This window comes from Streptomyces sp. NBC_01571 (assembly GCF_026339875.1).
Classification (GTDB): Bacteria; Actinomycetota; Actinomycetes; order Streptomycetales; family Streptomycetaceae; genus Streptomyces.
In genome coordinates, this window is sequence record NZ_JAPEPZ010000004.1 from 1 (window position 1) to 57,671 (window position 57,671).

The window sequence follows — 57,671 nt, forward strand, 5'->3', positions numbered from 1 at the left end:
CCCCTGTTGCGGGTGCTCGGGGGACGTCCCCGGCGTGCGGGCGCGGTGTTCTCCATCCCGGGCACCTCCGTCAGACAAGATCCTTATTGAACGTGACTTTATCCCGCCATCTGGCGCAATCGGAATACCGCGGGGTTGCACGATCTTCTCGTGGGAGAGGCTCCGCACGGTGTTCCACCTCCCCGGTAGCTGCCTCGAACGCTGCTCTGGGCGTCGGGTATGTGCCCCCCTGTGAGCCTTCCGGTGCCACGGCACCGTGCGGTGCAGTGGGTGGGCCCACTCTCCTGCAGGAGGCATGGATGGTCGCGGTTGATCGCTCCTTCGGGCACGACGGCATTCCGATACCTCTGGTCGCGGCGGTTGGCACGGCGGTCGCAGGTCACGCCTACTCATAGAACGACGTGCTCGATCTCTTCGGTATTTCCGACCCGAAGGTGCGCTCCCTGTTCGGCAAGAGCGGGAGCCGGCGCCGGTTCCTACCCTTCCCTCTCGGGGGCCCGACGGCCGTTTGGCGGAAGAGAGCCAGGGAGATCTGCTGCGCAAGCATCGGCGCATCGTTGTTGACATGGGGGTGCGGGCCGTAGGCGTCTGCCTGGCCCGGGCGTGCCTTCGCCCTGTCGACATCGGCTACCTCGTCTGTGTGACGACGACAAGTTTCCTCACCCCGGGATTGTCTGCCCTGCTGGTCCGGGAGATGGATCTGGCTCCCGACGTCCAGCGTCTGGATGTGGTCGGCATGGGGTGCAACGCGGCGATGAACGGACTGGCCGCGGCCCGGGCATGGTGCGTTGCGAACTCCGGTCGGGTGGCGGTACTCGTCTGCGCGGAAGCGTGTTCGGCGGCGTACGTGTTCGACTCCACGATGCGAACAGCGGTGGTCAACAGCCTCTTCGGTGACGGCGCGGCAGCCGTCGCGTTGACGGCACCGGTAGTGGGAGCCGCGGGCAGGGGCCGGGGCGGGGGGCTGGCGCCTTATCTGCTGTCGGCGGCCAGCCAGGTGATCACCTCGGCGGTCGACGCGATGCGTTACGACTGGGATGACGCTCAGGGCAGGTTCTCCTTCTTCCTGGACTGTCAGATCCCTTACGTGATCGGGGCGCACGTGGAGGCGGTGGTGGATCGTCTGCCCTCCGGGGTCGGTGTGCGCCACAGTGCCGTGCGGCACTGGCTCGTTCATGCCGGCGGCCGGAAGATGATCGACGCGGTGCGGGTGAATCTCCGGCTGTCGCGGCACGACGTGCGGCACACCGTGGCGGTGCTGCGGGACTACGGCAACCTCTCCAGCGGCTCGGTGCTGTTTTCCTACGAACGGCTGGTCGAGGAAGGGTCCGCCCGGGCGGGCGACTACGGGGCGCTGATGGCAATGGGGCCAGGCTCGACGATCGAGACGGCCTTGATCCAGTGGCGATGGGGATGAGGGAGCGCATGGCTGAGGAGAGGGCGCCCGCCGAGCTGGTGGAACTCATGGTCGACGGGACACGACCGCTGACGGTGATGGAGGCCAAGGCGGTCAACGACGTGTGCGATCGATGCGAGGACGGGGACGCGACGGTCCTGGTGCTGCGCGTTCAGGGCGCTCCTTCAGCGGTGACGGCGGTGGATATGCGCGTGCTGACGCAGTGGGAGGGCGCGCTGCGGCGGCTGGAACGGATGCCGACGCTGTCCGTGGCGCTCGCCGGCGCATCGTGTGGAGGTCTGGCTCTGGACGCGCTGCTGGCTGCGGATTACCGCATCGCGGCTGCGGGGGTGCAGCTGGTGTCGTCGATGGCGGCGGGGGGCGTCTGGCCGGGCATGGCCCTGTACCGGCTGGGCAGCGTGTCCTGCGCGGCCGCGGTTTGGCGGGCGGTGTATTTCGGAGTGCCGATCGGGCTGGACGAGGCCCGGGCGTGTGGGCTGGTCGACGAGGTGGCCGCCGCGGTGCTCGAGGAGCCGTCGTCTGTGGTGAGTCGGCTGACCGCCCGACTGCAGGCGCCGTGGGAGCGGGCCTGGCGATGCGGCAGGCTTTGCTCCACGAGAGTGCCTCTACGGACTTCGAGGGCGCGCTCGGTGCTCCAATGGTCGATGATCCCCCGTAGAGCGGTGGTCGGGTCGCGGGGGAATGTGGCGCCCGGCGGCAGGCGCGCCTCCTGGAGGGGAGCAAGACCGATCTCCCCGGCTGTGACCGGGCGTCCGAGCGACTCACTGAGGACTTCGGCCACAAACGGGACTGTTTCATCCCGGGGCCTGACGCCTCGCCTGGTCCAGCCAGCAACACTCGTATGGGTGTAACTGGCTGGCTCACGTGCCCAGTTCGCCCGGAGGTTGGCGCGCCGGGCCAGCTCTCTGTTGCTCAGTCCGGCTTCCTTGATGAGTGCCGACAGGTCCTGGTTGTGCGTTGCACCGGCCATGTGCGTCCCCTCGCTGTCGACCAGACCGTTTGCTGGTGTACCGGCGTGCGGCCCGGGTGCCCATCAGGTTTGCGCAGCGGCGGGGGAAGGTCGAGAGGGTCTGCCCCCTCATGCGCCTCCGCCGGCGCACTCCCCGGCGGGTCGCTGGTCCCCGAACAACCGCTCGCTCCAGCCGGCGGATGCCGTCGGCGGACGACAGCCCACAGCGAAGTGAGGTCGGCATGAAAATTCTGGTCACAGGCGGCGCGGGATTCATCGGCTCGCACTACGTGCGTCACGTCCTTGACACCACAAACGACCGGGTGACGGTGCTGGACGCACTCACCTATGCCGGAAGCCGAGAGAACCTCGGCGAGATGCTCCTGTCGCTGCGGCTGGAGTTCGTGCAGGGCAACATCCTCGACCCGGATCTCGTGGCCGGGCTTGTCGAGGCGCACGACACCGTGGTGTACCTGGCCGCCGAATCGCACGTGGACCGCTCGTTCCTGGCGGGCGGCCACTTCCTGACCGTCAACGTCCTGGGCACCCAACGGCTTCTGGACGCTGCCCGCCGCTTCGGGGTCGAGCGGTTCGTCCATGTCTCCACCGACGAGGTCTACGGCCCGATAGCAAAGGGCGCGGCCGGCGAGGACGACCCGCTGTGCCCGACTGTTCCGTACGCCGCGTCGAAGGCGGCCAGTGACCTGGTGGCCCTGTCCGCGTTCCGGACCCACGGCGTGCCGGTGTGCGTCACCCGGTCTCCAACAACTACGGGCCCCGCCAGCACCCGGAGAAGATCATCCCCCGTTTCGTGACCAGCCTGATCAAGGGAACCACGGTCGGGCTACACGGTGATGGCCGCCGCGTCCGCAACTGGCTGCACGCCGCCGACAACGCCGCCGGGATCGACCTGGTCCTTCGCCGTGGCGTTCCGGGCGAGGTCTACAACCTCGGCGGCGGCACGGATCTGACCAACCGGCAGCTCACCGAGCACATCCTGCGCCTGTGCGGGGCGGACTGGAACAGCGTGGAGTTCATTGCCGACCGCACGTCGAACGACGTGCGCTACGCCATGCACTGGGAGAAAGCTGCCGCACTCGGCTACCTACCGCAGCACGACTTCGACGACGGGCTGGCAGCAACCATTCAGTGGTACCGGGACCATCCGGACCGGTGGGCATCCCTGCTGCGCAACCCCGACTCCCCGCGGCCCCACGTCGTCGTTGCCCACGCCGACAAGAACGCCGCGTCTCCATGCGCGCGCACCCAGTGACTGCACGGCCCTACGCCAGGCAGCACTCGCGTATGAGGAGGCTCCAGGACGCTCAGCGACACCGTCCCGCCACCGGCGGTCCGATACAGCGCCCGCCCCTACCTGCATGGCCCGGAGACAGACGCCGCGGCGCAGGCCATCCTCGACGGGCAATACGGTCACGGCCCGCGCGCCAACCTGTTCGAACGGGAGCTCGCCGCGTACCTGTCGGTGCCGGACGTGGTAGCCGTGTCCTCCGCCACGATGGGCATCCAGCTGGCGCTGCTCGTGTGCGGGATCGGGCCGGGCGACGACGTCATCGTGCCCTCTCAGACGTTTGCCGCGACGATTCAGCCCATCACCGCGCTGAGGGCCAGGCCTCGCTTCGTCGACCACGATCCCGGCACTCTGTGCATCGAGCCGGCCGCCGTGCTGGAGGCGCTCACGCCCGACACCCGCGCGGTGATCCCGGTGCTCTACGGCGGCCGGCCGGTCGACGTCAGCAGCATCCTGGACCGCCTCCAGGAGCGCGGCATCACCGTCATCGAGGACGCAGCCCAGGCCTTCGGATCCCGTCTGCGCGATGTGCTGGTCGGTGCCGACGAGGACATCGTGACGGTTTTCTCCTTCGGCCCGATCAAACAGGTCACGGCGCTCGTGGGGGCAACGCCACGCGGCCGCATCTGCGCTTCGAGATGTCCACAGGCCCCCATGGTCCTACGGCAAGGTCGCGAAACCCATCAGGTGAACCGCGCGAGCGCCGGGGAGGTCCCACGTCCGGGGGCGTCCGATGGCGCCCCCGTGGATCACCACGGACGATGGTGACGAACCGTCGGCACGGCAGCGGATCCCCCGCGGCCGCGCCGTGTACATATGTCCCGGCACGGCACACGTGCCCGGCGCGGTCGCGGTCTCAGGAGGTGATCGGGTGCGGAATTCCCTCACGCCCCACGCGGGCTCGCACCCGAAAGTGCTGAGGCCTTCGCTTAACACCCGGCGGGCCCAGCTCAGCGTGGCAGGAATCCTGCTGGTCCTCCTCGGGACGATGGGGCTGCTGGGCTGGTTCGGTCTCGGCAACTTCGCCCATGCCCTGACCTTCCCCGGTCGCCTCACCGGTGCCGTCCTCATCGCGGTCGCTTTCACCACGCTCCTGGCTGCCTGCGCGGTCCTGGACCACTGGGTCGGGCACACCTTCCAGTACTCCGGCGTCGTAGCACTGATGGGTGTGTTCTTGGCGCTGCTGACCGACGCCCTGCTCATGCTCAGGACGCTGAAGAACGGCGATCTGGTGGTCTTCCCAGCGCTTCTAGGCGCACTCGCGGCGGGGGCGGCATGGGCTCTTTTCGTCGTGTGGCGGACATCAGTCACGATCCCCGCCCCGAAGCGGGTGGCCGCTGCGCTGCTGGTCTCCTCGATCCTCGCCGTCGCAAATTTCGGCTATCAGAACCTTTATCTGCCCTACCGGCGTGAGGCCAGGCCTCTCATCACGTTGTCCGTGGGGAAGGCTGTGTTGAGCAAGGATCGCAAGGCGTTCGCCGTACCTGTTGATATCACGCTCCAGAACCATGCCGACGTGGGTTTCTATGTACTCGGCACGGAAGTCCACGCCATGGGGGAACGGGTGCCGCTGAGCCCCAAGGACCGCCTTCGCGAGCAGTGGCGAAACGATGCCGAGCAGTTTGCCCACTCCATGGGGGAGATGAACCCGCTCTCCCGCAGGGAGATTCACCAGCCTGGCGAGTTGGTGGAGGCAAAACCCTGGATGTCGCTCGGACACTGGATCGAGCCGGGCGACGCCTTCGCCACGCGCATGGTGATGGAACTCCCCTTGGACACGCGGTATGACCAGGTGGCCTTCTATGCCTCGGCGAGCCTTGCGCGCAAGGACCAGATCGTGCTGGAGTCACCGCTCCACTTCGTGGGGACCTCCTGGGGTGGTGGCTACGTCCCGAAATGGGTGAAGGACCAACAGAAGGTCGGCCTCGACTCTCTCCTCTTCACTGCCCGGCTGCACGAGAACAACGCGATCGACGAGAACACCACGGAGCCGCGCTTCGTCAACGTCTATTGGACGTTCGGCGCGCACGGGGCGATCCTGCAGTCGAGCATCACGCGCAAGGACGAAGATGACAGCAGCAAGTTGTCCGGGGAGGAGCAACGGGAGCTGGTGAGCCGGTACGGTCTCGTCGATCTCGTCGCCGGCCCCGTCGAGCGGACCCTGTGGGACATCAAGAACCAGCGCTGAGCCCCTCCAGCCAGGCCACCAGCGCGAGCGAGCTGTTCATCCGGTCCCAGGCGTACGCGTCCCCCATGCCGAGCTGCGCCTCCCGCACAGCCCGGCACAGCGTCTCGACGTCGAACATCTCCGTGATGAGCGGATGCCGGGCGGAGCGGCACAGGCCGATGAGTTCCTCGCCGTGTCTGCGCAGGCCGCGCGCGTAGAGGTCGTCGAAGGGGACCTTGACCGCCCTGGCGCGGATCGGGGCCGGGAGCAGGTCCGCCAAGGCCTCACGGAGAACGGCCTTCGGACGGCCCGGCCGGAACGTGGCTGCCGCGGGGAGGCGACTCATCGTGGCCACGACCTCGGGGTCGAGAAAGGGGTGCGAGAGGAAGAACCCGTCTTGTCCGGCCCGATGCCAGGACAGCGGATCGGGGGCGGCGAGGTAGTTGGCGGCGTCGTACAGCGACTGTTCCGGTCTGCGCCCGAAGACGAAGCGGCTCTCCGCGATGCGGGCCTCCCGGAACCCGTAAGCCCGTGCGAATCCGGGCCGCAGCCATCGGGGGCGGGCGAAGGTGCCGAGTCCGCCTAGCACCGTTCCGCCGCAGGACAGTGCGGTGATCCGTTCGGCCGTGAGCGGGAGAGTCGGCTGGACCACGTAGGCGTGGACGACGTCCCGCAGGCCCCGTTCGCTCCCTGCGGCCCAGGCGCGTGCCTGCCGGCTCATCTGCCGGAGCCGGCCCGTGCGGGCGAGCCTGTGCAGGTCGAAGGGGTTGGCGTCGGCGACCGGATCGGCCCCGCACCCGGTCAGGAGGGTGTCGCAGCCAAGTCCCGCGGCTGCGCCGTGGAGTCTGCTCCAGAACGGGGCGCGGAACGCGTGCGCATGAGGTTCGTCCGCGTCTCCCGCGTGGTGGCGGAAGTCGTCGAAGTCGACCACGTCGTCGGCGTCGACGATCACCGGGCGGACCGCTGGGGTGTGCCGGCGGATCTCCGCCAGTGCGAGGTCGACGTACGGCTGCTCCGCGGCCAGCTCCCCCTGGGAGAAGCGCCCGGCGAGCAGGACGAGCTCTCGCGGGCAGCCGGACCCCGTGGCCAGAGAACGCGCGGCGAGCAGCGCAACACCCGTGGAGTCGGTGCCGCCCGAGACATGGCATGCCGTCGTGGTGCCCATACGGCGTCCGACGGCGTTCTCCAGCGCCAGGCGCAGGTCCTGCGCGGCCTCGTCGAGGCGGGGTCCGTCGGCTGTCGACGCGGGTGCGTCGGTGGCGGGGCGGGCGCGGCGTGGCGTATGACCGCGCAGCTGCCCGGTGAGGGACAGCTCCACCACCTCACCGCCGAGGACGCGGTGCACGCCGGTGAACGGGGTCATTTCCGTGTGCGGTTGCGCCATGTTCCCGGTGAGGTACCGGCAGAAGTAGCGGGGGTCCAGCCCGTCGGCGCTGCCCAGGGCTCGGGCGGACGTGCTCACGGCGTTCACGCGGCCCCCAGACACCCTGAAGAACAGGGGGATGCGTGCCTGCTCGTCACGGGTCAGGAGAATGCGGTCGCGGCACACCAGTACGGCCGCGTAGTCGCCGGGCGGTGACGGCAGGGCCGCTCCCTGCCGGCCGTAGGCGTCGAGGAGGGCGTGCGCGCCCGTCACCCGGTCGCGGGCCGAGCCCACCCAGCCGACGACGGCCGCGGTGCCGGCCGGCGAGGAGACCGTCGTCACGAGTCCATGACGCGCCATGGCGTCGGTGGCCCGGAGCTTCGGGGCGCCGGCCGCCCACTCGAGGCGGAGGGCGTCCATGTCACCGTCCCCCGCCGTCGATCGAGAGCACGGGGTCGAAGGCGTGCCCTTGCGGATCGGCGTCCGGGATGCACTGACCGGCCGAGACCGTCCAGGCGTGGAGGGCGAACGGGTGCTCGCGCACACCGACGTGGAGTACGGCCTCCAGACCGGACCGGCGCAGCAGGACGAAGGCTGTCACCGCCTCGGACTTGCAGTCGCCGTCGACCAGCCAGCTGCCGCGGCTGTGCGCCTGCACCGCTCGCTTCAGCCGTCGGACCTCCTCCGCGGAGGGCACGTCCGCGCGGGCGTATTCCGGGGCGGCCAGGGACAGCAACCGCAGGACCCGCCCGAATCCCACGGTGCGGATCAGCAGGTGCACTCCGCGCAGCCAGGGTCCGACACCGGCGTCGGCGTGCTGCTTGGGGCGGTCCCGGACACAGCCCGCACGCAGGAGCACGGTGAAGAGCTCGGCGCGTTCCTCAGGGGTTCCTTCAGCGAACTTACGGAGATCCGCCGTCGCCATCCCGAGGAAACGCGTCCGTTTCCAGTCCGCGATCAGCGCCCCGTCGGACATCTCGGTGACACGGCAGTGCGGTGACAGGCTCCTTGCCATGGCTGCCAGGGCATTGGTGTCCTCTGTCACCGCACTTCCTCCAACGTTCAACTGTGAACGGGGTCAGGACAGGTAACCGTGACCGTCGTAGAGTCCGCCGCTGAAGCCCCGGATCAGACGGCCGTTGCCGAGAAGGACCAGCCGGTGCGACTGACGACGCCGCAGAAATCGGAGAAACATCGCCCACCTCCAGATCGGGCAGGGCCACATCAACTCCAGGCTACTCTGCCCGGAATGCCCCGCAACCGCACTGCCGACGCCGATCAGGTCGGGCTTCCACGATCGTCGCACCGCTCAGGACTACACACCGTCAACCTGCCGTGCATGCAGGGGCTTTGTACTCGATCACGGTCATCCGCCCAGGTCGCGGTCGGCCGGTCGGCGGCGCACGCTGGATGCCCCGCGAGCCGGTGGCCAGCCCGTGAGGCCGAGCCAAGGATGTCCGCCATGGGTCACTCCGAACCCCGGCCGAGCGGCACCGAAACGGAGAACCATCCGTGGAGGATCCGCCTCGTCGAGCACCCGAAGCGCTTTGAATCGTCACACTTTGTGGGCTGCCAAAGAGACAGCCCGCGAGATCCTGGACGCCATGGACGATTCCGACTGCCGTACGGGCCTGGCCCGTGGACGGCACGGGGGCCAGGAATTCCGAGCGCTGGGAGATGCACCACGGCGGTGGCCTGTGGGTCAAGGGATCCCGCGGCTGGCTCATGTACCGCGCCCGGGTAGGCATCGAGTGGAGCATGCAGTTCTGCGCCGACCTCGCGAAGGTGGAGCGGCTCCGGCAGGACGCCGCCGAACTAGTCGACGCCTTCCCGCTCACGCTGCCCGCGCTGGAGGACGTCGGCCACGAGCGTGCCGAGGACCTGCTGCGCACGCCGATCAAGGACGCCGGCGACGTCGAGGCGTGGACCGTCGTGTGCCCCTGAGCCACGCCAACCACCAGGGCATCCTTCCGAGCGTGCCCGGTGAACACCGCTATCACAAATGAACTCCGACAACTGACCGCGGAGCCGTTCCAGCGGATCGCTGCTGTGGTGACGGTGGTTGCCCCAGGAGCCTGGTGCGATTCCTCGGCGACGGCCTGGAGGCACCGACCGGCCTGGCATTCGTGGCGAACTCGAGCTCCGACCGTTTTGACTCGATGAGACTCTCGGCTAGCCGGAGCTCCGGCCTTGTTCGCTTCGGTGACGCGGCGAGATCAGGGCGGCGGGCGAGTGCTATCTGCGGGGGCTGATGCTGGACGGCTGGCGCAAGTCGATCCAGCCGATGGCCGAGCGGGAACAAGCAGGCCCTGCAGCGGTTCGTGAACCAGTCGCCGTGGGACCGGCTGCAGTACGGCAACGGATCGCTCAGCGGTTGTGCGACGCGATCTGCTGGCCGGACTTCTCCGGCAGGTGGACCCACCGCATTCCAGGGCTTGATCAAGTTCCCTGGGGTTCCGGGTTGTTGGTGATGCCCAGGAGTGGGAGTGCTCGCTCTGGTTGGTCGCGGATCGCCCGTGTGGTCTTGGCGATGTTGCCGGCACCGAGGGTTTTCAGCAGGCCGATGGCGAGGTTGCGGAAGGTCGCCATGGCGCGGGGTGCGGTTCCCGTGTGGACGGTGGAGGCGTCCTCGGCGAAGGTGACGTCTCTGACATGGTGCAGGGCCTCCACGGACCAGTGGCCTCGGACTGCGCCGGCCAGTTCGGCCGGGGCTGTCTGATGGGCGTCGAGGCTGGTGACGGCGTAGACCGTCTCCCGTGTCTGCCGGTGGCCGGTCTGTGTGCGACGGCGGTGAACGCGGATGGCCAGTCGGGCGTGGGGGAAGGCGATGCCGCCGAGTTCGTCCGCGATGCCGCAGGTCTTGATCGAGCGGGATTCACGGCGGCCGTGTCCCTTCGTGGTGGCGGTGTGCTGGACGGCGATGTCCTGCCAGGGCAGTGCGGCGAGTTGGCGGTGGGCGGTCGGCTGATTGGTCTTGATCACTGCCAGGTAGTGGGCCTTCTTGATCTCGACCAGCCAGGCGACGTTCGCCTGGACCGAGTGCAGAGCGTCGAAGGTGACGAGGGTGCCGGTCAGGTCGAGGGGCTCGAGCAGGGGCCGGAAGTGGGTGGTCTCGTTCGTCTTCGCGCCGACCTCGGCCTGAGCGAGGGTCACGGCTCGGTGGTGGGTGACCGCGGAGAGCAGGTGTCTGCGCCTAGCGGCGAGGCGGGCCGAGCCCTTGAGCGCCTTGCCGTCGACGGCGATCACGCGCCGCTGCCCGGGACCGGGCGGGCCGGGCGGCCTGGTGGCTGTGTGGTGCCGGTCGGCGAGGTAGGCGCCCACCGCTTGGTCCAGGGCATCCCCGTCGACGGCCTCCAGCACCCGGCCGATCGTGGTCCGTGACGGTGTGCGCCGCCAGCCGAGCGGATGACGGCGGATGCCGATGACCACCAGCAGTGAGTTCGGGGCGCGCTCACCCCACTCGGCGAGTTCGTCGATGCTCCTCGCCCCGGAGACCGCCGCGCAGGCACACACCAGCAGGATCGCCGTCAGCGAGTACCAGCGGCCCCGCCTTGAGCGCGGATCGGGCACCGACTCGAGGAAGGGTCGCAGGTCAGCGACCTGGTCAGCGTCAAGGAGACCCAACTTCGCCAGCACGGCGGGGATGGGAGAAGATACAGCGGCAGGCACGGGCAACCTCGTGATCATCAGGCTTAGACACCCAAATGATCACTCAGTCCGTGCCTGCTCTGCTGTCCGCCCCAACCACCCGCACAACCAGGGAACTTGCACGAGCCCTGACCGCATTCCGGTCTGGAACGTGGAAGCAATCGCATCGATTACCTCACGGTGATCCCCGCCACCGACTACGTCGCCTCGGCGTGCGGTCCGGGAGTAAAGGCTCGATCTGCGCCCAGGAAGATCGCTCATGACTGTGAATACGGCTGAGTCACGTCAACGGCTAGGATTGCGGCGGCGGAGCTGCATCAATGGACGACTGGGCGGTGTTGGTGATCCCTCTGATGCCGAAGTAAGCCGTGGTCATCGTGCTGACCGCGGTGAAGGCGCTGGAGAGAATGGCCACGGTCTGCGCATTGTCCGTGCTGCTCACACCCCAGATCGCAGCGAGTGTGATCGCCAGGTCGCCGAGCAGGATGACCGACAGGCCGGTCCAGGCGCGGGTTGCCTGGAGGCTTCGTTCGGCTGCGCTGTTCCTGCTCTGACCCGCGTCATCTGTCGGCTGCGTCACGCTCTTCTCCTCTACGCCATCGACGTCGTCCGGTCACGGAAGCACGCTGCCGACTCCCGGGGACCGCCTCTCAGGTATAGAACAATCCGCTGATCTCGTTTTTGATCATAAATGAGATCAGCTTCCGGAGAACTGGCCATTCGGGTGAACTCTATCGCTGCCCGGTGACCATCGCGACCGACGAACGGTACGCGTGCACCCTCGCAGTCAGCAGCCGACCGGCCCACTGCACGTCACCGAGAGAGCGGCGAGAAGCCAACGGGCAATTTCCGTGTGTCTCCTGATCGAGGGGCGGCGTCGGCCGTGAAACACGAACTCCCGTGCCGCCGCAAGGCGTTCGAAGTCTCAGCCTGCCGGCGCAGGAGTCCTGGCGAACCACGTGTGCGTCACGGCACCAGCAACCCGGTTGCGGAGAATCCAAGGTGAGTAGCCTGAGTAACACAAACACGACGTAAATCTAGAGTCGGCGACGTTTCTCCGATTCTGCGGCGCCGTATGCCGCACGGGCTCGTTTTTCCCAGCAATGGCCGTCTGATCCGGGGCTTCCGCGCCATCCGGATGCCTCTCCACGGGCCGCACATCGAGTCCCTCTGGATCTCGGACAGGAGGTTCGCTGTCGTCGGCGGCGCGACGAACGAGGGGCCGCTCACGCCGAGTCGACCCCGTACGACTCGACCCGTAAGCCGCTCAGCCAGCAGGTTCAAAACGCTCCCTACGTTGTTCTGCGGGAGGTGGTGATCCCCTCGTATGGTTCACCCACCCAGGGGTGCCGGGTGTGGTTCAAAACGCTCTGCCGCTGATGGCTTTCAGTGATTGACTGCCCGGTGCCCCACGACGACTCGGCTGCCAATTAGGAATTGCGAACGATCGCTGAGTAGGGAATCGACAGCGAGGTCGTCCGTCGGGAGGCACCAGAAGCACACCGTACGGAGGCACACATGGGCGCGATATGGGCCGGCATCGACGCAGGTAAAACCCATCACCGTTGCGTCGCGATCGACGAGAGCGGCCGCAGGCTGCTGTCCCGACGCGTCGCCAACGACGAACCCGAACTCCTCGCCGATGTCCTGGCTCTGGGAGACGAGGTGACCTGGGGCATCGACCTGGCCGACGGCGGAGCCGCCCTGGCCATCACGATCCTGTTCAACCACGACCAGCCGGTGCACTACATCTCCGGCCGGGCCATCCACCTCGCCTCTGAGAGCTACCGCGGCGAGGGCAAGACCGACGCCAAGGACGCCGCCGTCATCGCCGACCAGGCCCGCATCCGCCGCGACCTGCACCCCTTACGCACCAGCGACGAGACCATCACCGACCTCAAAATCCTCACCGGCCGTCGCACGGACCTGGTCGCCGACCGCACCCGCACCGTCAACCGGCTCCGCGCCTAGGCCGGTTCGTTTGGATCACTTCCGCTGGCCGAGGTTGTCGTTGATGATGTCCATGTGACTAACCGCGTCAGCGCTCTGATCTCGGCCTTCGGCGTCCTTGCCAGCGTGATGCTCCTCGTCTTTGCCGTTCGTGAGTACCGCTCTGGGGCCTCGGTTCTCTGGCTCGTGGCTGGAGCCGTGATCTTCCTCAGCGCTTCGTACACGCTTGTGCGGGACGCGCGGCGACTCCGCACTGGACCGACCGCCTGACAGCAACGCCGTTCCAACCAGCCCCGCCAGTCGTTGTTCGTGTGTGCCGTTGACTGACGCGCAGTGGGCGCGAATCGAGCCGTTACTCCCAGATCGGACACCGAGGCGGGGTGGCCGGTGGCGGGATCACCGAGAAGTGATCGACGCGATCGCCTGGAAGTTCCAGACGGGATCGCAGTGGATCCACCTCCCGGAGAAGTACAGCAACTGGCGAGGCGTCTACAACCGGCTGCGGATGTGGGCCATCGACGGCACCTGGGAGCGGGTGTTCACCGCGCTGGTCTCACAGGCCGACGCCGACGACGACCTCAACTGGGCTGTCTCGGTGGACTCCACCATCGTGCGCGCACACCAACACGCGGCCGGGGCCCGCAAAAAGGGGCCCCAGCAGGCGAACCGGCAGACCACGCCATCGGCCGGTCCCGCGGCGGACTGACCACAAAGATCCACCCGGCCTCCGATGCCCAATGCCGGCCCCTGGCCTTCGTGCTCACCGCCGGACAGGCCGGTGACGCACCCGCCTTCGCTCACGTCATGGCCCGCCTTCGCGTTCCTCGACGGCGAGGAAGGCCCCGCACCAGGCCGGACGTGGTCCTGGCCGATAAGGCGTACTCCTCCCGCGCGATCCGCGAGCACCTGCGCAAGCGCGGTATCCGGGCGGTTATCCCCGTTCCAGCCGATCAACGCGGTCACCGGCTGCGGCGCGGCAGCCGGGGCGGCAGGCCACCCGCCTTCGACCGCGCGGCATACAAGCAGCGAAACACCGTCGAACGCTGCATCAACCGCTTGAAACAGTGGCGGGGCATCGCCACCCGCTACGAGAAGACCGCGACCATCTACCTGGCCGGACTCCACATCGCAGGCATCTTCCTCTGGTCAGCGCGGTGATCCAAACGAAGCAGCCTAGCTCACCGGAATCTTCCCGGGCCTCGAGCGGGCACTGGACCTCACCAACACCGGACCAACTCACACTGCTGACCGACTACCAGACCCCGGCTTCCCTCCGCCGGACCGGCATGAAGCGGCTCGAGACCTGGCTACGCAACCGCAAGGTCCTGCGCGCCGACCGGCTCGCCGAGACAGCTCTGGAAGTTGCCGGGCGCCAGCACACCACACTGCCCGGCGAGAAACTCAGCGCCCAGATGGTGCACACGCTCGCGCGCGAAGTGATGGCTCTCAACCAGCAGGTCGCCGAACTCGACAAGGAGATCGAGGCCTGGTTTCGCGAACATCGGGACTTCGAAGTGATCACCAGAATGCCGGGGCTGGGCGTCATCCTCGGCGCCGAGTTCCTCGCCGCGACCGGCGGCGACATGAGTCTCTTCGGCACCGCAGACCGCCTCGCCGGCTTCGGTGGCGTCGCACCTGTTCCCCGTGACTCCGGCAAGATCAGCGGCAACCTCCGCCGGCCAGGGCGCTACAAGCGCCGCCTCCAACGCGTCTTCTACATCTCCGCGTTGTTCAGCATCCGACACTGCGATGAGTCCCGCCGGTTTTACGTACGCAAGCGGCCGAAGGCAAGCACCACATCCAAGCCGTCCTCGCCCTGGCCCGTCGCCGGGTCAACGTCCTCTGGGCCCTCCTCCGCGATGGACGGACCTACGAACTCGTGCCACCCACCGCTCTCACGGCTTGACAGACAGCATTAGGAATCACTGCTGGACCCCTCAGCGGAGAACCCAGCGGGGTCCTGGCCCGTTCGCGGAACCAGGCCACATTCGGCACTCTGGAGACATGCCCGATATATGGATGCAGGGGGCCGTCATGGTGGACCTTGGCGATCATGCGCCGTGTGATCCGGCGTTCCCGGCGAAAGCCATTGCGCATATTACGGCGGACAGGAACGCCTCCGCGGAAGCACCGGAGGATCTCGTGCCCTTCGACAACCTCAAGAGCTTCTTCACCCTCGGCGGAAAAGGCATGGCGCCGCATCTCCTGTGGGATCCCTTCACCGGCGCGTTCGCCCAGTTCTTCCCCGCCTCCTCCCGCAGCAAATCGCTCGACGATCGGCCCGGAGGCACCCGCACCAACCGCGCAGGCGAAGTCGTCATCCAGATCGAAGCTCTGTTTTTCCCGCACTGTCGTGTCAACGGCCGTATATTCACCAGGCTTACCGACACCCCTTGCAAGGGCTGGAGGGAACTCAACACATGGGTCCGCTCCTGGGGTGTGCCCGACACCTGGCCCATGGGTCCTCCGACCGGTTTCACTTCGGTCCGCTCACCGGGCGTCTGGAGGTCCCAGGGCGGCTGGTACGCGCACGCCCATGTCCCGGAGAACAACCACGTCGACCCCGGGTCCTGGCCCGCGTTCGTGCCGGGACAGCCGAGCGTGCCGGGCGGGGGGCCCGCTGTCCGTCCGACGTTCAAACCGTTTCCCGGGTCGTCCTTTTTTCTGGACGGACGAAAATCGCCGATCATCGCCGCGATGCACCGTCGGCTCGTAGCCGAGGGCTGCGACCGGTACCAGTCCAGCGGCGACATCGAGGTGTGGGGGGCAGGTGACGCAAGGTCCTACGCCGCCTGGCAACGGAAGCTGGGCTTTGCCGGCAGTGACGCCAACGGCATCCCCGGCCGGTCAAGTTGGGACAGACTTCACGTCCCCAACGTCTGACGGCAGCCGGCAGGGCTCACGACACACGTTGCTCCATTTGCAGGATATGTCCGGCAGGCGCACGCTGGAATTGGAGCGCAATAACGGCCTGGAGAAAGAATATCTCGCGCGGAGTGCCCCGTCTGTGGGCGCCGTGCTGTGGCTGGCCGGAACCGATCTTCCGGCGGAGGAGGGGCGCGATGGTCTCCCTTTCGAACGTGCGGTTCGGCAAGACGAACAACGACGTGAAGGCCCTGCAGAGCGCACTGATCGCAGCTGGTTTCAGCATCCCTGACGGAGCCACGGGCTTGTTTGGCCCGCAGACCAAGTCCGCCTACGCGGCCTGGCAACGGTCCATCGGCTTCAACGGATCGGATGCGGACGGATGCCCCGGCTGCTCATCTTTGACGAAACTCGGTGCCAGAGCCGGGTTCCATGTGGATTGTCAGCATCCCGGGTCTGTCGCCAAGAGCGCAGTCCTGTACACAAGGAATTCCGGGATCGGCAAAGACAAGGACACTGCCCGTACTTTCGCATTGAAGGCATGCGAGCGGACGGACGCCCCGAAGAAATGGGTGACCGGGGTGAGCAATGATGCGAACCTGCTCACTCTCATAGAGCGAGAATCGCGGTTCAATGCGAACGCGGTGAACCAGAGCGATGTGAACGCCACGGGGCCGCGGCAGGCGGACGGAGCGAGACTCAACTGCTCCCGCGGGTACACCCAAGTGATTCCCGACACCTTCGCCAGCAATCATCAGGCAGGTACGACAAACCGGATCTATGACCCGGTTGCGAACATCGCAGCTGCCATCAATTACATCTGGCGGAGATACGGAGACATCTCGAGGGTCCAGCAGGCAAATCCGCACCTACCCCCCCATCCCTATTGAGGAGAGCGCCATGCCTGCACAAGTGCCGTTCCCTGGAGCGGCGTTCTTCCATAAAGGTCAGCACAGCCCGGTCGTCACCGCTATGGGGAAGCGCCTCGTCGAGGAAGGGTGCGGGAAGTACCGGACGGGCCCAGGCTCCGAGTGGACCGACGCCGACCGCCAGTCCTACGCCGCCTGGCAGCGCAAGCTCGGCTTCTCGGCGAGTGACGCCGACGGCACACCCGGCCAGCAGTCCTGGGACCGGCTCCACGTCCCGGCGACGAGTGGCGGGGGTCGTCACGTCCCCGCTCCCGTACCAGGACACGCAGTCACAACTTCCTACCACAAAAAGGGACCCCATTGGAGTCTGGGTTACCACACGGGTGCGGACTACGCCGCCCCGAAGGGTACGCCCTGTGTCGCCGTCCTCAGCGGCACCGTTCGCGCCGGGCAGGACGGCAGCTTCGGCAACTACCTCGTGCTGAGATCAGGCGGTTTCGACTACTGGTACTGCCACCTCTCCGAGCGGGACGTCACCAGTGGTTCCATCCAGGCTGGGCAACAGATCGCCAAAGTGGGCTCGACCGGGAATGCGACCGGACCCCACCTGCACTTCGAAAAGCGCCCGGCCGGTGGTCGTTTCGGGTCCGACATGCCTCCCAACTGGTGACCGTGCTCCCGCAGTGATGCGAATGAGTCATGGAGGCACACCGTTCGAAACAGAGGTCGACGAGCTGGACGAGCCGTACGGGTGGGGCTACGGCTACAGCCATCTGCAGACATGCACCGTTGAATCCGCGGAGGAATCGCCATGCCCATGCTGCTCATCAAGGGCTTCTACGACATCAAGGGCTCGCAGCCGGACGGAGACACGGTCCATTTCACGGCCGACGACCCCGCGGAGTGGAGCCTGGTCGGCGGCGGGCTGGGCCGCGCCGTCGAGCACAGCGTGACGGGCCGCGCGAAACTGCGGCTGGACGCGATCGACGCACTCGAGACGCACTACGGCGCGAACCGTGTCCATCAGCCGCTGCAGTCCGCTCACGCCGCACGCGACGAGTTGTTGGGCTGGCTGGGTTTCACCGATGTCCAGCGCGGTCCGGACGAGGGCGTGACCGCCACCACCCCGGACACGGTTCCCGGGTTCGTCCTTACCCGCGGTACCGATGTCCACGGCCGCTGCATCGCCCTGGCGGGGCGCGGAACACCCCCAGGGACCAGTGGCCTGGAGATCGACGTCGACGCGACCGTGTTGAGGACGACGGTCAACCACCGCCTGCTCACCGAGGGGTTGGTGTACCCGATGTTCTACCGCAGCCTGTTCACCAGCTTGCGGGCGGAGATGGCCACCGTGGCCAAGGAGGCCCGAGATGCGGGACGGGGCCTGTGGCCGAGCGACGTCACCACGACCGGAGCGAAGATCACCGGCCTGGCCTCGTTGACGGACGACGTCGTACTTCTCCCCAAGCTGTTCCGCCGGCTGGTGGACTACCTTCAGCTCGGCACCATGCCGCTGCCCTGCTTCCCGGCCTTTCTGGCGGGCGTCGGGGACCGCTTCTCCATCCTGTCCACGGGCGATCGGTGTCTCGGCCTCCACCGTGTCGTGGAGACCGCGAACGGCCAGACCGTAGGTATGACGCATCCCCCCGAGGACCTGCTCTTTGAGGACGCCTGACACCGGCTCTTCGGTGGAGTCGGCCGTACGAGACGAGAAGCCGGGAAGGAAACTGCCATGCCCTGGGGACTACGCGAAGCGGTCGGCCTGACGAACGAGGGCACCCAGTGCCCCAACCACGCCTCCGATCAGCAGCAGGTCGCCGAACTCCTCGACGCGGTCGGTCTGCCGGCCGGCGGGACGTCACTGGACACGCTCCCGCCGATCGAGGACGGCCAGGCCTCGGACGAACTCTGCAAGGCCATCCGGAACTTCCAGACGGTGCAGGACGGACTCATCGCCGACGCCCGGGTGGATGTGGGCGCGGGCACCTGGACCCGCCTGATGGAACTGGTCGATCCGGGCAGCGCCCCAGCCGAAGCGGGCACTCCCCTGCTGCTCGCCGTCTCGACCTACGAGGTATTCGAGCTGCCCGAGAGCGCCGCCCCCTGGCCGTCCCTGAGCTACACCCTCCGGGGGCAGGTCGCGGCGTGGGACGGCCCCGGCATCCACATGGAGCTCTGGGTGAACGGGCCGTTGAAGGTCGCCTGGAGCCAGGACTCGTACAACCTGGGCTGTGAGGTGTCCCCCGAGTTCAAGGCCCTGGACGAGGCTGTGGCCTCCGGCAGCGCCCGGGCCATTGGCGGAATCGCCCTGGACCAGCTCTGCTCCCGGTTGCGCTCGGAGTCCAAGGAGGCGATCGGCTCGCTGTTCGCGGCCGTCAGTATCGGCACTGGTCTCGACGGCACCCCCCGGATCGGAGGCACCATCGGCGACGACACCTCCTTCCTGCGCGTCGAGTTCGATCCGGTGGAACGTGCGGTGATCTACACCGGGAGCGTGCACGTCTTCAAGTCACACCCCGTCACGCAGGGCGAGGCCCAGGTGTCCGGTGATCTCCAGGTGCAGTTGAGGATCACGACCGGCGCTGAGGACTACGCCGCGAGCGTGGCGACAGCCCTGGCCGTCCTGGCGATCGGGGCCGTCTTCCTGGTCCCCACGGCCGCTTGGCTGGGCAGCGCGATCGTTTCCGGGTTGGGCACCGGCGTCAGAGAGATCATTGTCCGCGTCCCGCTCAGGGCACTGGCACACCAGTAGGCGGCTGTCGGCTCACCAGTGGCAGCCGTCAGCGGCCCGCTTCTCGTCGGTGGCGCACGTTCCGGCAGACGGTTCGCCGGGCGCAGCAGGTTCGACCCCGTCGCTGGTCGCCGTGGCGGTTGTGGCAGTCCTCCCTGCCGGACGAGGGACCTGGCACCGAACCGTCGCCCTGGTCGGCCCGGAGGCTTCCCGGGCGTCCGCAGGCAGAGGCAGGAAGGCAGCATCATGCACCAAAGCGTTCGCGACTACTGGATCACCTTCAACGATCCCCTCGAAGGGCGCGTCGACTTCATGTACCTGGACGTCAAGGGATACGTGAGCACCGGAATAGGCAACAAGATCGACGAGTCCGCCCAGGACAACTCCGCACCGACCGCGGAGGAGCGCGCCACCTCCCTGGTCGCCGCCAACAGGCTTCGCTGGCTGGTCAACGACGTGGACACTGAGGCGACGTCCGAGGATGTCGCCACCGACTGGGACACGGTGAAATCGCATCTGGAACTCGCGCCCCTCGGGCTGCACGGCAAATTCAAACCGTTCACGCGCCTGCACGTGGACGACCAGGAGATCGACCGCCATGTCTTCGCAAAGCTCGACGAGATGGAGTCGGTGCTCACCTCCCGCGACGGGTTCGGCGGTTTCGCCTCTTGGCCGGCCAACGCGCAGCTGGCCACGCTGAGCATGTGCTGGGCGATGGGCTCGAAGTTCCGGTTTCCCAAGTTTCAGAGCCACGTGCAGGACCGGAACTGGGCGGGCGCCGCGGACGAGTGCCACTTCACCCCGGATGTCAGCACGATCAGGATCCGCAACATGCTCGACCGGGCTCACTTCCTGCTGGCCCGCGACGTCGAGGACCGCGGCCTGCCGATCGAGCCGATCGCGCTGGGCGTGTCGGACGTGTTCGGCGTGCAAGGGGCACTTCTTGCCCTAGCCTTCAAACCGCTCTCGCAGGACGGCGTGGACGGCCCCCTCACGCAGGGCAAAGTCAGCGAGTTCCAGTCGGCATCGGGCCTGGTCGAGAACGGGGCGTTCGACGACCCGGACACGGTGTCCGCGCTCGCCGCCCAGCTCTCCGGTCGCGGCTTCACCGTGCTCGGCGCCTGAGCGCCCGGCCGAATCGAGGTGCGGCTCAGCACACGGTGTTGGGGTTGAGGAGCCTGCGCAGGAAGCCCTCGGGGTCGGGAATGAGATCCGCGACGGTGCCGAGGTCCAGGCCCGGCACCATCTCGACGGGCAGGGCGAGGGGACCGAGCACCAACGGTGCCAGCAGCTGCCAGTTCTCCATCTCTTGGATCGAGCGCAGCAGCTCCCGCAGCACCTCTCGCCACTCCACGGCGGGAACCTGCGCGGGAACGGGGAAGTGGACCAGATGGCCGGACTTGCCGCCCGCCGTGGGCATGCGGCCGAGACCTACCAGCGGGTCCTCGTGCAGCGACGGGTCCTCATTGAGGTGTTCGCCCCAGATCTGCGTGCGCAGCTCCCGGATGGACACCCCGGACCGGTGCGGGGTGCCGCCCACGCTGCCGTCGGTCAGGTCCGTGTCGAAGACGCCTAGATGCAGTTCCGAATCCGTGGTGTGCGAGCGGAAGTTCAGGTTGGCGCTCCCCGCGGCGGCGTACTGGTCGTCGACGATCATCAGCTTCGCGTGGACATAGATCTGGCGCGTCGTCGCCGACTGCTCCAGATGGAAGCAGTGGACGTTCGCGGGAGCGGCGGAGGCGATGCGCTGGATGGCCTCGGTGCGCAGCGCCTTGTGGACGTCCTTTAGCCCCGGCGCGTCGAAGTCGCGTGCGGTCACGAGGATGACCTGGACGCCCCGGCCGGCGGCGTCCCGCAGGTCGTCGACGAGGGGCGAGGGCCAGAGATACTGGTCCTCGACGTATATGTAGTGCCGCGCCCGGCGTATGGCCTTCCGGTAGGCGGCCGTGACGGTGAACTCGCCGCCGGGCAGGAAGGAGTAGACCCCCTTGCAGGTGAGGGTGCGCAGCACCTGCACTGCCTGAGTCCCCTGGGTGGTCGGCGGTCCGGGTTGCGACGTCGGAGAGATCGGCACGGGCGTGGCGTCGATGCGGCTGGGCCGGGTGGGATCGTTCCAGCGTTGGACCAGGTTCTGCCAGATCTGGCCGACGGCGGGCCCGAACACCGCGCACTGCACGTCGTGCCAGCCGGGCAGGGAGATCTGCATCCCCAGGAAGTCCGGCTCCCGTTGCCGTATGGGCGGATCGACGTGAGCGGCGTTGTCCCAGCGGTCGAGGCAGACGTCGATCCCGCCGACGAATGCGCACGCACCCTCGGCGGCACCTTGTACCACCGCGCACTTCTGATGGTGGGAGCCGAAATCGCCCACCCGGGCGTCGAGGATCGCCTGGGCCCCCGCGTCGACCAGCCCGGTGCGGAAGTCGAAATTGTCCTTGGACGGCAGGGTCGGAACCCTGGGCCTGCGCACGGGAAGCGTGGAGAACTGCGAGCCGTACAGAAGCGCGCGTACCTCGACGCCGTCGGCACGAAGCTTGAGGAGCCGGTCGAGGTATCCCGGTGAGCCCGGAACCGCCGGGGTCAGCATCTGCTCGGGCGAGAACCGCCAGCCGGCCAGCAGCACCTGGTCCCCAGCCGCCAGGACGTCCAGCTGTGAGGACAGGGTGGTGTAGTACGCCTCAGCGTCAACGAAGAACAGGACCAGGTTGTCCACGGTGAAGGCGGGAGAGCGGAACGCGCCCATCTCGGCGTCGGTCAGCAGCCAGTCCTCGGGCGTGACGCTCTCCGCGGGCGGGCGTTCGGCCTCCGCCCGCATCTCGTCCAGCTTCAGGACCGTCAGGGGGCCGACGTCGTCGATCACCTCGGCCGGGGGAACGCCGAGCACTTCGACCTTGAACCGGGCCACCGCACCGGCGGTTTCGTCGCCGTAGTCGCCGTCGGCCCCGAATTGGGGCAGGCAGTCCGGATCCCAGCCGAGCAGCGCGATCTGCACCTTCTGCACGGCCGGATCGGTTCGGTGTTCGGTCCGCGAAATACGGTCCTGGTCCTGCGCGATCGCTTCGAGCAGCGGATCGCCGGCGAACAGTGCGGAAGTGAGCATCCCGGATCTCCTTCACCGAGGTCGAGGCGGGCGTCCGAACACTCCGGCATCCGGCGGCCGAGGCCACCGTGGTGTCACGGGGCGCAATCGACACCCTTCGGCGCGGCGCCCTCGCCCCGGCCCCGACACGGGCGGGAGGCAGGCCCCGCGGTACCCGGGGAGCACGGCTGGGCGACCGCGGCGACGTCGGTCCTGCTGGGCTGATCGGCGAAGTTCAACCCGCCGTCGCAGCAAGCGCCAAGACGCTTAGCCAGGGCCATTCCTCCTCGCAGAATGCGCGGAGCGGCGCACAGCACCACCATGCTCGCATCACTCGGCGGCCCGCGCCATGCGACAGTTGCGCGGTGCTGCGCCGCCCCTGCGAGGGGCCCGACGTACGTCCGCTGCGACCGACCCGCAACAACTGCCCCCTGGGGGCAGTTGTCCGAATCAGGACATGAAGGAGGAGAAGGTACACCCTGGTTGCCCCTGCCGATCGGAGAGCCGGTAGATGGCCGGCGCTCATCCGGGCGGGATTCCCCCGGCCCGATCGACGACGTGATCGAGTGGCCTCGGCCGATGTGGCGAGCGTCGAAAATCCGACTAGGCTGGTGAGTTGTAGCAAGCACGCGCAGCCGGATGTGCGCTGCAAGCGGCGCGTCGCGAGATGCGCGCAATGTTCGCCGACACCAGTCATGTCCATTCTCGCGTTCGGCGATCACCGGCAGGACATCCGAGGTGAGCTCGACGTGAACGGGCAACCGTACGGGACGGGGCGCCGACACCCCGCCACGACGCGACTCGGGCCAAGCGGAGTCAGCGGAGTCCGCCGACGGCCACGTCGAGGACGGACGGCCACGTCGAACCCCGCCGACCCGTTCCGCGCAGACCTGGACGAGTCCCATGAACGAGGAACCCCCCTCCAACTCGCCGGTGATTCCCGGGCGCACCAGGCCGTCGGCCAGGTGAGCGACACGTCGGTGCGCGGCAATGTGGCCTTCCCGGTGGAGCAGCCCTTCGGCAACCCGGACGGTCTTGTCCCGGCGCCGAGGTCCCGTGACCGTGGGCCGCGGAGCGGCGACGTTCGACGTCGCACTGCGATCGGTCGGGCAGGAGGTCGGTCAGAGACAAGGAGGAGCCGGTCATGAGTGAGCCCGGTACCGTGGCACCCGAGGTCAAGCACGACGGCTCCTGCCAGGCGATCGCCTTCAGCCCCGATGGCAAGCGCTTCGCCAGTGGTGGCAGCGACACCCTTTTGCGGGTGCGCCCGACCGGCATCGGGACGCCGCGGGACATGACGGTCGGCGGTGGCGTCACGGGAATCGCCTTCAGCCCGGACGGCGGCAAGCTCGCCGTGGCCGACTTCGAGCAGGTCTCCCTGCGGGACAGCACGACCGGCACGACAGCCTGGCAAGGACCGCTCGCCCCGGGCACATCCTTGAACACCGTACGGTTCAGCTTGGACGGGCGGGTGATCGCGGCCACCGACACCCTGATCGCCGTACTCGACCAGGCCTCGGGGGAGATCGAGCAGCGGATCACCGTCGACCCGCCCCTGATCGCCGGTCTGGACGTGAGCCGGGACGGCACCCGGGTCGCCCTGGCCGTCGACGAACGCCACGGCGGAAACCACCGGGACGCCGGGTCCGCGCGGGTGCACGAGCTGGCCACCGGTACCGAGATCGGGCGGCTCACCCCGCACAACGCCGTCTTCGCCGTCGCGTTCGACCCGGACGGGACCAGGGTGCTGTGCTGCGCGGCCGACGACACCATCCGGATGTTCGAGGCGCAGGACGGCCGGCAGGTGTGGCCCACCCCGGACGAGGTCGACAGTCAGCTCACCTTCCCGCGCTGCCAGGCGTTCGACCCCAAGGGCAAGTGGACAGTGGTCGGCGGCGCCGACGGGTTCGCCCGGGTCCTGGACGCGGACACCGGGGTCGAGAAGTGCCGGGCGCCCAAGCTGGCCCCCGGTGCCCCGGACCCGGGCCTCGGAGCCGTCACAAACGTGGCGTTCAGCCCCAACGGCAAGCTCGCGGCCAGCGCCTCCATCGACAACCTCGTACGGCTGTTCAACCTCAACGGCAAGGAGTTGTACACCGTCCCCACCGAGGAGGTGCTGGCGATTCGGTTCAGCCCCGACGGCCGCTGGCTGGGCGTCGGCACCATGACCGGCGCGCTGGTGATCGACAACGGCGAAGCCAATACGGGATGAGCCGCCATGGACCCGCACGAACTCCTCCACCAGGTCGCCGGCCAACTGCGAGCGCTGGCCAGGGACGCCGTGGACGGCCTGGTCCGCGCCTTGCCGGAGGTCGGCGAGGACCCTTCGGCCGTGGGAACGGTGCTCGCCGGACGGCTGCTCGACGTGCACGACCGGCTGCCCGCCGGGAACTCGCTGGTGGAGCTCATACGGGAGATGCTCGGCGACCTGGACGCCGCGTCGCTTGTACGGCTGCACGGGTGGCGGCGAGCGCCCGGCGCGCCGATCGGCGTGGCGCTGGTGCTGACCGACCCGTCCGGAGCGGCGGGCGGGCGCGCCGTGCTCGGAGTGACCCCCGACGGGCCGGTGTTCGACGTGGTGGTCACGCCGGAGGCGGCTCTGACGCTGCCCCAGACGGCCCGGGGGCCGTGGAGCGTGGAGGCGACCGTCACGGCCGGGCAGGGCTGGGACGCCGCCTTCGGCCCCGGCCTGCCGCCCGCGCCACCCGGCGGAACCGCGGTGATCCGGCTGCGGCGCAGCGGCCGGCTCACCGCCGGGATGTCCGACGGGCCGGGGCTGAGCGTCGACGGCATCGTGCTAGCCGTGACCTCGGACCCCGGCACGCCCGCGGCGTTCGAGCTGGAATTGCAGGGGTTCACCGCCGCCGTCCTGCCCGCCGCGCTGGCCAGGCTCCTCGGCACCGGCGGGGCCGGCCCGATGTCGGGACCGCCCGCGCCGGTCGTCTTGCGGGCTGACCGGGTCGAGGGCTTGCGCTTCGCCGGGACCGGTGCCCTGCGCGTCCCCCTGCCGCTACGGCTGAACGGCCTTGGCGTGTCGAGCCGGGGGGCCGCCCTGGAGCTGACCTCCGACGGGGGCGAGCCGCGGCTGGCGCTGTCCGTGTCGGCCAGTGCCGGGCTGCCGGGCCTGCCGCTGCGCGTCCATCTGGACCGGGCCGGGGTCGACCTGCCCGTCACGTTCTCCTCGGCGACCCGCCCGGGCCTCGACCCGAGCCGGCTGCGTGAGCTGTTCCCGGACGGCATCGGAACCGAGCTCCAGGTGCCGCCCATCTCCGGCGGGGGCGTGGTCAAGCGCACCCCCGACCAGGGCTACGCGGGTCTGATCTCGCTCGACCTGGGCGTGCTGCGCATCCAGGCACTCGCCCTGTTCCGGCCGCCCGATGGCAAGGCGGCGCCCACCAGCTTCATGGTGCTGCTGGCCGCCCAGTTCCCGCTCCCCGGCATCCAAATCGGCCTGGGCTTTGCGCTGGACGCGGTCGGCGGCCTGGTCGGGCTGAACCGGCGCGCGGACGTCACCGCGCTGCAACAGCTCGTCGGCGACGGCAACGCCGACCACGTGCTGTTCCCCGACCGAGCGGTGGAACGCGCCCAGGAGATCATCGGATCTCTCGGCTCGGCGTTCCCGGTGGCTCCCGGGCGCATCCTGGTCGGGCCGATGATCCGCCTCAACTGGGGCGGCCGGATGGTGTCGCTGTCCGGTGCGCTGATCCTCGAACTGCCCGCACCGGCACGCGCGATCCTGCTGGGGCGGCTGCTCGTCGGACTGCCCGACCCCGTCGTGCCGCTCATCCGCCTCCAGGCCAGTGTGCTCGGCCGTGTCGAGCCGGCCGTCCCGCTGGTGGAGCTGCTGGTGTCGCTGTCCGGCTCGTGGATCGTCGGCCTGGCCGTGCGCGGCGAGATCTACCTGCTCGTACGCGGGGGCCTGCAGCCGGAGTTCGTTCTGTCGGCCGGCGGCTTCCACCCCCGCTACACGCGCCCAGCGGGTGTGCCCGCGCTGAGCCGGCTCCAGGTCGACCTGGCCCCGGGCAACGGCTTCGGACTGCGCATGGAGGCCTACTTCGCCGTCACCACCAACGCGGTGATGTTCGGCGGCCAGGTCCAGCTGGACGCCACGATCGCGGGCTGCGGCGTGCAGGGCTGGCTGGGGCTGGACGCGCTGTTCGTCTTCGACCCGGTGTTCGCGTTCTCCGTGCGCGTACGGGCCGGAGTGGCGGTGCGCGCGTTCGGCCGCCGACTGGCCGGGATCAGCCTTGACTTCACACTGGAGGGCCCGGCCCCCTGGCACGCGTTCGGCACCGGTAGCATCTCGGTGCTGTTCTGGGACGTCGAGCTGGACTTCGACGTGCGCTGGGGCTCACCGCCCGCCGTCCAGCAGAAGGCCGGACGCGATCCGATCGAGGTGCTGACGGCCGAACTGACGCAGACGAAGGCCTGGGCGGCGGAACGGCCGGCCGCCGAACGCACCGCGCTGGTGTTCACCACGGCCGCGAACGAGAAACTGATCCAGGGAAGCCTGGTTCACCCAGACGCCACCCTGCGTGTCCAGGAACGTGTGGTCCCGCTGGGCGTGCCGATCTCCCGGTTCGAGCGGCGACCAGTACCCGTGCAGACCTGGACGATCAAGGACGTGACCCTCGGCGCGGCCCAGCCCGCCGCCGGTCTGCCCTCACTGCCCGAGCGGTTCGTGCCTGGCGAGTTCTTCGACCTGACCGAGGACGCGCAGCTCACCGAACCAGCCTTCGTCAGTCACGCGGGCGGGCTGCGGGCGCGCGCCGACGGCGTGCGGCTCGGCACCGGCCACCGGGTCGACGACGGCTACGAGACCGGCTACGAACCACCCCTGCCCGAGCGCGAGTTCTCCGGCTGGCAGGGGTTCTTCCACCGCGAGGCGGTCTACGCGGTCAGCGCCGCCGAACGGCTGGAGCGGTGGCGCACCTCCGAAGCGGCCGTCAGCCTGCGCCCGGCCACGCTGAGCGTGGTCGCCGCGGCTTCCCTGAAGCCCCTGCTGGAAGACGTCACCATGGTCGACGCCACCTCCGACGTCTGGCGGGCGGTGAGCGGACAACTCGCGGTGCCGCGCGACACGCTGCGGCTCGTCGAGAGCTGGGAGCTGAGCCGATGACCGCGCCGAGCGGGCGCGGCACGCCCCGGGAGCCCGTCGGGAGCGACGCATGAGCACGCGGTGGTTCTTCTCCTCGGCGCGCGTCGGTGCCGGCGCCTCGGCCGACGGCCAGGCGCTGCCCACATCGGTGCGGTTCACCCGCGACATCGAAGGCCGCCACGAGGAGCCGCAGGCAAAGGGACCGACCCTGTCCCTGGTGGGACCGGGCGACGTACTGGGCTTCGACCGGTCGATGGTGCTGCGGGAGGAGCCGCCGCCCGGCACGGCCGACGCCGCGGAGAACGTCATGGCGAGCGTCGAGCTGGCGCACGCCGACCTGCCCTGGCTGCTGTCCCCGGGATCCGTACCGACACTGCCCGAACCCAGCCCGCAACCCTGGATCGCACTGATCGTGCTGGCCGAAGACGAGGCGGCCCCGCCGCGCGCCGCGAACCCACTGCCCGTGCTCACCGCCCCCGTGGCCGCACTGCCCCCACTCGCCGAACGGTGGGCCTGGACCCATGTGGAGGCCCGGCTGCCCGACGACGTCACCGACGGCGAGCGCGCCCGGCGGCTCACCGAACAGGGTGCGCGCGACCACTCGGCCGGTGTCGTCGGCCGTCTGCTGTGCCCGCGCCGGCTAGCCCCCGACCGCGGATGGATCGCTGCGGTGGTACCCGTCACCGCCGCCGGGCGGGACGCGGGCCTGAACACGGCACCCGGGGCGGCGGCGACCGCGGGCGCCTGGCCCGTCGCGGGCCGGGACACTGTCGACCTGCCCGTCTACCACTGGTGGACCTTCCGTACAGGGCGAGCGGGCACGTTCGAGGAACTCGCCCGCCGACTGCGCTTCCAGGCCGCCGCCGAGTCCGGACTCGGCACCCGGGTCATCGACGTCAGCCACCCCTGGCCCGCCGAGGCCCCCGCCGGTCCGGCCACCGTCGCTACGGACGGCGCACTGCGGGCGCCCGGCACGGCGGCGCCCGAGACCTGGTCCGACCCCGCCGCCCAGGACCGCTTCCGCGCCCTGCTCCGCGAACGGGTCGACGCACCGGCCCTGCACCGCGCCGAGATCGTGGCGGCGGCCGACGAGGACGCCGCGGACCCGGACGTCATCGCCGTCGCCCCGCCCCTCTACGGCAGCCACCACACCGGCGAACAGACCGTGCCCGCCGAGCCCGGCGCCTGGATGAGCAACCTCAACCTGGAGGTCCGCCGACGGGTCGCCGCCGCGCTCGGCTGCCGCTACGTGCAGCTGGAGCAGGAGTTCCTGATGGCCCGGGCCTGGGAACAGGTCGGCGAGATTCGGCAGGCCAACCGGCTGCTGGCGGCGAGCGAGCTGGCGGCCGTCGCCGCAGAGCGGGCCCAGCACAAGCATCTCGACCCGCTGGGACCCGCCGACCTGGTCACCGTCATGGCCCCGGTGAGCGGGCGCGTGCCGGTGTCCGCCACACAGCCGGACGCGGAGCCGACCACGCTGGCCGCCATGCTGGCCTTGGCCCACGACGTGCCGGCCGGCACGGCAAGTACCTCGTTCGTCCGGCTGACCCGCGCCAACGGCGCGCTGGCCCGCCGCGCCCGGCGCGGCACGAACGGCGAGGTGGTCGCCGCCGAGCCGTTCCTCACGCAGAAGCTGAAGGGCCTGGGCATGATCGGCGACGAGGCGTCCCCGGAAGCCGGCCTGCCGGGCGAACTACGCGCCGGGCTCAGCCCCATGCGGCTGCAGGTGCTGCGGATGGCCGACCGTGTCCCCGCCGACGTCTGGGCAGAGCGCGCGGAGGACGACCGCCCGCTCCGGCCGATCATGGCCCATCCGAAGTTCACCGTGCCGATCGCCGGGGAACTGCTGGCCCGCTGGCCGGAATGGGCGCTGCCCGGCATCGGCGCGCTGCCGCCGGACACCGTCACCCTCCTGGAGACCAACCCCGAGTTCATCGCCGCGCTGCTGGTCGGGCTGAACCACGAGTTCAACCGCGAGCTGCTGTGGCGGGAGTTCCCCACCGACCAGCGCGGCACCCCGTTCGCCCGGTTCTGGCCGGGCGACAGTGCCGACGTCGAGGAGATCGCGCTGTGGCCGCCGGACGCCCCGCTGGGCAGCCAGTTGCGCACCGGTGGCAAGGGCGATCTGGCGCTGCTTGTGCGCGGCCAGTTGCTGCGCCGCTTCCCCGGCACCGCCCTGCTCGCCGTTCGGGGAGTGAACGGCAAGCTGCCGCCGGCCTTCGACGGCGTGCAGGCCACTGCGCTGGCGTTGGACGAGTCCACCGTGCTCTACCTGTTCCCCGGCCTCGACGAGGAACGGGCCCGCGCCGAGGAATGGTTCTTCGTGTTCCGCGAACCGATGCGCGGCACCCAGTTCGGGTTCGACTCCGGTGACCAGCCCGCCGAGATGAGGACCTGGGCCGACCTCACCTGGGACGGCATCCACGTGGCACCCGCTTCATGTGTCCAGCTCGGCCAGGCGCCCGACGCGCCGACCCGGCTGTCCCCACCCGACCCACCGGTCTGGGCCCGGGACGCGGCCGACATGGCCCGCATTGCCTTCCAACAGCCCTTCCAACTGGCCTTCCGGGCCACCACGTTGCTGAGCGGCTGACCACCGTGTCGAGGAAAGGAGCAGTGGGGACATGACCGACACGTTCGCCGCCCGCGCACAGCTGGACCAGGCACGCACCGCCGCGGACACCGCGCGGGCTCTCGCCGAGGAGAAGGAGGCCGTGGTGCGGCGCCTGCAGGCGCACATCCAGGCCGGTCTCCCCGATCCCGTCCTGGACCCGATTCCCAGCGCCCAGCTGCTCGCCGAGGCCGAGGCGGCCCTCCCGGACCTTCGGCGCACGGCCGACGAGACGAAGGGCCTGGTGGTCGAGGCGCAGGAGGAGTTGACCCGCGCCCTGGGCGAGGGGCAGGCGCTGTTCCCCGACGACAACACCGCGCCCATCGCGCTGCTCCCGGTGCGGGTGGAGACCATCTGGTGGGAGCCCAACACCCTGCGCGTGAGGATTTACCCGGACGACATCCTGCTCCCCCGATTCGACCCCGAACTTACCCCCGCCGAGGCCGCCGCCGGAACCGCGTATTGGCAGAATCCGGGCCCGGAAGCCTGGCAGAAGGTGCTCACCGAGCTGCGCCCGGCCCGCGCCTCCTGGGCGGTCCGCGCCTGCCGCCCCGGCGCTCCGGCGCCTGCCGTGCGTCCGGACGACCCGCGGGAGCATCGGCCGCGTATGGCGTGCATGCCCAAGCGCTGGCGTTTTCTCGGGCTGTTCGACGGCCAGGTGGTGGTGGACCAACTGGGCCGTCCGGTGCCGGACCCGCTGCCGATCGGCCTGCTGCGCTCCGAGGATGAGGGCTGGGAGACCGACTGGTTCGAAGCAGTCAAGGCGGGCATGGGCGTCGAGCTGGTTTTCCCGCCCGAGAACACCGAGAACCTGGACCAGTTGCTGGTGGTCGGCGTGCGCGACGACGCCCCCGCGGACGGCGCGGCCCGGCTGCGCGACCTGCTGCACGGCCACCGGTTCGGCAGCGGGCTCGGCCTGTTGCCCTCAGGCACCTCCACCAACAACACTCCGCGCGCCCGCTCCGGCTGGTCCTCGGCTCCCGCCCCTCCGGGCCCCGATCCCGACCCCGAGGCGGGGGAACGGCCGGTGGCCGACGCACTGGCGGCCGCGCTCGGCCTGCCTGACGCCGGGTTCCTGCGCGGCTGCTCCGGCGCCGCCGACACCGACCCGTCGGCGGTCGCCGCGCTGACCCTGCTCACCTGGCCCACGCTAGGCAAAGGCTTCGCTGAGGCCGCGCTGACGACGATCGACCTGGGCACCAAAGAGGCGAGCGGGGTCGCCTCCGAGGGGCCCTGGCGCGCGGTCCGCGAGCACCTCGCCGCGCACGTCCGCGGCCGCGGGCCGCTGCCGATGCTGCGCGTCGGCCGCCAGCCGTACGGGGTCCTGCCCGTCACCGCGCTGGACGACTGGCGGGCCGGACGCGTCGACGACGTGGACGGCGTGATCGCGCCCTGGCTGATGCAACTGCGGGAACGCTGGCGGGCGGCGCTGGACATGACAGTAAGTCAGGAGACAGGTGAGGAGGAGCTCGTCGTCCCGCGTGTCGAACCGGGCAAGCCGGTGGACCAGGTCGCGGTAAATGCGTTGCTGCGGCTGCCCGTGGCCACCGGCCTGGCCATGCGCCGGATGGACGGGCCGGCGTTCGCCGTGCCGAAGACGCCCCGTGATCAGCCTCCTGCGCCGCTGGGCCTGCCCGGTCTGCCGCCGGACGGGATGGTGCGCTGGACCACGAGCGGTGACGGCTGGACCTCGCTCGGCTGGGGCCTGGAAGAGGCGACCGGCGTCCCGGGGTTCGTCACCCGGCTCGCCCCGGACCCGGTGGCGTTTCCGGCCCGGGCGACGGCCACGGCGGACTATCTGGGTGCGGTACGGGCCTTCCTGGCGGGCGAGCTGGAGGCCGAGGCGTACGACCTTCAGTGGCCGGTGGAACTGTCCACGGGCCGGGAGGTCCCGCCTCGGCGCAGCACGTTCTTCGAACTTCTCCTCGTGGACGAGACGGTGGGGGCGGGACAGCCGGGCGAGGGGAACCAGCCAGGTGAGGGTGAGGGCGAGGGTGTGCCACCGGAGGACGGGGGGACGCCTGGGGTGGTCCCGCCGGACGGCGAACCGGACCTGAGCGGTGTCCTCGACGCGCTGCTGTTCCTGCCCAACTGGTCCACCTTCCTGGACGACCTCGACCCCGGGGACGACCCTCTACGCCAGGCACTGGCCGTCACCGGCGAAGTGGATCAACTCGTGGCCGACGTGCTGGAGGGCCTCGACGAGCGCCAGCGCACAGAACGCGTCGCGGCCGCCGCCGGTGCCGCGGGCGCGCTGTCCCAGCTTGAGCAAGCACTGCGGGCCCTCGCCGCCGTACCGGTGACCCGGCTGCCCGAGCTGCTGCTGGAAGTCATCGACGTCCACTCGCACCGCCTGGACGCGTGGATCACCTCACTGGCGTCCAAGCGTCTGGCCGAGTTGCGGGCGTCCGGCGCCGAGGGCGTCCGGTTCGGCTGCTACGGCTGGGTGGAGGACCTGCGGCCGCCGGAGCCGAGCGAGCAGCTCGACGTCGAGCTGGACGACGGGGCGACGACCGTCGAGCTGTCCGGGAAGGACGGCTACATCCACGCCCCCTCACTGCACCACGCGGCCACGGCCGCCGTCCTGCGCTCCGGCTTCCTCGGCAACCCCGACGAGGAGAGCTACGCGGTCAACCTCACCTCCCGCCGCACCCGTATCGCACGCTGGCTGCTCGGCGGTGTACGGCAGGGGCAGAACCTGGGCTCGCTGCTGGGCTACCGGTTCGAACGGGCACTGCACGATGCCGAAGTGGACCATCTTGTCGAACGGTTCCGCCGGCAGTTCCCCCTTCCGGTCGTGCCCGAGACGCGGGCCCAGGACCCGGATGCGGATCTGTGGGCGCGCAGTGCGGAGGCCGTCTCCGCGCGCAACGTCGTCGACGGCATGGCCCTCGCACGGGCCGGGGCCGACGCGTCCGACCGGGTCAGTGTCATCGATGGGGCGCCGGTGGTCGCGTCGGAGAGCGACCGGGCGGCGGTGAACCCGCTGCTGGCCGACCTCACCGACGCGCTGGACGCGGTCGGAGACCTCGTGCTGGCCGAGAGTGTCCACGAATTGGTGGGCGGCAGCCCGATCCGAGCCGGCCTGACGGCCGACACCCTCGGCCGCAGCGAGGACGTGCCGGACACGTTCCGTGTCCTGTGCCCCCCGCACCGGGCCCGCGCCCTGACGCACCGAACGGCCGCGCTGCTCCCGGCCGAACCGACCGGGCCGACCGGCTGGGCCGCCGATCCGCTCGCCGCGCTGCAGCCCGCGCTGGAAGCCTGGGTCGCAAATCTGCTCGGCCCGGCGGCCGGCTGGACACTCGCCGGGCGACTCGGCGACGGGCAGCAGGACGCCCGCCCCTTCGAACTCACCGCCGACCTCCTCGGGTCGAGCGCGCTGAGCACCGTACTGGACGCGGCCGCGACTGAACCGTCCATGCTGCGCGGGGCGGTTCGGAGCGCGTTGGGTGTCGCGCCGAACACATCCGTCGAGTTCACCGGACCCGGCTGGAGCGGGCTGCGCGGCCGGGCGGCCCGGATCCGCTCCCTGCTTTCCACCGCGCAGCCGTTGCTGCCGTCGCACCTGCCCGAGGACCCGGGCGGCCGCTCGGTCGACACGGCGGGACTGCGCACCCGCCTCACCGCCTTCGCCGCGAGCCCACTGGTGGCCGGACACCCCGCCGAGGCCAAGGTGCGCCAGCTGGCAGCGGAGCCGGTCGTGCCGGAGTCGGCCGACTCCTGGCTCTCGCGGGTCAGGACGGAACTGTCCGAGGTGCTCGGCACGGACATCCCGCTGCTGCCCGCACTCACCGCCCCGGCCCCGCCACCGGCGGGGCGCGGCGGCCTTCCGGGCGCCGACATCGAGGACTGGCTGCGGCGCAACGCGGCGGTGCGGCCCGCGGTGCGCACTCTGCACGAGACGTTGCTGCTGGCCGGATCCAGGGCCGGGCGCGTGGAACGGCTGCGTGCCGCCCAGCATCCGACGACCGAGGGCGACGCCTGGATCGGCGGCACCTTCCCCGCCGGGCAGCGCCCGCCCGCCACCACTCACCTGGTCTGGCACGCACCGGCCGACCTCACGCCGAACGCGGCCGTCACCGGCGTCGTACTTGACGAGTGGATCGAACTCCTCCCCGGTTCCGAGCAGCCGCCGGGACCCGAGCCGACGGCGCACACCGAACTGACGGGCGTCGCCTTCCACTACGACCGCCCGGACTCGAAAGCCCCGCACAGCGTGCTCATCGCGGTCCCCCCGGACCTGAGCCGCGGCTGGACCGCCGACGGCTTGATGCAGGTGCTGCGCGAGACGCTCGAACTGGGCAAACTGCGCGCCGTCGACTGCGACGACCTGCCCCTGCTGCGCTCCCTCCTCCCCGGCATCCGGATCTCCCAGCGGGGAGCGACCGGGCAGGCCCTGGCCAGGATCGAGACCCACAGGCCCCGCACCGACCCGGACGGCCCCTTCCGGCTGGAGCCCCGACACCGCGCCTCCGACGTCGAGTCCGGCCTGGCCGCCAAGGTGCACGACCCCCTGTGGCTGCTCACCCGGCAGTGGCAGTTCGGGGAGTTCACTGCGCAGGACGCGGGCTCTCCAGCGGTGGTCCGGATGACCGGCAGCAGCGCGCCCATCGACGCCTGGCGCCCGGCCGGGGCTACCGACTGGGTGCCTTATGAAGTCGGCCAAGGCCCGCTGGACACCCGGATCGAGGACGAGCCCGTCCAGGTCGACGAGCGGCTGCGCGCCGAGGGCGGGGCCGCCCTGTTGCGTATGTCCGACGACGCCGGGTTGCTCAGCGCCGCCCTCACGGCGCTGGACCCCCATCGGCTCCAGGCAGGCGAGGCGGACGCGAGCCTGATCGGCCTGCTCGACGGCCGGATGCCCGACGCGACGTCGGTGGCGGCGGCACTGGACGCGGGCACTTTCGACGGCGGACCGGACCCACGACTCGGCGAAGTGGCCGTGCGCTGGCGGCGCTGGTGGGACGCACAAATGGCGGAGCGCGGCCCGGACTGCTTCGACCCGCATCGACTCGAGTACGCCGCGGAGTTGTCCACCGGCGGTAGCGTGCTGCGCGCCGAGGAGTACCAGGGCGACGGCCTGGACTGGTACAGCCTGGACGTGCACCCCGACCTCGACATCGAGGCTGCACCGCAGGGGCGGCCACGCGCGTTCAGCGAGGAGGGTCTGCCCTCGACCGTGCGCTACGGCGGGCTGCCGGCCGACCGGTTCTGGGAGATGGAGGACGCACGGGTCGACCTGGGGGCGGCGGACGTGTCCACCCTCGACACCGGCCGCCTGCTCCTGATCTCGTTCGCCACGGTCTACGGCAACGACTGGTTCCTGGTGCCGCTGGAGGTGCCGACCGCGTCCCTGACCATCATGGACAAGCTGCTGGTGCGCGATGTGTTCGGCCGCCACCACCTGGTCCGGCGCGCCGGACGGGACGACCCGTCCTGGTCGATGTTCACCCTGAACAGTCCTGACCCGGACCACCCGGCGGCGTCCGGACTGTTGATCCTGCCCACCGAGCGCGGCCAGACCGGGCAGCCCCTCGAACACGTGGTCCTGGCCCGCGATGAACTGGCCAACCTGGCGTGGGCCGTTCAGCGCCATTATACCGATGGCCGCGGTGAACGGGTCGACCGCCGCGACCGCTGGGCGCGCGGCGTACCTCCCGAGCCGTCCGTGGCCGGGGAACTACCCGCGTACGCCGTGCAGACCGTCGTACCGGACTACTGGTTCCCGCTGGTCCCGGAACCGGTCCGAGCCGACCAGATCCGGTTCCGGCTGGCCACGCTCACCGGCCCCGGCCTCGACTCGCGGCCCGAGGGCCGGCTGATCGCCCCCGGACTGTGGCTGCACGAGGAGGAGGTGCCGCGCGACGGCGCGTACGTGACCCGCCGCCCGGTGCTGGCCCGCTGGTTCGACGGCTCCTGGCACAGCTGGGTGCGCAGGGAGAAGGCCCCCGGCACGGGCGAGAGCTCCAGCGGACTCGCCTTCGACACGGTGCGGCCCACTGAGCCGTGGCCGTGAGACAGGCCGTGGCGGCCCAGCGCGTCGGTGACTGTCCCATTGACCTTCATCCCGCAAGTCTCGTCGTGTCGGACGGGACGCTCTCGGGCGTGATCGACTTCGGTGACATGTTCGCCGGTGATCCGGCATGGGACCTCGCCGCCTTTCGGTTCTTCGACGCGCACGCGGACGAGGCGACGATCCGCAGCGCCCGCGGGCTGGCTGCTCTGAAAAAGAAGTCCCCGGTGTCCACGACGAGGGCGCCCGCCGCGCACCGCCGGCGCAGCCCTTCCAGCAGGCTGCGCCCCTCGAGAACAGCGGAGTGAAAGTCGTTGGTGACGACCAGCGTCGCGGTCATGGCTGCCTCCGCATCGCGACCACGCGCAGCATGCCGGAGCCTGCGGCCAGAACTCCCGCTGGGAGATGCCGTCGACGTCCTCCCAGACCAGGCCGCCGCCGGCCGCGCCGCGGTCCTCCAGGGTGCGGCGGGGCACGGCGACCAGTCCGCGCTGCACCTTTCTGGTGGTGGCGAACACGTGTGAGGCCAGTGCCGCTGACAGTTCCCAGTCGAACGGCAGGATCGACACCGACACGCTGCCCTCGTCCAGCCCCGCGTTAAGGTCGACACCGCGGACGTCACCGATCGTGATCCGCGCCCGCGGCCCGAAGGGCCGCAGCCGGTCCTGCAGGATGCCGCGCAGCCGTGCATCCCTCTTTACGGCCCAAATCCGGGAGCCGGACGCGGCCACGGCCGCCGACACGTGCCCAGCCCCGTCCTACCTCCAGGACTTGCGTGGCGGCGTTGAGTTCGGCGCACTCCAACAGCCGGCCGGCGGTGTCCGGGGAACGCCAAGAAGTGCTGGCCGAACTCGCCGCGCACCGCAAAGCCGCTCTGCGCCAGACGTCGGCCGTACCGGGCCCACCAGGACCTGCGAGCGGTGCTCCGTCACTGGCTGACTGTGTCGTCTGAGCCTGCGACATGGCAGGCACCTCCTTTCGAGTGTTCGCCGCCTGATGGGCGGTTCCACAAGGATGGGCTCAACTGTTCGGCTGTGGCGACGGGTTGGAGGGAGTCCCGCAGGAGTCCCGTCACCCGCAATCAGTCACCGGCCGTGCGCGGTGGGTGATTTGATGGATGGGTGGAAGAGACGCCCCGTCACCCGCTGGCTGTCGCACGGATGGCCCGCGGCCTGACACAGGATGCGCTCGCGGCGAAAGCCGGGGCCGGGCGGCGGGGGCTGCGCTCGGGCACCGACCGGGCACGGCTGCGCAAGTGGGAACGGGGCGTGGAACACAGCGAGGAGGCGCAGCTCTACATCGCCGAGGCGCTCGACCTGCCAGCGAGAACCGTCCGCAGCGACGACTGGCCCGGCTGGATCCCGCAAACTATGACCGGTGTGGTTCCGCTGGGCCCCTTCAGCTTCAGCTCCGTACCCGCTCTGAGAGAGGCTCTAAGAACAGCCATGGAACGCCGCACCTTCCTGACGATCTCTGGCAGCGCGCTGACCGTACTGGCCGCGCAGTGGGCCGACAGCGACGCCAGCCCCCTCACCCGCGCCCGCGACGGCAAACTCATCGGCGACGAGTTCGTCGCCCTCCTGGAAGACACCTCCCGGCATCTCGCCGCTCTGCCCACCGAGCAGCGCCAGCACACCGCTGCACTGCTGGACGCGCACCTGTCCACGGTGACCGATCTCCTCGAACACTGCCGCTACACGCCCGCCGTCGGCCTGCGCCTGCACACCCTGGCCGCATCCCTTGCCCAGACCGTCGCATGGCACCGCTTCGACTTGGGCCACCACATCACGGCCAGGCAGTACTGGGTCGCCGGCCTGCACAGCGCCCACGCCGCCGCAGACCACGACATGGGCGCCGGCGTCCTGGGCGACCTCGCCTACCAGGCAGCCTGGCGCGACGACCACGCCACCGCGGCCGCCATCCTCACCCGCGCCTTGACCCGCGCCCGGCACCCGGCCGCCCGTTCCCTGCTGCAGCTGCGCCTTGCCCGCACCCTCGCCGCGCAGGGCGAACAACGCCCCGCCCTGCGGGCCATCGCAGCCGCCGAGCACCACCTCAGTGACGCCCGGACCCAGCGGCCCGCCTGGTGCGCGTGGATGTCGGACGCCGACCTCGCCGTGGACACCGGGCAGGCCCTCCTCGACCTCGGCGACACCACACGTGCCCACCAGCTCATCACCGAAGGCGAACGCCTCCTGCCCGCCGCCCGCGACAAAACCCGCGGCGTGTTCCTTGCCTACCGCGCCTCCAGTTACCTCACCGCCAAGCAACCCGCGGCCGCCGCGGCCGCCGCGGCCGAATCACTTCTCCTGGCACAACGCATCGGCGCACCCCGGTGCGTGACCCTCGTCCACGACCTGCTCCCCCGCTTTCAGCCCTACCGACAGGAACAGGGTGTGCCGGAGCTCCTGGAGCTCGCCGCCGCTTAGCAGGCCGCGAAGCCTCGCGCCGCAGCGTTCACCGGAAGAAAGATGGGCGTGGCCGACAAAGCCGACATACTGTTGCAATTCTGGCTGGAACAGCGCAACCAGGCGCGTCAGGCAGAGGCGCAGCAAGCACCCATGACCAACATCATCCTGCTCGTGGTTGCTGCAACCCTCGGCTTCGCGGCGACCCGCGGCCTTGACCAACGCTCGACTCTGTTGGTCTCCCTGCCCATGGTCGGTATGGGGATTTTCGGGGCCGTAATTAGTACGAAGAACTACGAGCGATACGCGCTGCACATCACCTACGCGCAGCGTCTTCGGGTCCAGCTGGATCAGCTGGAGCCGACAGTTCGGATCATGGACGAGTGGACCGCCGCCCGCATCGAGCACCATGCCCGCTATCCCCGGCTGCACAAAATTCGGCTGCATAACCTGTGGGTCTGCTTCCATGCCGGGATCGCGGCCAGCGGGGTGGCGCTCACCATCCTCATTCTCCTGTGAGCTCCTTCGGGACGACCTGCTCTGCCTGGGATCCCTCAGTACCTGCAGGTCGGCTCGCGCGACCTGCAGGTACTGGGCACCGTGTACCCGACCAGGGCCCATGGCTACCTTCGCGGTCTCGCCACCAAACTGGAGCCGTGGAAGAAGGACGGCACCGCCGTGGCCGAGTCGGCAGGATCCGCAGCAAGCTGGCCGCAGCTTGACCAGGACTCGCCAACGCGTGCAACGAGGACCTCGAGTGACACGCGGGCCCGTCTATTCGCGCGCATCTCGCCAGCCGGGGTCGTCCGGTCCACCGTCCACGGCGCCGTTGGGCACGTCGAAGGCTTCGCTCGCCCACTGGGCGCGCAGGATTTCACATGCCTGCGCGGCTGCCGCGTGATCGCGGAGATGCTCCTGCCACGCATCGTCGGTGGCCGGCAGCACCCGCCCCCGGTCGGCGGTGCGTCGGTGAGCTCGGGCTGCATAGATCTCCCGAGGTGTCGGCGCGTCGACCCACGAGTCAGACGGGAGTGATGCGAGGAAGGCCTCCTCAGGTTCCCGCAGAACGGGCCGATAGACCAGTGCGGCAGCTGCAGCCAGCGCGCGTCGCCGCTGGCGCTGTTCAGCCAGATCGGCACGGAGCTGAGGGCGCGCCTGCTCGACGTAACGCTCCCACGCGGGGGTACGGCGGGCGCGATCGTGGAGCATCGCATCGTAGCGGGCACCGTCATCCGCTCGGGGCGCGTTGGCGAATGCTGCCAGGGTGGGCGGGAGCTCTCCGAGACGCTGGCGTCGACGGACCTCGTGATGGATGTAGGCGGCGGCGTCTTGCAGACGGACGGGGACGCCCCAGGTGGCTAGTTCGCCCGCGAGCTGCGCCGAAATCCATCCGGCCTGGATAAGAGGGCGAAGGGCGTAGGCGAGGCGGCGGGAACACGCATCGAACAGCCACCACACCTCGCGCTGCACTCGCTCGGCGAGCAGGATCGCCGCCCGGCACTCTGCCGGTGTGAGCGCCCCGTGCGCTGGAACGAGCGTGTTCGGCAAGCGTACTCGCGCGGTGTTCTTCTTAACGCTCGCTACTACCTGCTGACGAGATGGGGCGGAGGTACCCACAAGAGAAGGGGTGCACCGGCGGTCCTTCCGCTTCGCCCGGACGCTGCGCCGTACAGCCGCGATGGCACGCTCGCGTCCCACCGCGGTGAAGCCGATCAGCCGGGCCCGGTAGCCACGGCCGCGTATGCGGTGCCCCTGCTGGCGGTCCCAGGCCGGAGGGGCGACAGGCGCGTACAAGGTGGCGGTGCCGCAGTAGCCGTCGCCCTGGTGCCAGCCGGAGCTGCGTCGGGTGCGTAGGACGTTGCGTTTCGAGCCGTGCTCGACCCAGACGATGAGGCCGAGTTCACGCAGGTAACGGGTGTGGTTGAGGATCGTTCGGCGGCTGAGGCCGAGCTCGCGGACCGTCGCGGCGATGTTGAAGGGGACGTGGCCGTGCTGGCTACGGTGCATGCGCGAGGCGAAGACGGTGGCCAGGCGGATCGTCGTGGGGCCGGCTTTGGGGTGGTGGCGCACCATGTAGCGAGTCGCTGCGAGGAAGTCGCTCGAGCGCCGCAGTTGCCGTGACGTGGTGGTCCGCAACTCCTGGGCTTCCCGCTTCGTGATCAGCTCGAAGCGCCACGCGGCGATGCGACGCGGCGAAGTCTCCTTGGTTGTCTGGGAGTTCCTGCTGCGGTCTTGTTTCCGGGAGGCGTGGCGGCTGGGGGTGTGGTCGGGCATGATGGTGTCCGTCTCGGGGTTCGCCTCGTGGCAGTACGAGGCTGGAAGGTCAGGTCCGGAAGGTCTTGTGGTTGTTGCTGGTGGAGGGGTGCGACCCTCGCGCTGGCGTTTGGGCGGCAGTCGGTCTGGTGGCGACCAGGCCGTGCGGCTGTGGGGCGGCTCGGCCTTGATGGCCGTGGACCGCCCCTTTTCCGTTGCCGGGGCTATCCCGTGATGAGGTGGATGATGAGCGCCGTGGCCCAGGCGGCGGGGATGAGCGCCACATACGCCTGCGGCTGGCGCAGCACGGGCTTTCCCGGTGTGAGGGATGCCTTTCCGAGTGGCGGTGCCGAGGCGGGCAGGGCCTTGAACTTCCGGTAGGCGGAGGCGTTCTGCGCCAGGGCCACGGGGGTGTGGAAGAGGAGGCTTGCCAGTCCCCACCAGCCTTGCCACAGCGTCCTGGTTGTCATGGTGCGGACCAGGGCGATGCCGCACTGCCGGCACAGGGGCTCGGCGACGGTGCGGGTCCGGCCCCACAGGACCAGCCCGGTGTGGGATCTGATCTCCGTGTGCGCGACCGGGTGCGCCTGGCAGATGTGACAGCCGGGCTCCGGGGCTGGATCGGTGTTCAGGGCGTGCCAGGGGATCGGCGTGTCCGTTTCGGCGATGCCGTTCCAGGGTTCGGTGGTGTACCAGGCCGGTGCCGTGTACTGCGGCACGAATTCGCCGTCGTCGCTGCCGGGGTTCGGGGCGTTCATGCGGGTGTTCCTCCTCCTGGAACAGGTCCTGCTGGCGGGTGCTTCAGGCGGCTGCGGAGCGGGCCGGGGTCAGCGCGGCCCGCGCGTCCGGGCGTACCGCTCCGTACTGGCCTCTGCTCGCGTGGTGCCGGCTGGTGGTGGGGTCGAGGTGCAGGGTGTGGATTCCGTCTGCGGCCAGGTCGTCGACGAGGTGGCGCAGCAGGGCGTGGCCTGGTGCCAGATGCCGGTGGGCGGGGTCGGCGACGAGGGGAAGGGTGTAGCAGTGGGGGCCGCGGGTCAGACACAGCTGCGCAGCGATCGCGTGGTCATCGACTCTGAGTACGGCGATGCGGGCCGTGGCCGCGCCGGTCTTCTCCAGGACGCTCTGCCAGTCCCCCGCGCCGGCGTTGTGCTGCAGCGGGCCGTGACGGCGCTGCAGGTCTGCCCAGACTGTGGCCGCTGTCGCGAGGGCTTGAAGGTGCCGGGTGCTGGTGTAGGTGATCGTGTGGTTGGTGGCGAGGCGTGTCCAGGTCCGTCGGCGGCGAGCGTGCTCGCGCTGCACGGAGGGCGACAAGGTGTCGTAGCGGACCGGCAACAGGATGGTGGTGCGCGCCGATCTGGTGGGGGTCCAGGGGATGTCTGCGCCGACGAGGTGCAACGCGTGGCCGAGCGGGCTGTCCGCGTCGACCGCTTCCAGGGCGACCTCGGCGCTCTCTTGTTCAGCGGCCAGCAGCAGGTGGAAGGCGAAGGCGCGAGCGACAGCCGGATCGTTGGCGTGCGGGCCGATGGGACGTAGGCACGGTGCGTGCGGCGCAGACAGCGGTGAGATCCGCGGACGCGTCCGGTCCTCGTGTCGGGTCAGGGGCAGGGCAGCGACGATCCGTCCGGTCGGGCTTACAGCGGTGAGGACCAGCGGTGTTGCCGTGTACGGCAGTCGCTGGGCCCATGCTGTGAGCCAGTGCAAGGACTGGAAGGGCGTAGCCGAGTGGTCTTCGGCGTAGAGCTCCCGCCACTTCCCTGTGAGGAGGTCCGTGGCCTCCGGTCCCCGGAGCTCGCGTACGGACAGGGTCGTCATCGGGTGGCCTCGCGGGTGGTGTGGTGGGTGCGGGGGTGGAGGGCGGCGGCGAAGTCTCGTCCGGCGGCGGCCGCGGCAGCGGTCTGCGCGCGCGGGCTTGCTTGCATGCGGCGGATGACGGCGGAGCCGACGACCACGACGTCGGCCCAGGCGGCCGCTGTGCGGGCCTGAGCAGGTGTGGAGATCCCGATCCCTGCGGCGATCGGCAGACTGGTGAGGCTGCGCAGCTGGGTGATCAGGCCGGGCAACCGGGGGCTGACGGGTTGAGGGTTTCCGGTGACTCCGTCGGTAGCGGCCGCATAGAGCATGCCGGTGGCTGCGGCGACGGTGCGGGCCAGGCGGTCCGGCTGGGTGCGGTGTGAGACGAGCGGGATAGTTCCGAGGCCGGCGGCCCGGGCGGCGGCCGTCCACGGTGCCGCCTCCTCGATGGGCAGGTCGGGGATGAGGACGGCGTCGATGCCTGCTGCGGCCGCGGCCGTCGCGAAACGCAGCGGCCCATAGGCGTGCAGGGGCTGCCAGTACGACATCGTCACCAGCGCGGCCGGCGAGCTCGACGACAGTTCGCGGGCCGCGGCGAAGAGGTCCTCGATACGGAAGCCTGCGTCGAGTGCGGTCTGGGATGCCTGCTGGATGACCGGGCCGTCCAGCACACCGTCGGCGTATGGGATGCCCAGCTCGATCACGTCCGCGGACTGTGCCAGCAGGTGCAGCGCATCCATGCCGGCGACTCGGTTCGGGTAGCCGACCGGCAGATACATGCCGAGCGCGCACCGGTCCTGGGCCTGGGCCGCGGTGATGACCTGATGCAGACGGGATTGCGGGCCGGATGCTTCGTGGAGCTTCCACGGCAGGTGCGCGGGTGTGTCTTGCGCGGTGACAGTGTGGGGGGTCATCGCGGGCCGCTCCGGTAGAGGCCGGAGGTCTCCATGGTGCGGATGACGGCGTGGTCGTGGTCGATCTCGCGGGGGTCTTCCGCGGCGAGTGTCAGCCGGCCGGGGGAGGTCAGCAGGTCGACGGTGCGTTGGATGCGGACGCCGGGCTCGAGTGCGCCGACGTGTCCGCGGATCGTCGGCATGTTCAGCAGCCGGTCGACGAAGAGCGGGTCGAGGACGCCGTCGTACGGGGCGATCAGGGAGATCTTCGAGACGGTGGCTCGGGGTCGGTCGGCGGCCAGCCGGCGGGGCTTGCCGGTGACGACGGCGTGCACGGCGTCGCGGATGTGGTCGCTGCCGGTTACCTCGCGCATGGAGTGCGGGTCGTAGAACCCTTCGGGCCGGGCACCGGTCTCGATCAGGACCGGGCCCCGGCCGGGGACGTACATCACCTCGGTGTGGGCGGGGCCGTTGGTGACGCCGAGGGCGTCGAGGGCGCGCACGGTGTAGTCCGTCAGAACGCGGGGGACCAGGCGGTTGCGGTTCAGCAGGTCGAGGCGGTCGTACAGGTGGGTGCCGGGGGTGCGGCGGTCGGCCCAGCACTCGGTGATGGTGTGCCGGGCAGCGCCCCGTAGATCCGTGACGGAGACGCTGTTGACGACGTACTGGGAACCGCGGAGCCGCTCCTGCAGGACCAGGTGGTCGTTCCCGCCGCCCATCGCATTGGGAACCTGGTGCAGCCTCATCCACGCGGCGCTGATCTCCTCGGGACCGGAGCAGAAGATCACGCCATCCGAGCCCGCGCTGTCGGCCGGCTTGAGCACGAAGTCCGTGACGTCCGGGAGTGATTGGGCCCAGGACAGTGCGTCCTGGAGCCGGTCCGTGCTCAGACTTCGCGGGCCGTCCAGACCCGCCCGCGCGAGCGCGGCCGCCATGGCGCCCTTGTCCCGACGCAGGTGGGAGGTGCGCGGATCGTTGCCCGGCAGGCCGAGCCGGTGGGCGAGCTGCTCCGTGAGGGCGACGCCGATCTCGGTGCCGGCTACCACTGCGGTGACCTGTAGCGCCCGCAGGGCCTGCGCGGTCATGTCGAGGCTGCCGTCGTGGGTGACGACCTGCTGGTATTCGGTCGGGGCGGGACTGCCGCGGTAGAGGGGCGGCAGCATGTCCTCGTCGGGGATGACTGCGACGCACTTCCACCCCCGGTGGATGATCTCGTCGCGGTAGTGCTTGCCAGAACTGAACGGGGCGACCACGGCGACGACACCGCCGGAAGGAACGGCCGATGCAGGCGGGGGCGAGGTGACGGTGAGCGACGACGTGTTCATCTGCGACTCCAGATCGGGGGTGAGGACGGTTGGCTTGCCGGGCTGTGTCAGCGCACGCAGGTTGTGATGCGGTCTTCCGCCGGGAAACGAGCTGTCGGCGGCCGGACGGGGGTAGCGAGGGCGAGTCCGTAGAGCTGGCCCGGCGAGGTGAACCACTGCGTCAGGTCGAATCCGGCGGCTTCGAGTTCGGCGCGGACGCCCGCTTGACGGAACTTGGCGGAGATCTCGGTGCGCAGGTCTTCGCCGGCGGTGAAGTCGACGGCGAGGTCGAGGGCGGGGATCTTCACGGTCTGCTCGGTCCGCGAGCGCAGCCGCATCTCGATCCACTCGTGCTCGGCGTCCCAGAGCGCCACGTGCTCGAAGACGGCAAGGTCGAAGTCGGCGCCGAGCTCACGGTTGACGACCGTCAGCACGTTCTTGTTGAACTCGGCCGTCACTCCGGCCGCGTCGTCGTACGCGGCGACGAGCACCGACTCGTCCTTGACCAGGTCGATGCCGAGCAGCAGCACGTCGTTTGGTGCCATCAGGACGCGAAGGGAGGCCAGGAACGCGACGCGTTCGGCGGGCAGCAGATTGCCGATGGTGCCGCCGAGGAACGCCACCAGCCGCGGTCCCGGCGTGCGGGGCAGGAGAAGCGGCGCGGTGAAGTCGGCGACAAGAGCATGCACGTTCAGGCCCGGGCACTCGGCGATCAGCGCGTGCCCGGCCTGGGCCAGGGCGCTCTCGCTAACGTCGACCGGCACGTACGTGTGCAGGCCCGGCAGCGCGTCGAGGAGCAGGCGGGTCTTCTCGGATGAGCCCGAGCCGAGTTCAACGAGGGTGCGCGCGCCGCTCGCCGCGGCGATCTCGGTGGCCCGGGCGGCCAGGATCTCGCGCTCCGCCCGGGTGGGGTAGTACTCGGGCAGTTCGGTGATCTTGTCGAAGAGCTCGCTGCCGTGCGCGTCGTAGAACCATTTGGGCGGCAGCGTCTTGGGTGAGCAGGTCAGGCCGTGCAGGACGTCGGCACGCAGCGCGGCCGCGGTGGCGTCCTCGGGCAGGGTGCGGGTCAGCCGGAAAGGGCTCACGTGATCGCCTCCAGGGGAGGTACGGGGCGTGCGGGTACGTGCGGAGCGCGGTCGTCGGCCTGGGCGAGGGGACGGCGTGCGGTGAGCAGAATCAGCGCGCCGGCTGTCGTGGCAGCGGGAAGGAACAGGGGGTGCAGGACTCCGGCGGCCGCGGTGCCCAGGGCGCAGCCGACATCGAGGGCGGCCACCAGCAGGGCCTGCGCCTCGGTGACAGTGCCGCGCGGAGCGAGAGCCCCCGTCGTCACGAATGCGACGGCAAGGAGAGGCGCCATGAGACTGCCGGTGCTGGCCGTCGCGGCGAACACCGTGGCGGGCCCGCCTGTGACGATCACGGCGAGCCAGCCCGCGCTGAACAGGGCAGCGAGTGCGATCAGTTGTTGGGGTGTGGTGCCGGGCCAGGACCGGGCGCCGTAGGCGAGGCCGCCGAGGACCGCGCCGGCCGACAGCACGGCGGGGAGGCCTCCGACCAGCCAGGGGGCGTGGTAGCGGGTGGCGGCGGTGATCGCGAGGGGTGTGATGGCGCCGATCGGGACGCCGATGCAGGCCATGGTCACGTACAGGGTGCGCAGCTGCGGGGACCTGACGGGTCCCAGCCAGTCGCCTAGGCGATCGTCGACGGGAGTCCAGGAACGGGAAGGGGGTGTAGTGATGACCAGCGCGGTGCCGGCGATCCCGAAGGCGGCTGTCACCAGGAGCGCCGCGGACGGGGAGGCTGCCAGGGCGATGCCCGCGACCATGACGGGTCCGGCGATGTAGATCAGTTCCTGGCTCGCGGCGTCCAGGGCCAGGGCCGTGCGCTGGTGGTCGCGGGTCGGCATCACGGAGCCGGGGCCCATCCCCCACAGCGACCGGAGACCTGCTTCCAACGGAGGCTTCGTTCCGCCAGCGACGGCCACCGCGGCGGTGATCTGCCAGAGCTGGTTCGAGCCGGTCGAGGCAGCGAGCAGACCAGCACAGCTCGCAATGCCGCTCACCGCGAATACCGCAGTCTGTCCGTGCCGGTCGGCCTGACGACCGATCAGCGGGCCGCCGGCGGCGCTGGCCAGCAGGTAGAGCGCCGCCAGAGCCGCTCCAGTTGCGGCACCGAATGTATGGGCACCTGCGAGGACGATGGCCAGCGGCGCCATCCCGTTCGGAAGCCGGCCCACGAGCGTCCCGGCAAGCAGCTGCTTCGCTTCCGGTTCGCGCAGGACATCCCGGTACCGCAGCCGTACTGATCTGCTCGCGGTCGGCGTCCCCGCTTTCGAAGCGGTCACGGCAGCTCCACCGTCTGTGTATGAGGACGGCGCAACAGTCCGTGCAGCGGCAGGCACACCGCGGCGCCGAGGAGGCCGCAGGTCAGCGTTGTGAGCGCGGCCAGTTCGCTGCCGCCGTGGGTGAGGGACCAGCCCGCGAGGGCGGGCGCGCACATGATGGCGGCGGCGAGGGTGGTGCCCCAGATTCCCGCGTAAGTGGCGCGAGCATGAGGAGGCGCGATCCGGTTGACGATGTCGCCGGCGGCGACGAACGCCACGATCTCACCCGGGACAGCGAGGAAGGCGGCGGCGCTGTAGCCGAGAGTGGTCGATGCCAGACCCGCAGAGCCGATCCCGGCCCCGAGAACAAGTCCGCTCAGTGCGAGCGGCCCGACCATCGCGTGGGGGCGGGCCGCGCGCCGCGCGAGCAGCGGGTTGAGGAGCGGCGAGATCGCCACGACCGCGACGGCACTCGTGACCTGGGTCCACCCGTAGGCGGCGGCATCGAGTCCGTCGGCCGCCATCATCAGCGGCAGCGCGGAGAACAAGGCGCCGACCGGAATCAGCGTCAGAAGGCTGGCCAGCCACAGCACCCACAGCCGCGGATCTGTGATCGCCTCCCGGTAGCCGCCGTGCTCGACGACGGCCGTGCGCGTGGCGCGGGGAAGAACCCAGAGGACGAGGACTGCGATCACGGCGCACACGGCGCCGTTGACCCAGAACAGCGTGGGGATGCCGGTACGGCCGGCGAGTGCGCCGCCTACTGCTCCCGTGGTGGCGGCTCCGACGTTCGTGGCGAAGTGCCGCCACCCGTTGGCCTTCGCGCGTCCCGCTTCGTCAGGGATGACGTCCGCGACCATCGCGGCGATGACGGGTCGCGGCGCGTCGTAGACGGCGCCGGACACCGCCGCGGCCGCGATCAGCGCGACGGTTGTGTGCACCTGGGCGAGCACAGGGAACGTCGTCGCGGCCAGGAGCATGGCGCCGGCGAGGGTGGCGCGCCGGCCGATGCGGTCGGCCAGCCACCCGCACAGCACCTGCCCCACCAGCCAGCCGGCACCGAACACCGCCAGCACGATGCTCGCCACAGAAGACGTCAGGTGCAGGCCGTCCAGGCGGTAGGACAGGAACGGGTAGACGAAGCCGCCGGCGCGCACAGCGAACGTGGTCAAAAGGAGGGCCCAGATGACGGGGGGCCAGCGGGCCGACGTCGGTGTGGCGGTGGTCTGGGTGGGGACGGCGATAGCGATGGGGAGGGCGGACATGGGCAGCTCCAGGCAGTCTCCGGCGTCATGAGTCCTGGGCGTCGGAGGGCGCGGAAGGGGGTGGGGGAAGGGGTGCCGCCGGGGGACGACGGCACCCCTGGGAGACCGAGTGCGCCCGCAGAGGTGGAGGAGACATGCGGGCACGCGCTGGCAGGACAGCGGGTCTCGGTCCCTGCCCGGTCAGGCAGGGGGACTGCTGACCGGGGGACGAGAGGGGCAGGAAAGGCCTGCGGCCGGTCTGTCTAGATGGGCCGCGTGGCTTCGCTCACCGCCCTCACGTAACGGTGTGTGCGGTCAGCAGCCCTGGGTGCCCTTGTCGACCAGCGTGCGCACGAAGGTCCAGTTGACCCAGCCCGTGGTGCCTGCGGGCAGGCCGTTGCGCGACTTGGAGCGCAGGGTGACCTTGTACCACTCGCAGTTGCCGAACCCGCCAGGGTTCGTTGCGGTCACCTTGATCTTGTCCCCGGAGGCCACCAGGCCCCTGACAGTCGTGCTGTAACCCGGGGCGGTACGGAAGCGAACTCCGTTGCCGCCCCAGACCGTTGTGTTGTAGTCGCGCACGTTGTGCACGCTGTATGCCGAGGCCGGGCTCACTGCCACGACGCCGAGAATCACGGCGGCGGAGGCAGCCACGGCCGCCAGGCGGCGTGGTGCAAATCGAGCTCTGAACACAGGGGTCTCCCTGAGATGTACGGGGAGCTCAGTGCCAGGAGACGCTGGCCGACGGGGACTTACTGTCCCTTGGGCAGGCAGGTCTATTCTGGCCGCGGCGGCGTGCTCGCAACACGCCTGCCGGAGCTCCACCGGCGGTTTGGTTTAGGTCCTTGCTCTGGTGGGGCGCTATGGGTGGCCGTCCCTCTGCCGAGAGGGGCGGCCACTCGCGTTCCGCGAGGCGGAACAGGACGGAACGGGATGTGCCGTCCCTTCCGCGCTCGCTGCCCGGCCGTGCGGCCTGTACGAGGGGCTCGACCCGGGCGTGCCTTGTCGTGCGCGGCAGGTGCCGTGCTCGACCTCGGAGCGCCCGGGTCCGGCTGGGCTTGCACTGGCAACGCTATGCATATGCGCGGTGCACCACCATTGAGCGGGTGCACCATTTGAGTGGCGTGAGCTATGGGTTCTGCACCACTCGGCCCGTTCGCGGCGCCGCGGTGCACTTTCCGTAGCGGTGGCCTTTCGGACGTGCACAACGGTGCGACCCGGGGCGGGAATCCGGTCGCTGGCGTTTTCTAGGCGAACAGCGAATCGCCTGACCGGTGGGCGCGTTGAATTCGGCCCGATGCAGATACGTAGAGTTCTGCCGACGGGCAGTCGCCGTGCACGCGGCCGGGTACCCGCCGTGCCGCGACCTCTCGTATGCCCAGGTAGACGCAGGTTCACGGTGGCGATGGGCGCGGCGGGAGTCTTCTCCTCACCCTGTAGGCCAGGGCGGAGGGCGATGCCTGCGGTACCTGGATCTGTATTTGCGCGGCAGGTGCTGTGGCCGGAACCTTGGGGAATGTCGACTAATGAATCTGACTACCTGGCCCGGGAGTTCTGCGGCACATTGATGGGGTTGTGGAACGTCACGTAATTCCCCCAGGGCCCCTGCGTTTGTCTGACTCGTCCGAACTTGGGTTGGTTGATCGGGCGAATGGGCCTCGGGTCAGGCGACCGCGTAAAGGCCTTGGGTGATACCTGCGGCCGTGGGTTCGCCTGTCGCGAGGCTCAGGGCGACGTGCAGGTCGCGCATGCCGTCGAGCGACGAGAGGTCCCGGGACAGGTGGTTTTCCAGGGCTCGGAGGTGGGATCGGACGGTGACTTCCGACAGGCCCAGGGCGCGTGCGGTGGGTTCGAGGTGTGTGTTCGCGGTGAGCCAGGCCGATGCTGTGGCCAGCAGGTCCCGGCGGTCTGTGCGGGCGGAGCTCAGCAGTGAGTCGGCCCAGGCGCGGATCTGGGGTGTGTCGAGCAGGGCGGGCAGGGTGGGTGTCTCGGTGCCGTGTGGCTCGGTGGCGGGTTCCGGCACTCGGTGGGTGACGAGTTCGAGCGCCAGGGCGACTTCGATGCGGTCGGTGAGCGACGCGAAGTCCCTGCGCAGGAGCTCCGCGGCCCGCGTCATCCGCCGTGTGACCGTGTTGCGGTGCAGGTCGAGCCGGCGGGCAGCGACGGTGTAGGGGTAGGCCAGCGCACAGTGCAGGGTGTCTCGCAGTAAATCCCAGCTGTCCGAGTGCAGCAATGGGTTGAGGACTTCGCTGGCCCACAGCTGCGACTCGCGTGGCGGCAGCAGGGTGACCAGGTCGGTTTCCTGTACGGACAGGGCTACGGGGTCCGGCTGGTGGAGGGCGAATCGGGCAGCGATGGTGGCTTCTTTGAGGGCGTCGGGGAGCAAGGAGAGCGAGTAGGTTCCGCTGCCGCCGAGTGAAGCGCCGGGCCTGAGTTGGCAGACGAGTCGGGTGAGTTCACCGACGACGCTGTCGGCGGCCTCGCCTAGCCAGACGGGGTGGATGACGAGGACCCGGTCGCGCCGGCGTGGGTCGGGGACGACCAGGGCTTGGCCGGCCGTGACCGTTTCGCAGCGGCGGAGCGTCGCGTCGCGCCGGGTGGCTGAGGTCTCGACGACGAAGACACGGGCCATGTCGGAGTCGAGCAGCCCGGGCGCGAGACCTTCCATGATCTTTCGGGCTCTGCCGACCTCGCCGTCCAGGAGGAGTTCCACCGCGGCGAGCCGTGTGGCCTGTGAAGCGTTGGCCACCGCGCGGTATTCGCGGCGCGCCTGCTCGACGAGGCCGAGCAGCTTCGCAGCGTGCTGGAGCAGGCGCAGTTCGCTGTCGTCGAAGGGGGATCTTCGGGCGACCGCGAGCACGGCTTCGGCGCCGGTGGCCGGTGCGAGGGAGATGAGCTGGGTATGGGGGCCGACGTCCATGTCGGGAGTGCTGCTCTCGACGGACTGCCGGATGACGGCGTGGGCCAGGTGTTCGACAGCGGTGGCCGGCGAGGCGGCCAGCACACGTTCCTTCTCGCTGACGAGGACCTGGACATTAAGGGCGCGGGCCAGCCAGTCTGCGATGCGCTGCATGGCTTTCGGGTCGGTCAGCTGGCTGGGCAGTTGCTGGACGAGCGCGTTCATTTGCTCGACGCGGCGTTCAGCCAGCACGAGACGGTCGTGCTGGATGCCGGCGTGCACGTCTGTCCAGAGGTCACCCTGCGCGGTGGTCACCAGCAGGGGAATGTTGAGGTCGTCGGACAGATCCCGTATGGACTGCGGAAAGGGCTGGCCCGGCTGCCCGGGTGCGGTGCTGACGACCAGACCGACACATTCGTCGAGGGCCATCTGCTGCAGCAGCGTTTCCAGGGCGGCCGCGATGCGGCCCCGGACGCGGAAAGGCATCACGCCGGTGACCAGCACGAGGGAGTCCGCGGGGAGCGTGCGTGTACTGCCGGCTTCCAGCAGCTCCGCCAAGGCAAGGACGGTCAGTCCGGTGATCCTCGTGGCGTGGTGGGGGGCAGAATTCCGCGGCCAGGCAAACGTGAGTTCGAGTTCGGGCTTGGCCGCCGGTAACGAGCCAAGGGTGGGCATGTGCTCCCTCTCCTTGCGGGCCCTGTGAGGCGGGCCGGTCCCAGGAAGGGTGGGACCTGGTCAGTTCTTCGGCTGCTGGAGTTCAGTGCCCCACGCCCGCGCCGCTGGCAACGGGAAGGACGGCCCCGGTGATGTAGGACGCGTCTGGAGAGACGAGGAAGGCGACGACCGCGGCGGTCTCGTCCGGGGCCGCGATGCGCGCCAGGGGAATCTCCTCAATGACCGCGCGCTTGTCGTCCGGCAGCTGACGGACCATGTCGGTCTCGGTGAGACCCGGGGCGACGACGTTGCCGGTGGGATTGCAGTGACCCATCGGAAACGTTCGCCGCGCGCCTTCTCCCGACTCGGGAAGAGGAGCAAGGGTGTTGCTCCGGGTCCAGCTGATATCAGGGACCGAAGCCATGCCGGATCCGTCCAGGTACCTGGGCGCCTCGTGCGATACGCCGTTCCCGTCGGGTCCGACATCTGCGGCCCGGGGTGAGGATTCGGCCGGCTCAGCCGGCCCGGGTCGAAGGGGGCTGATCTGAGCCATGCGGTACGGCCTGTTCATGGGGGGTCTCCGAACGTAGGCAGCAACGAACAGAGGAACAGCGGAGGGTGACGAGGAGCGGTCTCGTCCCGCTTCGGGAGCGGTCTCCGTTCAGTCGTGTGACAGAAGGGGCGACTGCCGATGCATGCGGAAGGGTCCCTCTCACGTCGAGTGACGATCCTGCTACCCCTGATCGCTTCATGTCAATTCTGATTGAAGCCTTTCGCAAATCCTCTTGATCCGAGCTGTTGGGTTCGGGACCGAGCCGCTATGGTCCCAATGGACACTGCAACCCCACTGACCCGAGGGAGAGTTGAAGGTGCGTGACTCCCAAGCCGCCCTCACCGAGACGTTGCGCAGACTCGACGCTCTCCTCCAGAAGGCCGGCAAGGACCGCAGCGACGTGGTGGACGTCGAGGCGCTTTCCTACGAGAGCGGGGTCCCTCCCGAGGTCGTCACCATTTTGCTCAGGGGTGAGTCCGTGCCCGAGGAGGGCTTCGGCACCCGGATCCGCAGCCGCATCACCCACCTGCGTGAGACTCGCCGCCGCCCCGACGGAAACCGCTACTCGTACAATGAGATCGGCGAGCACTTCGGTTCGTCCGGCGCCGCCATCTCCGCGATCGTCAACAGCGGAGGTCGGAGCGGCCCCCTTGCTGCGACCCAAGCCGGCATCGAGAGCTTCTTCTTCGGCACACCCAACGGCTTCCTCTCAGCAGAGACAGCACCGGCGCTCGATGCTGCCCTGCAGCCGGTGCTCCGGGAACTCGAACGCGCCGGCGACAGCGGCCAGGACGGGCTGTTCGGGTTCGATGACGTCCGCGGAGGCGCCCTCCGGCGAGCCCAGGGCCTGCCGGAACACAGCTGGAAGGTCCTCAATGCCACGCTGAAAGCACTGCTTGAGCAGGACGAACTGGAGGACGACCGGTGAGCGGGGGAGCCAGGGCAATGCGGAAGCGAAGCTCTCAACTGCTTGCCGCCCTCGAAGCCCCCGACAGCGACAAGGACTTACTGCGCGCCGTCGGTCGTGCCATCGAGCACGTACGGGGCCGGCCCGTCCGGCTGCGCGCTGTCACCTTCCCTCCCGAGGTCGCCAGTGGTCTGTGGATCGACCGCACGACTCACGACGTGATCGCCTACGAGGAGCAGACCGACCTCGACCACCAGTTGGTGATCATCGGGCATGAGGTCTGGCACATGCTCGAGGGCCACTGCGGTTCCCTCGCCGAGCACGGAGCCGCAACGCGCTCTCAGCAGGACAGAGCAGGCCTGCAGGCGGTAGTAGCTGCGATCTCTGATGCCGACGCGACAGAACTGCCGCCCATGGAACAGATGGATGCCGGACTTCATATCGCCCTCCGGGCCGACGATCCTTCCGTGGTCCACCAGGAGGAAGAGGCGGAGTTCTTCGGTTACAAGTTCGCCACGGGGGTGCGAGACGAGTTGGCCGCGGCGCGGTCGCTGGCCGACCCCGCACACCTTGCCGGCCGGATCCAGCTCTCCATGGGCATGCGCCGTTTTTGATCAAACCGCACGCTGCTTGCCCACTTCAGGCCTGAGGAGAGCCACGCCGTCGTGAGCCATCAACACGGACCAAACAACGAAGCTTTCTACATATGTGGCATCTCGCTGCTGCTGATCTGCCTCTTCAAGGTTCCCGCACTCCTCCGGCGGCGCCGGGACCCCCTGTTGAGCTCTGTCGTCCTGCTCCTCCTGGACGGCGGCTTCGTGTTCTTTCTTTCTGCTCCGGACTCCATCTCTGCTATCAACCGCGCCACCGGGATAGTCAACTTCGCCGCACCCGTCGCGTACTCGGCACTCGCGGTCTTCGGTGGCGCCAACCTACTTCTGCTTGTGAACTGGCGTCCGTCGCCGCCTGAGCAAAGGCGCCGTGCGTCGAGGATCTGCGTCATCACCTACAGCCTGGTCGTTGTACTGATCATTGTCTTCTTCTGGCTGGGCGACGCACCCGTTGAGCAGGTCACTCTCTTCGACTGGTACTACGCCGACACCCCGTGGATCCGGGAGATGATCCTGACCTACCTTCTGGCACAGGGCGTTGCCACGACGACCACATTCGTTCTGTGCTGGCGTTGGTCCAAGGAGGTCGACGGTTTTCTGCGGGCGGGCCTGCGCATCCTGGTACCTGGATACCTGCTCCACGTGTGCTACGACGTCATCAAACTCGTCGCGATCTACGGCCGTTGGACCGGGCACCAATGGGACTTCCTCGTCGACCAGGTGGCACCCCAGACCGCAGCACCGTCCGCCGCGCTGGTGGTCATAGGTTTCACGCTCCCGCTCGCCGGCCCGCGCATGGCTCAGACGCTGCAGGCGCTGAGGCAGCTGCGAGACCTTGGCCCCCTGTGGCGGGAGCTGAAGACAGTGCCCACTCCCGGCGCCATCCGGACCTCGCTACCCTTGTGGTCTTCCCCCTCGGTCCGCCTGACCCGCCGCAGGACCAGCATCTTTGATGCGCTCCTCACGCTGGCCCCGGCTTACGACTCGACCGTGCGGGACAAGGCCTACCGCGCCGCCCTGGACCGCGGCGACGACACTCCGACCGCCGAAGCGACAGCAGACGCAACAATGATCGTCGCGGCACGGGTGAAGCAGCAGACAGGATCCAGCAGCAGCGCGGCCCCGGAGACCGAGCCATGGCGCCCCCGCGACCTGGTCCTGCTGTCCCGGGCTCTCACCTCACCCTTCGTATCCAGCCGCTCTGTCTCCCCTCAGCACTACGGTGCCCGCGTAGAAAGCCGCCAACATGACTGAAGCCCTGCCGCGAAGAGGCACCCACGCCGTCGTCATCGGCGGCAGTCTTGCCGGCATGCTCGCCGCGGCAGCGGTCAAAAACAGCGTTGACACCGTCGAGATCATCGAAGCCCACGACCTCCCGCTTACCCCCCAGGCCCGCACTGGTGTCCCGCAGGCCGCGCACATCCACCCGCTGCTGTCGGGGGGAGCGAAGGCGATCGACGCGCTGCTGCCGGGAACAATCGAGCGCCTGCTCGAGGCCGGTGCCAACCAGGTCCCCATGACAACGAACATGGTCTACCTCTCCCCCGAGGGGTGGTACCGGCGGTGGCAACGCGACACCCACTACCTGATCGCCGCCAGCCGCGACCTGACCGATTCCGTCGTGCGCCAGCAAGTCCTCAGGGACGCCCGTATCAGCATCCGCTCCCATGCCCGCGTGCTCGCCTTGCTCGGCGACGCGCGCCGGGTCACCGGGGTGAAGCTGCAGACCACGGATGGCAGCGAACACGAAGTGCACGGCGACCTTGTCATCGACGCCTCCGGCCGGTCCACGCGCACCCCGCGGTGGCTGGCCGAGTTCGGCATCACAGGCCTGGTCGAGGACCACATCGACTCCGGAATGACCTACGCCAGCCGGATCTACCGTGCTCCCGTCCCCACCACCAACTGGCCGCTGATCAACGTCCTCCCCGATCCTGCGCATCCGGGACCCGCAGGCGCCATCGTGCCTATCGAAGGAAACCGCTGGCACGTCAGCGCCTACGGACCTCCGGGATCACGCCCCAGCAGAGAGCCCGGGAGCTTCGGGGACTATGTACGCAGCCTGCGCCACCCCGTCATCGCCGACCTGCTGAGCCACGCCGAACCACTCACTGACATCACCGTCGCTCATTCCACTGCAAACCACCGCTTCTACTACGAGCGTCTCAAGGTGTGGCCGGAAGGGCTGATCGCCTTGGGAGACGCCGTGGCCGCGTTCAACCCCATCTACGGACATGGCATGTCCGTCGCAGCACAAGGCGCTCTCGCCATCCGAGAATTGCTGTCATCGGGCCTCTCCCCCGACTTTGCCCGCCGAGCCCAGCGTGCCGTTTCGCGCCCGATCAACGTGGCCTGGTCTCTGTCGGTCGGCCAAGACGTCCTCTACCCCACCACTACCGGGAAACGACCGACCGCAGCCGACCGGCTACTGCATAGCTACGTCAGCAGACTGTCACGCACGGCAACAGGAAACTTCCGCGTCGCCACCGCCCTGACCGACGTTCTGACGCTAGAAGCACCACCAACCCTGCTGCTCCGCCCCGACATTCTCCTAGCCGCCGCTATCGGGCCTCTGCTGCCGCCACACAGCGGTCCCGGCTTCACGGCCGAGGAACAGCAACTTCTCCAGAAAGCAGGCTTTCAGCGCCCCTAAAGTGCGTGTTTCCGGTCCTCTTGCCGTGCCCATGACTGTGGATGCCCGAAAGGCGGTCTGGTGTGGGTGGACGATCGAGCGTGTTGTCAGCGGCAGGAGGGATGATCTGTTGGTGACTCCACTGCTGGATGACGTGCGCGCGAGTGCGGATTGGATCGCTTCCGCTCTCGACTCTTCGGGATACCAGGCGGATTTTTCACCGGGCAGCCTGCGTGATGTCGAACGATTCATGACAGAGCACAGCAACTCGGGCGCGGCAGTGGAGGGCGGCCTCTTGGCCGCTGGTCTCGGGGCCCGCCTGTTCGGCGTGGGCTGCTATGTCGGCGAAACGATCCGGCTCAGTCTCGGAGGTGCCTGGGAGGCGGACGACGCGGACCCAGCAGGTGAGCTGGACGTCAGGCTCCGGCTCGCCAGCGGATGAGTGATCTGGCCGGTCCAGCGCGTGGTCAAGCGGTTCCAGAATGGCCCTGAGGACAGCCTCACCGCCTATGCGGTCTTCCTCGGTCTGGACGTGCCTGTCGACTGAGAAGGCAGTCAGTCATCCACAGTCGCCGGTTTCCTCGGCCAGCTGGGGCTGGCGCCTTTCCGGGCGAGTCGCCTGGTCATGAGGGTGATGGCTGCCCAGGTGATCAGTGCCTCGGAGTGCTGGACGAGACGCGCGTACGTCCGGCGCCACAGCCTTCAGGTCTCCGCGCATTGTCGGAAGAGGTTTTCAGTGACACAGCGGTGCCTCTGCTCCAGCCGCGGTACAGGATCAGTTCGTACTCCACTGTCACAGTCCGCCTTGCCGGCCGCTCTCGGTGAGGGCCGCGTGAGTGGCTTCTGACGTCGGCGGTAGCCGAAGGCGGCTGAGTTCTGTGCGATCGCTTCAGGCTCGAAGTGCCGGCGAGTGTGGCTCTACGCGGCAAGGTCCAGGAGCGCCCACACCTGGCGGCCTTCAACGGCAGTCTCTATCCCGCAGCTCACTGCGCCGAGCTCGCGCAGGCGAGTCAGGATGCCGTCTTCCAGCTCGGGAGGTTGGGGCTGGTGGCTGAAGGCGAGCAGGAGGACCTGGCCGTCCTGCTCAGCGAGATGGATGCTGACGTGGCGGCCGCCGTCGGCCACCACCGTGG

The 57,671-nt window shown here is 69.4% G+C and carries 40 protein-coding genes and 9 pseudogenes (1 of these 49 running past the window's edge); 30 read left to right on the plus strand and 19 right to left on the minus strand.

The window, feature by feature from the left end; translation table 11 throughout:
• Nucleotides 1–508: 508 nt before the first annotated feature.
• Together dpgA and dpgB are read left to right on the plus strand one after the other, a co-directional pair.
• Nucleotides 509–1,417 (plus strand): 3,5-dihydroxyphenylacetyl-CoA synthase DpgA, encoded by a 909-nt coding sequence (dpgA, locus tag OHB41_RS49310; RefSeq protein WP_323138637.1) that lies wholly within the window; start codon nucleotides 509–511, stop codon nucleotides 1,415–1,417.
• Between the two features lie 47 nt (nucleotides 1,418–1,464).
• On the plus strand, nucleotides 1,465–2,268 hold the full coding sequence (dpgB, locus tag OHB41_RS49315; RefSeq protein ID WP_526025124.1) for an enoyl-CoA-hydratase DpgB: 804 nt from the start codon (nucleotides 1,465–1,467) through the stop codon (nucleotides 2,266–2,268).
• Here the strand turns inward: dpgB and OHB41_RS52895 are convergent.
• A pseudogene (locus OHB41_RS52895) lies at nucleotides 2,196–2,387 on the minus strand (hypothetical protein); the annotation flags it as partial. The gene dpgB and the pseudogene OHB41_RS52895 overlap by 73 nt on opposite strands.
• A gap of 221 nt (nucleotides 2,388–2,608) precedes the next feature.
• On the opposite strand from OHB41_RS52895, the pseudogene OHB41_RS49320 reads away from it, so the two are divergent.
• The 3 genes and pseudogenes from OHB41_RS49320 to OHB41_RS49330 all read left to right on the plus strand — a co-directional run bounded on the left by OHB41_RS49320 (nucleotide 2,609) and on the right by OHB41_RS49330 (nucleotide 5,863).
• A pseudogene (locus OHB41_RS49320) lies at nucleotides 2,609–3,639 on the plus strand (dTDP-glucose 4,6-dehydratase).
• Between the two features lie 102 nt (nucleotides 3,640–3,741).
• Nucleotides 3,742–4,443: a DegT/DnrJ/EryC1/StrS family aminotransferase gene (locus tag OHB41_RS49325; RefSeq protein WP_266709196.1), complete on the plus strand. Its 702-nt coding sequence runs from the start codon at nucleotides 3,742–3,744 to the stop codon at nucleotides 4,441–4,443.
• A 187-nt stretch (nucleotides 4,444–4,630) separates the two neighbouring features.
• Complete coding sequence (locus OHB41_RS49330) at nucleotides 4,631–5,863, plus strand: hypothetical protein (RefSeq protein ID WP_266708878.1); 1,233 nt, start codon at nucleotides 4,631–4,633, stop codon at nucleotides 5,861–5,863.
• Here the strand turns inward: OHB41_RS49330 and OHB41_RS49335 are convergent.
• Together OHB41_RS49335 and OHB41_RS49340 are read right to left on the minus strand one after the other, a co-directional pair.
• Entirely contained in the window at nucleotides 5,847–7,625 is a 1,779-nt protein-coding gene (locus OHB41_RS49335; protein WP_266708880.1) for an asparagine synthase-related protein, read from the minus strand. The genes OHB41_RS49330 and OHB41_RS49335 overlap by 17 nt on opposite strands.
• 1 nt (nucleotide 7,626) lies before the next feature.
• Nucleotides 7,627–8,250 (minus strand): lasso peptide biosynthesis B2 protein, encoded by a 624-nt coding sequence (locus OHB41_RS49340; RefSeq protein ID WP_266708882.1) that lies wholly within the window; start codon nucleotides 8,248–8,250, stop codon nucleotides 7,627–7,629.
• 417 nt (nucleotides 8,251–8,667) lie between these two features.
• Between OHB41_RS49340 and OHB41_RS49345 the strand changes: the two genes are divergently transcribed.
• The 3 genes and pseudogenes from OHB41_RS49345 to OHB41_RS49355 all read left to right on the plus strand — a co-directional run.
• On the plus strand, nucleotides 8,668–8,949 hold the full coding sequence (locus OHB41_RS49345; RefSeq protein WP_266708884.1) for a DUF6424 family protein: 282 nt from the start codon (nucleotides 8,668–8,670) through the stop codon (nucleotides 8,947–8,949).
• Nucleotides 8,844–9,149, plus strand: coding sequence for a DUF6424 family protein (locus OHB41_RS49350; protein ID WP_266708886.1), 306 nt, complete (start codon nucleotides 8,844–8,846; stop codon nucleotides 9,147–9,149). The genes OHB41_RS49345 and OHB41_RS49350 overlap by 106 nt, the downstream gene beginning before the upstream one ends.
• A gap of 246 nt (nucleotides 9,150–9,395) precedes the next feature.
• Nucleotides 9,396–9,582, plus strand: a pseudogene (locus OHB41_RS49355) (transposase); the annotation flags it as partial.
• 62 nt (nucleotides 9,583–9,644) lie between these two features.
• Here OHB41_RS49355 and OHB41_RS49360 read toward each other — a convergent pair.
• Together OHB41_RS49360 and OHB41_RS49365 are read right to left on the minus strand one after the other, a co-directional pair.
• On the minus strand, nucleotides 9,645–10,841 hold the full coding sequence (locus OHB41_RS49360) for an ISAs1 family transposase (RefSeq protein WP_240361089.1): 1,197 nt from the start codon (nucleotides 10,839–10,841) through the stop codon (nucleotides 9,645–9,647).
• Nucleotides 10,842–11,145: 304 nt separating this feature from the next.
• Complete coding sequence (locus OHB41_RS49365; protein ID WP_266708888.1) at nucleotides 11,146–11,433, minus strand: hypothetical protein; 288 nt, start codon at nucleotides 11,431–11,433, stop codon at nucleotides 11,146–11,148.
• Between the two features lie 938 nt (nucleotides 11,434–12,371).
• Here OHB41_RS49365 and OHB41_RS49370 point away from each other — a divergent pair.
• The 10 genes and pseudogenes from OHB41_RS49370 to OHB41_RS49415 form a co-directional block, all read left to right on the plus strand.
• Nucleotides 12,372–12,818: pseudogene (locus tag OHB41_RS49370) on the plus strand (IS110 family transposase); the annotation flags it as partial.
• Nucleotides 12,819–13,116: 298 nt separating this feature from the next.
• Nucleotides 13,117–13,961, plus strand: a protein-coding gene (locus OHB41_RS49375; protein ID WP_526025123.1) for an IS5 family transposase whose coding sequence is annotated in 2 segments (ribosomal slippage) — nucleotides 13,117–13,470 and nucleotides 13,473–13,961 — 843 coding nt in all. Because the reading frame shifts where the segments join, the coding sequence is not laid out codon by codon here.
• A 19-nt stretch (nucleotides 13,962–13,980) separates the two neighbouring features.
• A pseudogene (locus OHB41_RS49380) lies at nucleotides 13,981–14,709 on the plus strand (transposase); the annotation flags it as partial.
• 98 nt (nucleotides 14,710–14,807) lie between these two features.
• Nucleotides 14,808–15,686, plus strand: a complete 879-nt coding sequence (locus OHB41_RS49385; protein WP_266708890.1) for a peptidoglycan-binding protein — start codon at nucleotides 14,808–14,810, stop codon at nucleotides 15,684–15,686.
• 179 nt (nucleotides 15,687–15,865) lie between these two features.
• On the plus strand, nucleotides 15,866–16,558 hold the full coding sequence (locus tag OHB41_RS49390) for a transglycosylase SLT domain-containing protein (RefSeq protein WP_266708892.1): 693 nt from the start codon (nucleotides 15,866–15,868) through the stop codon (nucleotides 16,556–16,558).
• 19 nt (nucleotides 16,559–16,577) lie between these two features.
• A pseudogene (locus OHB41_RS49395) lies at nucleotides 16,578–16,814 on the plus strand (peptidoglycan-binding protein); the annotation flags it as partial.
• 108 nt (nucleotides 16,815–16,922) lie between these two features.
• Nucleotides 16,923–17,207: pseudogene (locus OHB41_RS49400) on the plus strand (M23 family metallopeptidase); the annotation flags it as partial.
• A 141-nt stretch (nucleotides 17,208–17,348) separates the two neighbouring features.
• The gene (locus OHB41_RS49405) at nucleotides 17,349–18,212 is read left to right on the plus strand and encodes a nuclease (protein WP_266708894.1); all 864 of its coding nucleotides are present in this window, start codon (nucleotides 17,349–17,351) and stop codon (nucleotides 18,210–18,212) included.
• A 57-nt stretch (nucleotides 18,213–18,269) separates the two neighbouring features.
• Nucleotides 18,270–19,289, plus strand: a complete 1,020-nt coding sequence (locus tag OHB41_RS49410; RefSeq protein WP_266708896.1) for a hypothetical protein — start codon at nucleotides 18,270–18,272, stop codon at nucleotides 19,287–19,289.
• 225 nt (nucleotides 19,290–19,514) lie between these two features.
• Nucleotides 19,515–20,393, plus strand: a complete 879-nt coding sequence (locus OHB41_RS49415) for a peptidoglycan-binding domain-containing protein (protein ID WP_266708898.1) — start codon at nucleotides 19,515–19,517, stop codon at nucleotides 20,391–20,393.
• Between the two features lie 25 nt (nucleotides 20,394–20,418).
• Here the strand turns inward: OHB41_RS49415 and OHB41_RS49420 are convergent, their stop codons facing one another.
• A complete protein-coding gene (locus OHB41_RS49420) occupies nucleotides 20,419–22,365 on the minus strand; it encodes a phospholipase D family protein (protein ID WP_266708900.1) in 1,947 nt (648 codons plus the stop codon).
• Nucleotides 22,366–23,488: 1,123 nt separating this feature from the next.
• On the opposite strand from OHB41_RS49420, the gene OHB41_RS49425 reads away from it, so the two are divergent.
• The 7 genes and pseudogenes from OHB41_RS49425 to OHB41_RS49455 all read left to right on the plus strand — a co-directional run bounded on the left by OHB41_RS49425 (nucleotide 23,489) and on the right by OHB41_RS49455 (nucleotide 38,996).
• Nucleotides 23,489–24,556: a WD40 repeat domain-containing protein gene (locus tag OHB41_RS49425; protein WP_266708902.1), complete on the plus strand. Its 1,068-nt coding sequence runs from the start codon at nucleotides 23,489–23,491 to the stop codon at nucleotides 24,554–24,556.
• A 6-nt stretch (nucleotides 24,557–24,562) separates the two neighbouring features.
• Nucleotides 24,563–27,463, plus strand: coding sequence for a DUF6603 domain-containing protein (locus OHB41_RS49430; RefSeq protein ID WP_266708904.1), 2,901 nt, complete (start codon nucleotides 24,563–24,565; stop codon nucleotides 27,461–27,463).
• A gap of 49 nt (nucleotides 27,464–27,512) precedes the next feature.
• Nucleotides 27,513–30,035 carry a hypothetical protein gene (locus OHB41_RS49435; RefSeq protein WP_266708906.1) on the plus strand — a complete coding sequence of 841 codons (2,523 nt, stop codon included), beginning with the start codon at nucleotides 27,513–27,515 and terminating at the stop codon, nucleotides 30,033–30,035.
• A 31-nt stretch (nucleotides 30,036–30,066) separates the two neighbouring features.
• Entirely contained in the window at nucleotides 30,067–36,072 is a 6,006-nt protein-coding gene (locus tag OHB41_RS49440; protein WP_266708908.1) for a hypothetical protein, read from the plus strand.
• Nucleotides 36,073–36,113: 41 nt separating this feature from the next.
• Nucleotides 36,114–36,284: pseudogene (locus OHB41_RS49445) on the plus strand (phosphotransferase); the annotation flags it as partial.
• A 906-nt stretch (nucleotides 36,285–37,190) separates the two neighbouring features.
• The gene (locus OHB41_RS49450) at nucleotides 37,191–38,498 is read left to right on the plus strand and encodes an NsdA family TPR-like regulatory protein (protein WP_266708910.1); all 1,308 of its coding nucleotides are present in this window, start codon (nucleotides 37,191–37,193) and stop codon (nucleotides 38,496–38,498) included.
• Between the two features lie 48 nt (nucleotides 38,499–38,546).
• Entirely contained in the window at nucleotides 38,547–38,996 is a 450-nt protein-coding gene (locus tag OHB41_RS49455) for a hypothetical protein (RefSeq protein ID WP_266708912.1), read from the plus strand.
• Between the two features lie 255 nt (nucleotides 38,997–39,251).
• Here the strand turns inward: OHB41_RS49455 and OHB41_RS49460 are convergent, their stop codons facing one another.
• The 11 genes from OHB41_RS49460 to OHB41_RS49510 all read right to left on the minus strand — a co-directional run bounded on the left by OHB41_RS49460 (nucleotide 39,252) and on the right by OHB41_RS49510 (nucleotide 52,169).
• Nucleotides 39,252–40,751: a hypothetical protein gene (locus OHB41_RS49460; protein ID WP_266708914.1), complete on the minus strand. Its 1,500-nt coding sequence runs from the start codon at nucleotides 40,749–40,751 to the stop codon at nucleotides 39,252–39,254.
• A 203-nt stretch (nucleotides 40,752–40,954) separates the two neighbouring features.
• On the minus strand, nucleotides 40,955–41,488 hold the full coding sequence (locus OHB41_RS49465; RefSeq protein WP_266708916.1) for a hypothetical protein: 534 nt from the start codon (nucleotides 41,486–41,488) through the stop codon (nucleotides 40,955–40,957).
• Nucleotides 41,489–41,531: 43 nt separating this feature from the next.
• Complete coding sequence (locus OHB41_RS49470; protein WP_266708918.1) at nucleotides 41,532–42,542, minus strand: GNAT family N-acetyltransferase; 1,011 nt, start codon at nucleotides 42,540–42,542, stop codon at nucleotides 41,532–41,534.
• Nucleotides 42,539–43,435 carry a tryptophan synthase subunit alpha gene (trpA, locus tag OHB41_RS49475; protein ID WP_266708920.1) on the minus strand — a complete coding sequence of 299 codons (897 nt, stop codon included), beginning with the start codon at nucleotides 43,433–43,435 and terminating at the stop codon, nucleotides 42,539–42,541. The genes OHB41_RS49470 and trpA overlap by 4 nt, the downstream gene beginning before the upstream one ends.
• Nucleotides 43,432–44,739 carry a hypothetical protein gene (locus OHB41_RS49480; RefSeq protein ID WP_266708922.1) on the minus strand — a complete coding sequence of 436 codons (1,308 nt, stop codon included), beginning with the start codon at nucleotides 44,737–44,739 and terminating at the stop codon, nucleotides 43,432–43,434. Before OHB41_RS49480 ends, trpA begins: the two co-directional genes overlap by 4 nt.
• Before the next feature lie 47 nt (nucleotides 44,740–44,786).
• On the minus strand, nucleotides 44,787–45,803 hold the full coding sequence (gene egtD, locus OHB41_RS49485) for an L-histidine N(alpha)-methyltransferase (protein ID WP_266708924.1): 1,017 nt from the start codon (nucleotides 45,801–45,803) through the stop codon (nucleotides 44,787–44,789).
• Nucleotides 45,800–47,059 carry an MFS transporter gene (locus OHB41_RS49490; RefSeq protein WP_266708926.1) on the minus strand — a complete coding sequence of 420 codons (1,260 nt, stop codon included), beginning with the start codon at nucleotides 47,057–47,059 and terminating at the stop codon, nucleotides 45,800–45,802. The genes egtD and OHB41_RS49490 overlap by 4 nt, the downstream gene beginning before the upstream one ends.
• Entirely contained in the window at nucleotides 47,056–48,303 is a 1,248-nt protein-coding gene (locus tag OHB41_RS49495) for an MFS transporter (protein WP_266708928.1), read from the minus strand. The genes OHB41_RS49490 and OHB41_RS49495 overlap by 4 nt, the downstream gene beginning before the upstream one ends.
• A 294-nt stretch (nucleotides 48,304–48,597) precedes the next feature.
• Complete coding sequence (locus tag OHB41_RS49500) at nucleotides 48,598–48,903, minus strand: SH3 domain-containing protein (RefSeq protein WP_266708930.1); 306 nt, start codon at nucleotides 48,901–48,903, stop codon at nucleotides 48,598–48,600.
• A 1,042-nt stretch (nucleotides 48,904–49,945) separates the two neighbouring features.
• Complete coding sequence (locus tag OHB41_RS49505) at nucleotides 49,946–51,856, minus strand: helix-turn-helix domain-containing protein (RefSeq protein ID WP_266708932.1); 1,911 nt, start codon at nucleotides 51,854–51,856, stop codon at nucleotides 49,946–49,948.
• A gap of 82 nt (nucleotides 51,857–51,938) precedes the next feature.
• Complete coding sequence (locus OHB41_RS49510; RefSeq protein WP_266708934.1) at nucleotides 51,939–52,169, minus strand: SDR family oxidoreductase; 231 nt, start codon at nucleotides 52,167–52,169, stop codon at nucleotides 51,939–51,941.
• Nucleotides 52,170–52,704: 535 nt separating this feature from the next.
• On the opposite strand from OHB41_RS49510, the gene OHB41_RS49515 reads away from it, so the two are divergent.
• The 5 genes from OHB41_RS49515 to OHB41_RS49535 all read left to right on the plus strand — a co-directional run bounded on the left by OHB41_RS49515 (nucleotide 52,705) and on the right by OHB41_RS49535 (nucleotide 56,980).
• Complete coding sequence (locus tag OHB41_RS49515) at nucleotides 52,705–53,316, plus strand: XRE family transcriptional regulator (RefSeq protein ID WP_266708936.1); 612 nt, start codon at nucleotides 52,705–52,707, stop codon at nucleotides 53,314–53,316.
• A 17-nt stretch (nucleotides 53,317–53,333) separates the two neighbouring features.
• A complete protein-coding gene (locus tag OHB41_RS49520) occupies nucleotides 53,334–53,909 on the plus strand; it encodes a toxin-antitoxin system, toxin component (protein WP_266708938.1) in 576 nt (191 codons plus the stop codon).
• A gap of 51 nt (nucleotides 53,910–53,960) precedes the next feature.
• Nucleotides 53,961–55,160, plus strand: coding sequence for an MAB_1171c family putative transporter (locus OHB41_RS49525; RefSeq protein ID WP_266708940.1), 1,200 nt, complete (start codon nucleotides 53,961–53,963; stop codon nucleotides 55,158–55,160).
• Nucleotides 55,153–56,559, plus strand: coding sequence for an NAD(P)/FAD-dependent oxidoreductase (locus OHB41_RS49530; RefSeq protein ID WP_266708941.1), 1,407 nt, complete (start codon nucleotides 55,153–55,155; stop codon nucleotides 56,557–56,559). The genes OHB41_RS49525 and OHB41_RS49530 overlap by 8 nt, the downstream gene beginning before the upstream one ends.
• Before the next feature lie 112 nt (nucleotides 56,560–56,671).
• Nucleotides 56,672–56,980: a hypothetical protein gene (locus tag OHB41_RS49535; RefSeq protein WP_266708943.1), complete on the plus strand. Its 309-nt coding sequence runs from the start codon at nucleotides 56,672–56,674 to the stop codon at nucleotides 56,978–56,980.
• A 119-nt stretch (nucleotides 56,981–57,099) separates the two neighbouring features.
• On the opposite strand, the pseudogene OHB41_RS49540 reads toward OHB41_RS49535, so the two are convergent.
• Nucleotides 57,100–57,228, minus strand: a pseudogene (locus tag OHB41_RS49540) (IS5-like element IS4811 family transposase); the annotation flags it as partial.
• Between the two features lie 228 nt (nucleotides 57,229–57,456).
• On the minus strand, nucleotides 57,457–57,671 hold the 3' portion of the coding sequence (locus OHB41_RS49545) for a hypothetical protein (RefSeq protein ID WP_266708945.1). 145 nt of this gene lie beyond the right edge of the window; the window shows 215 of its 360 coding nt (coding positions 146–360); its start codon lies off the right edge, out of view; its stop codon occupies nucleotides 57,457–57,459.

Coding starts and splice junctions, on each gene's coding strand:
- OHB41_RS49470 (WP_266708918.1), bottom strand. CDS start 42,542: ATGACGACCCTGTCCGTACGCGAGCTCCGGGGACCGGAGGCCACGGAC.
- OHB41_RS49510 (WP_266708934.1), bottom strand. CDS start 52,169: ATGGGTCACTGCAATCCCACCGGCAACGTCGTCGCCCCGGGTCTCACC.
- OHB41_RS49335 (WP_266708880.1), bottom strand. CDS start 7,625: ATGGACGCCCTCCGCCTCGAGTGGGCGGCCGGCGCCCCGAAGCTCCGG.
- OHB41_RS49520 (WP_266708938.1), top strand. CDS start 53,334: ATGCGGAAGCGAAGCTCTCAACTGCTTGCCGCCCTCGAAGCCCCCGAC.
- OHB41_RS49435 (WP_266708906.1), top strand. CDS start 27,513: ATGAGCACGCGGTGGTTCTTCTCCTCGGCGCGCGTCGGTGCCGGCGCC.
- trpA (WP_266708920.1), bottom strand. CDS start 43,435: ATGACCCCCCACACTGTCACCGCGCAAGACACACCCGCGCACCTGCCG.
- OHB41_RS49440 (WP_266708908.1), top strand. CDS start 30,067: ATGACCGACACGTTCGCCGCCCGCGCACAGCTGGACCAGGCACGCACC.
- OHB41_RS49505 (WP_266708932.1), bottom strand. CDS start 51,856: ATGCCCACCCTTGGCTCGTTACCGGCGGCCAAGCCCGAACTCGAACTC.
- OHB41_RS49345 (WP_266708884.1), top strand. CDS start 8,668: ATGGGTCACTCCGAACCCCGGCCGAGCGGCACCGAAACGGAGAACCAT.
- OHB41_RS49405 (WP_266708894.1), top strand. CDS start 17,349: ATGCCCATGCTGCTCATCAAGGGCTTCTACGACATCAAGGGCTCGCAG.
- OHB41_RS49425 (WP_266708902.1), top strand. CDS start 23,489: ATGAGTGAGCCCGGTACCGTGGCACCCGAGGTCAAGCACGACGGCTCC.
- dpgB (WP_526025124.1), top strand. CDS start 1,465: ATGGTCGACGGGACACGACCGCTGACGGTGATGGAGGCCAAGGCGGTC.
- OHB41_RS49430 (WP_266708904.1), top strand. CDS start 24,563: ATGGACCCGCACGAACTCCTCCACCAGGTCGCCGGCCAACTGCGAGCG.
- OHB41_RS49420 (WP_266708900.1), bottom strand. CDS start 22,365: ATGCTCACTTCCGCACTGTTCGCCGGCGATCCGCTGCTCGAAGCGATC.
- OHB41_RS49460 (WP_266708914.1), bottom strand. CDS start 40,751: ATGCCCGACCACACCCCCAGCCGCCACGCCTCCCGGAAACAAGACCGC.
- OHB41_RS49385 (WP_266708890.1), top strand. CDS start 14,808: ATGCCCGATATATGGATGCAGGGGGCCGTCATGGTGGACCTTGGCGAT.
- OHB41_RS49415 (WP_266708898.1), top strand. CDS start 19,515: ATGCACCAAAGCGTTCGCGACTACTGGATCACCTTCAACGATCCCCTC.
- OHB41_RS49530 (WP_266708941.1), top strand. CDS start 55,153: ATGACTGAAGCCCTGCCGCGAAGAGGCACCCACGCCGTCGTCATCGGC.
- OHB41_RS49410 (WP_266708896.1), top strand. CDS start 18,270: ATGCCCTGGGGACTACGCGAAGCGGTCGGCCTGACGAACGAGGGCACC.
- OHB41_RS49495 (WP_266708928.1), bottom strand. CDS start 48,303: ATGTCCGCCCTCCCCATCGCTATCGCCGTCCCCACCCAGACCACCGCC.
- OHB41_RS49390 (WP_266708892.1), top strand. CDS start 15,866: ATGGTCTCCCTTTCGAACGTGCGGTTCGGCAAGACGAACAACGACGTG.
- OHB41_RS49480 (WP_266708922.1), bottom strand. CDS start 44,739: ATGAACACGTCGTCGCTCACCGTCACCTCGCCCCCGCCTGCATCGGCC.
- OHB41_RS49465 (WP_266708916.1), bottom strand. CDS start 41,488: ATGAACGCCCCGAACCCCGGCAGCGACGACGGCGAATTCGTGCCGCAG.